Source organism: Salipiger bermudensis HTCC2601 (genome assembly GCF_000153725.1).
Classification (GTDB): domain Bacteria; phylum Pseudomonadota; class Alphaproteobacteria; order Rhodobacterales; family Rhodobacteraceae; genus Salipiger; species Salipiger bermudensis.
Genome location: NZ_DS022276.1, coordinates 3,581,222 through 3,636,735 on the forward strand (window position 1 = coordinate 3,581,222; position 55,514 = coordinate 3,636,735).

53 protein-coding genes and 1 pseudogene (1 of these 54 cut by a window edge) are annotated in these 55,514 nt (G+C 67.4%); 30 read left to right on the forward strand and 24 right to left on the reverse strand.

What is annotated here, in order from left to right:
- Window positions 1-186 precede the first annotated feature (186 nt).
- Window positions 187-1,215 carry an extracellular catalytic domain type 1 short-chain-length polyhydroxyalkanoate depolymerase gene (locus tag R2601_RS16935; protein WP_007800513.1) on the forward strand — a complete coding sequence of 343 codons (1,029 nt, stop codon included), beginning with the start codon at window positions 187-189 and terminating at the stop codon, window positions 1,213-1,215.
- Window positions 1,216-1,252: 37 nt separating this feature from the next.
- On the opposite strand, the gene R2601_RS16940 is transcribed toward R2601_RS16935, so the two are convergent.
- From R2601_RS16940 to R2601_RS16950, 3 genes and pseudogenes are all read right to left on the reverse strand, one after another.
- On the reverse strand, window positions 1,253-1,510 hold the full coding sequence (locus R2601_RS16940; protein WP_007800515.1) for a YjhX family toxin: 258 nt from the start codon (window positions 1,508-1,510) through the stop codon (window positions 1,253-1,255).
- Window positions 1,511-1,732: 222 nt separating this feature from the next.
- Window positions 1,733-2,781: pseudogene (locus R2601_RS16945) on the reverse strand (patatin-like phospholipase family protein).
- 127 nt (window positions 2,782-2,908) lie between these two features.
- Window positions 2,909-3,682: a 3-hydroxybutyrate dehydrogenase gene (locus tag R2601_RS16950; RefSeq protein ID WP_007800519.1), complete on the reverse strand. Its 774-nt coding sequence runs from the start codon at window positions 3,680-3,682 to the stop codon at window positions 2,909-2,911.
- A 362-nt stretch (window positions 3,683-4,044) separates the two neighbouring features.
- Between R2601_RS16950 and R2601_RS16955 the strand changes: the two genes are divergently transcribed.
- The 5 genes from R2601_RS16955 (at window position 4,045) to R2601_RS16975 (ending at window position 10,278) form a co-directional block, all read left to right on the forward strand.
- A complete protein-coding gene (locus tag R2601_RS16955; RefSeq protein WP_007800521.1) occupies window positions 4,045-5,865 on the forward strand; it encodes an extracellular solute-binding protein in 1,821 nt (606 codons plus the stop codon).
- Between the two features lie 81 nt (window positions 5,866-5,946).
- Complete coding sequence (locus tag R2601_RS16960) at window positions 5,947-6,063, forward strand: hypothetical protein (protein WP_007800523.1); 117 nt, start codon at window positions 5,947-5,949, stop codon at window positions 6,061-6,063.
- A 79-nt stretch (window positions 6,064-6,142) separates the two neighbouring features.
- Window positions 6,143-6,847, forward strand: a complete 705-nt coding sequence (locus R2601_RS16965) for a response regulator (protein WP_007800525.1) — start codon at window positions 6,143-6,145, stop codon at window positions 6,845-6,847.
- 33 nt (window positions 6,848-6,880) lie between these two features.
- Window positions 6,881-8,062, forward strand: coding sequence for an FIST N-terminal domain-containing protein (locus R2601_RS16970; RefSeq protein WP_040544849.1), 1,182 nt, complete (start codon window positions 6,881-6,883; stop codon window positions 8,060-8,062).
- Entirely contained in the window at window positions 8,062-10,278 is a 2,217-nt protein-coding gene (locus R2601_RS16975) for a hybrid sensor histidine kinase/response regulator (protein ID WP_007800529.1), read from the forward strand. Before R2601_RS16970 ends, R2601_RS16975 begins: the two co-directional genes overlap by 1 nt.
- Window positions 10,279-10,285: 7 nt before the next feature.
- On the opposite strand, the gene R2601_RS16980 is transcribed toward R2601_RS16975, so the two are convergent.
- Complete coding sequence (locus tag R2601_RS16980; RefSeq protein ID WP_007800531.1) at window positions 10,286-11,869, reverse strand: helicase HerA-like domain-containing protein; 1,584 nt, start codon at window positions 11,867-11,869, stop codon at window positions 10,286-10,288.
- A 401-nt stretch (window positions 11,870-12,270) separates the two neighbouring features.
- On the opposite strand from R2601_RS16980, the gene R2601_RS16985 reads away from it, so the two are divergent.
- Window positions 12,271-12,924: an invasion associated locus B family protein gene (locus tag R2601_RS16985; RefSeq protein WP_007800532.1), complete on the forward strand. Its 654-nt coding sequence runs from the start codon at window positions 12,271-12,273 to the stop codon at window positions 12,922-12,924.
- Between the two features lie 79 nt (window positions 12,925-13,003).
- Here R2601_RS16985 and lpxB read toward each other — a convergent pair whose 3' ends face one another.
- From lpxB to frr, 12 genes are all read right to left on the reverse strand, one after another.
- Window positions 13,004-14,161 (reverse strand): lipid-A-disaccharide synthase, encoded by a 1,158-nt coding sequence (lpxB, locus tag R2601_RS16990; RefSeq protein WP_007800533.1) that lies wholly within the window; start codon window positions 14,159-14,161, stop codon window positions 13,004-13,006.
- On the reverse strand, window positions 14,158-14,943 hold the full coding sequence (locus R2601_RS16995; protein WP_007800534.1) for an LpxI family protein: 786 nt from the start codon (window positions 14,941-14,943) through the stop codon (window positions 14,158-14,160). The genes lpxB and R2601_RS16995 overlap by 4 nt, the downstream gene beginning before the upstream one ends.
- A gap of 4 nt (window positions 14,944-14,947) precedes the next feature.
- Window positions 14,948-15,736: an acyl-ACP--UDP-N-acetylglucosamine O-acyltransferase gene (gene lpxA, locus R2601_RS17000; RefSeq protein WP_007800535.1), complete on the reverse strand. Its 789-nt coding sequence runs from the start codon at window positions 15,734-15,736 to the stop codon at window positions 14,948-14,950.
- Window positions 15,733-16,194: a 3-hydroxyacyl-ACP dehydratase FabZ gene (fabZ, locus tag R2601_RS17005; RefSeq protein ID WP_007800536.1), complete on the reverse strand. Its 462-nt coding sequence runs from the start codon at window positions 16,192-16,194 to the stop codon at window positions 15,733-15,735. Before fabZ ends, lpxA begins: the two co-directional genes overlap by 4 nt.
- 71 nt (window positions 16,195-16,265) lie before the next feature.
- The gene (locus R2601_RS17010) at window positions 16,266-16,838 is read right to left on the reverse strand and encodes an OmpH/Skp family outer membrane protein (protein WP_007800537.1); all 573 of its coding nucleotides are present in this window, start codon (window positions 16,836-16,838) and stop codon (window positions 16,266-16,268) included.
- Between the two features lies 1 nt (window position 16,839).
- A complete protein-coding gene (gene bamA, locus R2601_RS17015; RefSeq protein WP_040544851.1) occupies window positions 16,840-19,203 on the reverse strand; it encodes an outer membrane protein assembly factor BamA in 2,364 nt (787 codons plus the stop codon).
- Window positions 19,204-19,283: 80 nt separating this feature from the next.
- Window positions 19,284-19,409: a hypothetical protein gene (locus R2601_RS27580; RefSeq protein ID WP_007800539.1), complete on the reverse strand. Its 126-nt coding sequence runs from the start codon at window positions 19,407-19,409 to the stop codon at window positions 19,284-19,286.
- A gap of 120 nt (window positions 19,410-19,529) precedes the next feature.
- Window positions 19,530-20,873: an RIP metalloprotease RseP gene (rseP, locus tag R2601_RS17020; protein WP_007800540.1), complete on the reverse strand. Its 1,344-nt coding sequence runs from the start codon at window positions 20,871-20,873 to the stop codon at window positions 19,530-19,532.
- A gap of 5 nt (window positions 20,874-20,878) precedes the next feature.
- Complete coding sequence (gene dxr, locus R2601_RS17025; protein ID WP_007800541.1) at window positions 20,879-22,051, reverse strand: 1-deoxy-D-xylulose-5-phosphate reductoisomerase; 1,173 nt, start codon at window positions 22,049-22,051, stop codon at window positions 20,879-20,881.
- On the reverse strand, window positions 22,048-22,836 hold the full coding sequence (locus R2601_RS17030) for a phosphatidate cytidylyltransferase (protein ID WP_007800542.1): 789 nt from the start codon (window positions 22,834-22,836) through the stop codon (window positions 22,048-22,050). Before R2601_RS17030 ends, dxr begins: the two co-directional genes overlap by 4 nt.
- Complete coding sequence (gene uppS / locus R2601_RS17035; protein WP_007800543.1) at window positions 22,833-23,558, reverse strand: polyprenyl diphosphate synthase; 726 nt, start codon at window positions 23,556-23,558, stop codon at window positions 22,833-22,835. The genes R2601_RS17030 and uppS overlap by 4 nt, the downstream gene beginning before the upstream one ends.
- A 40-nt stretch (window positions 23,559-23,598) precedes the next feature.
- Window positions 23,599-24,162, reverse strand: coding sequence for a ribosome recycling factor (frr, locus tag R2601_RS17040; protein ID WP_007800545.1), 564 nt, complete (start codon window positions 24,160-24,162; stop codon window positions 23,599-23,601).
- 172 nt (window positions 24,163-24,334) lie between these two features.
- Between frr and R2601_RS17045 the strand changes: the two genes are divergently transcribed.
- Both R2601_RS17045 and R2601_RS17050 read left to right on the forward strand, forming a co-directional pair.
- A complete protein-coding gene (locus R2601_RS17045; RefSeq protein ID WP_040544855.1) occupies window positions 24,335-24,997 on the forward strand; it encodes a potassium channel family protein in 663 nt (220 codons plus the stop codon).
- Between the two features lie 5 nt (window positions 24,998-25,002).
- Window positions 25,003-26,358, forward strand: a complete 1,356-nt coding sequence (locus tag R2601_RS17050; RefSeq protein ID WP_007800549.1) for a TrkH family potassium uptake protein — start codon at window positions 25,003-25,005, stop codon at window positions 26,356-26,358.
- 223 nt (window positions 26,359-26,581) lie between these two features.
- Here R2601_RS17050 and pyrH read toward each other — a convergent pair whose 3' ends face one another.
- Window positions 26,582-27,307, reverse strand: coding sequence for a UMP kinase (gene pyrH / locus R2601_RS17055; RefSeq protein WP_007800550.1), 726 nt, complete (start codon window positions 27,305-27,307; stop codon window positions 26,582-26,584).
- An 89-nt stretch (window positions 27,308-27,396) separates the two neighbouring features.
- Here pyrH and miaA point away from each other — a divergent pair, with 89 nt between their 5' ends.
- The 3 genes from miaA (at window position 27,397) to R2601_RS17070 (ending at window position 30,901) form a co-directional block, all read left to right on the forward strand.
- Window positions 27,397-28,311, forward strand: a complete 915-nt coding sequence (gene miaA / locus R2601_RS17060) for a tRNA (adenosine(37)-N6)-dimethylallyltransferase MiaA (protein WP_007800551.1) — start codon at window positions 27,397-27,399, stop codon at window positions 28,309-28,311.
- Window positions 28,308-29,123, forward strand: a complete 816-nt coding sequence (locus R2601_RS17065) for a helix-turn-helix transcriptional regulator (RefSeq protein ID WP_040544857.1) — start codon at window positions 28,308-28,310, stop codon at window positions 29,121-29,123. The genes miaA and R2601_RS17065 overlap by 4 nt, the downstream gene beginning before the upstream one ends.
- A gap of 92 nt (window positions 29,124-29,215) precedes the next feature.
- On the forward strand, window positions 29,216-30,901 hold the full coding sequence (locus R2601_RS17070) for an ABC transporter substrate-binding protein (RefSeq protein ID WP_007800553.1): 1,686 nt from the start codon (window positions 29,216-29,218) through the stop codon (window positions 30,899-30,901).
- Between the two features lie 13 nt (window positions 30,902-30,914).
- Here R2601_RS17070 and R2601_RS17075 read toward each other — a convergent pair whose 3' ends face one another.
- Window positions 30,915-32,063, reverse strand: a complete 1,149-nt coding sequence (locus R2601_RS17075; protein ID WP_007800554.1) for a cytochrome-c peroxidase — start codon at window positions 32,061-32,063, stop codon at window positions 30,915-30,917.
- 103 nt (window positions 32,064-32,166) lie between these two features.
- Window positions 32,167-32,784, reverse strand: a complete 618-nt coding sequence (locus tag R2601_RS17080) for a lytic transglycosylase domain-containing protein (RefSeq protein WP_040544859.1) — start codon at window positions 32,782-32,784, stop codon at window positions 32,167-32,169.
- 307 nt (window positions 32,785-33,091) lie between these two features.
- On the opposite strand from R2601_RS17080, the gene ssb reads away from it, so the two are divergent.
- On the forward strand, window positions 33,092-33,607 hold the full coding sequence (gene ssb / locus R2601_RS17085; protein WP_007800556.1) for a single-stranded DNA-binding protein: 516 nt from the start codon (window positions 33,092-33,094) through the stop codon (window positions 33,605-33,607).
- 356 nt (window positions 33,608-33,963) lie between these two features.
- Here the strand turns inward: ssb and R2601_RS17090 are convergent, their stop codons facing one another.
- A complete protein-coding gene (locus R2601_RS17090; protein ID WP_040544861.1) occupies window positions 33,964-35,076 on the reverse strand; it encodes a Ppx/GppA phosphatase family protein in 1,113 nt (370 codons plus the stop codon).
- A gap of 32 nt (window positions 35,077-35,108) precedes the next feature.
- Complete coding sequence (locus R2601_RS17095; RefSeq protein ID WP_311135716.1) at window positions 35,109-35,858, reverse strand: sulfotransferase family 2 domain-containing protein; 750 nt, start codon at window positions 35,856-35,858, stop codon at window positions 35,109-35,111.
- A gap of 203 nt (window positions 35,859-36,061) precedes the next feature.
- Here R2601_RS17095 and R2601_RS17100 point away from each other — a divergent pair, with 203 nt between their 5' ends.
- From R2601_RS17100 to bmt, 5 genes are all read left to right on the forward strand, one after another.
- Window positions 36,062-36,376 (forward strand): virulence factor, encoded by a 315-nt coding sequence (locus R2601_RS17100; protein WP_007800561.1) that lies wholly within the window; start codon window positions 36,062-36,064, stop codon window positions 36,374-36,376.
- A gap of 32 nt (window positions 36,377-36,408) precedes the next feature.
- Complete coding sequence (locus tag R2601_RS17105) at window positions 36,409-37,332, forward strand: methylenetetrahydrofolate reductase (protein ID WP_007800563.1); 924 nt, start codon at window positions 36,409-36,411, stop codon at window positions 37,330-37,332.
- Between the two features lie 20 nt (window positions 37,333-37,352).
- Window positions 37,353-38,015, forward strand: coding sequence for an HAD family hydrolase (locus tag R2601_RS17110; RefSeq protein ID WP_007800565.1), 663 nt, complete (start codon window positions 37,353-37,355; stop codon window positions 38,013-38,015).
- On the forward strand, window positions 38,012-39,073 hold the full coding sequence (locus R2601_RS17115; protein WP_007800566.1) for a methyltetrahydrofolate cobalamin methyltransferase: 1,062 nt from the start codon (window positions 38,012-38,014) through the stop codon (window positions 39,071-39,073). The genes R2601_RS17110 and R2601_RS17115 overlap by 4 nt, the downstream gene beginning before the upstream one ends.
- Before the next feature lie 138 nt (window positions 39,074-39,211).
- A complete protein-coding gene (bmt, locus tag R2601_RS17120; RefSeq protein WP_007800568.1) occupies window positions 39,212-40,225 on the forward strand; it encodes a betaine--homocysteine S-methyltransferase in 1,014 nt (337 codons plus the stop codon).
- Between the two features lie 144 nt (window positions 40,226-40,369).
- Here bmt and R2601_RS17125 read toward each other — a convergent pair whose 3' ends face one another.
- Window positions 40,370-41,455, reverse strand: coding sequence for a PA0069 family radical SAM protein (locus tag R2601_RS17125; protein ID WP_007800570.1), 1,086 nt, complete (start codon window positions 41,453-41,455; stop codon window positions 40,370-40,372).
- Window positions 41,456-41,624: 169 nt separating this feature from the next.
- Between R2601_RS17125 and R2601_RS17130 the strand changes: the two genes are divergently transcribed.
- From R2601_RS17130 to R2601_RS17135, 3 genes are all read left to right on the forward strand, one after another.
- Window positions 41,625-42,329, forward strand: a complete 705-nt coding sequence (locus tag R2601_RS17130) for a cobalamin B12-binding domain-containing protein (protein WP_007800571.1) — start codon at window positions 41,625-41,627, stop codon at window positions 42,327-42,329.
- 169 nt (window positions 42,330-42,498) lie between these two features.
- On the forward strand, window positions 42,499-42,672 hold the full coding sequence (locus R2601_RS27060; RefSeq protein ID WP_007800573.1) for a hypothetical protein: 174 nt from the start codon (window positions 42,499-42,501) through the stop codon (window positions 42,670-42,672).
- Window positions 42,656-43,330, forward strand: a complete 675-nt coding sequence (locus tag R2601_RS17135) for a DUF1638 domain-containing protein (RefSeq protein ID WP_007800574.1) — start codon at window positions 42,656-42,658, stop codon at window positions 43,328-43,330. The genes R2601_RS27060 and R2601_RS17135 overlap by 17 nt, the downstream gene beginning before the upstream one ends.
- A 179-nt stretch (window positions 43,331-43,509) precedes the next feature.
- Here the strand turns inward: R2601_RS17135 and R2601_RS25575 are convergent, their stop codons facing one another.
- Window positions 43,510-45,270 carry a divergent polysaccharide deacteylase family protein gene (locus R2601_RS25575; protein ID WP_007800576.1) on the reverse strand — a complete coding sequence of 587 codons (1,761 nt, stop codon included), beginning with the start codon at window positions 45,268-45,270 and terminating at the stop codon, window positions 43,510-43,512.
- A 137-nt stretch (window positions 45,271-45,407) separates the two neighbouring features.
- Between R2601_RS25575 and R2601_RS17145 the strand changes: the two genes are divergently transcribed.
- The 7 genes from R2601_RS17145 to lexA all read left to right on the forward strand — a co-directional run bounded on the left by R2601_RS17145 (window position 45,408) and on the right by lexA (window position 50,874).
- Entirely contained in the window at window positions 45,408-45,989 is a 582-nt protein-coding gene (locus R2601_RS17145) for an anthranilate synthase component II (RefSeq protein WP_007800578.1), read from the forward strand.
- Window positions 45,986-47,008 (forward strand): anthranilate phosphoribosyltransferase, encoded by a 1,023-nt coding sequence (gene trpD / locus R2601_RS17150; RefSeq protein WP_007800580.1) that lies wholly within the window; start codon window positions 45,986-45,988, stop codon window positions 47,006-47,008. The genes R2601_RS17145 and trpD overlap by 4 nt, the downstream gene beginning before the upstream one ends.
- On the forward strand, window positions 47,005-47,661 hold the full coding sequence (locus R2601_RS17155; RefSeq protein ID WP_007800582.1) for a uracil-DNA glycosylase: 657 nt from the start codon (window positions 47,005-47,007) through the stop codon (window positions 47,659-47,661). The genes trpD and R2601_RS17155 overlap by 4 nt, the downstream gene beginning before the upstream one ends.
- Complete coding sequence (gene trpC, locus R2601_RS17160) at window positions 47,658-48,461, forward strand: indole-3-glycerol phosphate synthase TrpC (protein WP_007800585.1); 804 nt, start codon at window positions 47,658-47,660, stop codon at window positions 48,459-48,461. The genes R2601_RS17155 and trpC overlap by 4 nt, the downstream gene beginning before the upstream one ends.
- A complete protein-coding gene (gene moaC / locus R2601_RS17165; RefSeq protein ID WP_007800587.1) occupies window positions 48,458-48,934 on the forward strand; it encodes a cyclic pyranopterin monophosphate synthase MoaC in 477 nt (158 codons plus the stop codon). The genes trpC and moaC overlap by 4 nt, the downstream gene beginning before the upstream one ends.
- The gene (locus R2601_RS17170) at window positions 48,931-50,100 is read left to right on the forward strand and encodes a molybdopterin molybdotransferase MoeA (protein WP_040544863.1); all 1,170 of its coding nucleotides are present in this window, start codon (window positions 48,931-48,933) and stop codon (window positions 50,098-50,100) included. The genes moaC and R2601_RS17170 overlap by 4 nt, the downstream gene beginning before the upstream one ends.
- 78 nt (window positions 50,101-50,178) lie before the next feature.
- Window positions 50,179-50,874, forward strand: a complete 696-nt coding sequence (gene lexA, locus R2601_RS17175) for a transcriptional repressor LexA (RefSeq protein WP_007800591.1) — start codon at window positions 50,179-50,181, stop codon at window positions 50,872-50,874.
- 7 nt (window positions 50,875-50,881) lie between these two features.
- Here the strand turns inward: lexA and R2601_RS17180 are convergent, their stop codons facing one another.
- On the reverse strand, window positions 50,882-52,918 hold the full coding sequence (locus R2601_RS17180; RefSeq protein WP_007800592.1) for a ComEC/Rec2 family competence protein: 2,037 nt from the start codon (window positions 52,916-52,918) through the stop codon (window positions 50,882-50,884).
- Window positions 52,919-52,996: 78 nt separating this feature from the next.
- Between R2601_RS17180 and gltX the strand changes: the two genes are divergently transcribed.
- Together gltX and gltA are read left to right on the forward strand one after the other, a co-directional pair.
- Window positions 52,997-54,403, forward strand: a complete 1,407-nt coding sequence (gene gltX, locus R2601_RS17185; RefSeq protein WP_007800594.1) for a glutamate--tRNA ligase — start codon at window positions 52,997-52,999, stop codon at window positions 54,401-54,403.
- Window positions 54,404-54,508: 105 nt separating this feature from the next.
- A protein-coding gene (gene gltA / locus R2601_RS17190) for a citrate synthase (protein WP_007800596.1) crosses the window boundary here: on the forward strand, window positions 54,509-55,514 show its 5' portion. 293 nt of this gene lie beyond the right edge of the window; the window shows 1,006 of its 1,299 coding nt (coding positions 1-1,006); it begins with the start codon at window positions 54,509-54,511; the stop codon falls past the right edge of the window.

Sequence of the window (55,514 nt, forward strand, 5' to 3'; positions counted from 1 at the left end):
GGGCGCGAAACCCCGCGTCGAACCGGTGCGCAAGGCGTCCTGAGCGCCAAATCCCGCGCCATCCGGCGCGAGTGCAGGCAAAGCGCGTGCGCCCGATCTTTGGGGATGCGCCGCGCTCTGGTTTGTGGTCGCAACCTATGGAAGAGTGTCCGCATTGCGTTGACCCATTTTCCAAAGGATGCTCCCATGGGATTTCCCCTCCCGCGTCTCACCCTGCCCGTCCTCTCCGCGCTTGCGCTGCTGCAAGGCCCGGCCCTCGCGCTCGAGCCGCTCGCCGATTTCGGTGACAACCCCGGCGCGCTTGACGCATTTCTCTACCGCCCGGACGGCCTGAGCGCTCCGGCGCCGCTGATCGTGGCGCTGCATGGCTGCCTGATGAGCGCCGCGGGCTTCGACGACGAGACCGGTCTCACCGCGCTGGCAGACGATCTGGGCGCGGTGCTCCTGCTGCCGCAGCAGCGCGAGGCCAACATGGAGCGCGGCTGCTTCCGCTGGCACGACGACGACGACAACCAGCCCGGCGAGGGCGAGAGCGCCTCGATCCTGCAGATGATCGACCAGGCACTGGCCAGCGAAGGCGCCGATCCGGCCCGCGTCTATGTCATGGGCCTGTCGGCGGGTGGCGCCATGAGCGCGGTGCTGCTCGCCAATTATCCGCACCGGTTGGCGGGCGGCGCGATCATCGCCGGGCTGCCCTACGGCTGCAACCGCCCCGCCGGGGTCTTCGATTTCAACTGGTACACGTTGCACTACAACATCTTCGCGCAGGATGGCGCCGATGCCAGCTATGCCTGTGGCATCACGCGCTTCTTCAGCGCCACCGACCGCGATGCCGAGGACTGGGCCAGCTACGTCCACGAGGTCATCGACGCAGAGCCCGAGGACTGGCCGTTGATCTCGATCTGGCAGGGCCTCGGCGACGAGACCGTCGATCCCGCGAATCTTCAGGAACTCACCGAGCAATGGACCGCCGTGATCGGCATCGACGCCCTGCCCGATGCCACCGAGCGTTTCGGACGTGCCACCCGCAACCTCTATCGCGATGACCAGGGCGAGACCCGGATCGAAAGCTGGAGCCTCGAGGGGTTTCCCCACGCGGTGCCGGTCGACACCGATGGCACGCCGGAAAGCTGCGGCTTCGAAGCCGAGTACATCACCGACGGCGGCGTCTGCGCCGTGCGTCGTATCGCGCAATTCTGGGGGCTCGCGGACTAGGCCCGGCGACACGCAGCGCGTCGCCGGGCCCGCCCGGTCAGCGGTTGTCAAGCTGGGCGCGCACGCGCGCCAGCCCGTCGCGGGTGATGCGGTAGGGCTGGCCTCCGCGCGAGCGGATCAGACGTCGTCGTCGCAGCCGCTCGAACACCGGAAGCGTGCAGTCGGTCAGGACAAAGCCGTCGCGGGTGATGCAGCTCACGGTGTGCACCTTGCCGTTCTCGGCGCGGTCGAACCGGATCGCGCCACCCTGTGCCAGCACGTGAAGCACGCGCTGTTCGTGTTTGGAAATGTTCATGGGGATGCCCGTGGATTGAACGCAAAGCATCGCCCCGTCCGGCCACCGCGCGAACGAAGCGTTTGGGTTCAGCGATCCGCGAAACGGATCGCGCGGTTGCCCGCAATCTCCAGCATCAAGTCTCCATCGATCCGGGGGGCTTCCCCGGTGCTTTGCTACATTAAGGCAGCCCGCGGCCCGGTTTCAACGCCTCCGGGCGCGCGTCGCGAAGAATTTCGCGTGTCACGCCCGCATCGGCGACGAGAACATCTCGCGCAGATCGGCGGTCTGCCGCACCCCGAGCGCGTCGCCATGCTCGCCGAGAAAGCTTCCTGCCGCGCGCCGGCCGGCGGCCTTGAGCTGCGCCACCACGCCGGGCAGCGGCACCATCTTGGTCGCCACGGACAGCGCGTTCATCAGGCTGTCGTCGGCGATCATGTGGACCCGCAGCTTCTTCATCGCGCCCTCGCGGACCGAGCCCGCCTCGATCAGGCGCTGCACGAACTCGATGGCGCGCAGCTCGCGCAGAAGCGCCGCGTTGAAGCTGATCTCGTTGATCCGGTTCTGGATCTCCGGCGGCGTCACCGGCACGGCCTCGCGCACGATCGGGTTGATGTTCACGATCACAAGATCGTCCGGCAGGCCCGGCTTGAACAGCGGGAACAGCGCCGGGTTGCCGGAATAGCCGCCATCCCAGAACGCCTCGGTGACGCCGGTTTCGGGATCGGTCAGATCCACCGCCTGGAACAGCGTCGGCAGGCAGGCGGAGGCGAGGATTGCCTCGGGGCAGAGGGTGTCGCCCTCGAACACCCGCACCTTGCCGTCGCGCACCGCGGTGGCCGAGACGAAGAACTCAGGCCCTGCATCGGCGCAGATATCGGCAAACTCCATGCGCCGCAGGATGTCCTCGAGCGGGTTGCGATAGAGCGGCCCCCAGGCATAGGGCGACAGCATCCGCCCCACGCTCTCTCCGGCGGCAAAGGGCAGCGAATACTGTACCGCGCTGCTGACGGTGCCCGGATGCGGCAGCCAGGCATGCATCCATTCCGGGATCGAGATGTCGCGCAGCCCCGCGACCTCGTGCCAGAGCCAGTCCAGCGTCTCGCGTGCGCCCTCGCGCCCGCCGCGCACCAGTCCCGCCTTCAGCGCCGCGCCATTGAGCGCCCCCGCCGAGGCCCCCGAGATCCCGGCGATCTCGAGGTCGTCTTCCTCGAGCAGCGGTCGAGCACCCCCCAGGTGAAGGCACCATGCGCACCACCGCCTTGCAGCGCGAGGTTGATCCGCCGTGTCATCGCCATCCCCTTTTCAATACGCCCGTGTTTCTTCTGGCCAGAAATATCCCGGGGTGAATTGGCCAAAGGCCAAGAGGGGCAGCGCCCCTCCCGGCCCGTCGCCTACGGTCGCCCGGGGCTCGCCGCCTCAGAGCGCCGTCCAGCCGCCATCGACCGAGATCGTCGTGCCAGTGATCTGTGCTGCCGCGTCCGAGCACAGGAACACAGCCGTGCCGCCGATCTGCTCGGTGGTGGCAAACTCCTTCGAGGGCTGGCGCTCGAGGATCACCTTCTCGATCACCTCGTCCTCGGTCATGTCGTATTTCTTCGCCGTGTCCGGGATCTGCGCCTCGACCAGCGGCGTCTTGACGTAGCCCGGGCAGATCGCGTTTGCGGTGATCGGTTCCTTCGCGGTCTCCAGCGCCACCACCTTGGTCATGCCCACCACGCCATGCTTGGCCGCCACGTAGGCCGACTTGTAGGGCGAGGCGGTCAGCCCATGCGCCGAGGCGATGTTGACCACCCGGCCCCAGCCTGCCTGCCGCATCATCGGCAGCGCCGCGGCAGTACAGTGATAGGCCGAACTCATGTTGATGGCGATGATCGCGTCCCATTTCTCGACCGGGAACTCGTCGATCGGCGAGACGTGCTGGATGCCGGCATTGTTCACCAGGATGTCGCAGGCACCGGCTGTCTCGATGAGCGCGCGGCACTCGTCGCCCTTGGACATGTCCGCCTGGATGTAGCGGGCCTCGACGCCGAACTCCTTGCCGAGATCTTCGGCGAGCTTGTGGTCCTCGGCGTTGTCGGTGAAGGAATTCAGCACCACCGAGGCGCCGGCCCGCGCCAGTTCGCGCGCGACGCCAAGCCCGATGCCCGAGTTCGAGCCGGTGATGATTGCGGTCTTGCCCTTGAGAGACATGTGAAACTCCTCGCTTTTCTCAGTGGCAGCATAGCAATGCTGCACCTGCAAGATAAGCGAATTCGGGATCTGCCGGTTCCGCAATCTCGGCTTCACGGTTTCGCGACAAGAACTGCCTTGCGCTCGACGCGAACAGGCCGCAAAAGCGCCGCACCAGTTCGGCTACAGACCAAAAAAAACGCCGGCACAAGGCCGGCGTTCAGTCATTGAGGCAGGTTTCATACAGGCAAGAAACCTATCGAGCAGTGCCCTTGTTATACGCGCTTTACCGCTGGAGTCCAAGCTAAAAGTTTGAAAAGACGTGAAAGCCCCGGTACCCTCCGGGGCCAAGAAAACAAGGGCAGTGAAGGATTGTTTCAGCAATGATGGCCGATTATTTCGCGCGCCGCACGGTCGGCGCATTGGCGCTCGGGGCGATTCTGGCCTGCGGTGGAATCGCCTCCGCCGAGCCCGCCCATGGCATCGCTATGTATGGCGCGCCTGCCCTGCCCCCAGATTTTCATCACCTGCCCTACGCCAACCCCGACGCACCCAAAGGCGGCCGACTGGTCACCGGCGAGACCGGCAGTTTCGACAGCCTCAATCCGCACATCCTGAAGGGCTCGGTGCCGTGGCAACTCCGCTTCCTCGCCTATGAGAGCCTGATGGGCCGCAGCTGGGACGAGCCGTTCTCGCTCTACGGTCTGCTTGCCGAGACCATCGAGACCGGTCCGAATCGTGACTGGGTGGAATTCACGCTACGCGACGAGGCTCGCTTCTCGGATGGCAGCCCGGTCACCGTCGAGGACGTGATGTGGAGCTACGAGACACTCGGCACTGAGGGCCACCCGCGCTACCGTGGCGCCTGGAGCCAGGTCGAGAGCATGGAGCAGACCGGCCCGAACAAGATCCGCTTCACCTTCGCCACCGACGACCGCGAGCTGGCGCTGATCATCGGCATGCGCCCGATCCTGAAAAAGGCGCAGTGGGAGGGCCGCGATTTCGCCTCCAGCGGGCTCGACGTGGTGCCGATCACCTCGGCGCCTTACGTCATCGACGATTTCGAGGCCGGCCGCTTCGTCTCGCTCAAGCGCAACCCCGATTACTGGGGCAAGGACCTGCCCTTCATGACCGGCCAGGCCAATCTCGACGAGATCCGCATGGAGTTCTTCGGCGACGGCACGGTGCAGTTCGAGGCCTTCAAGGCCGGCGCGCTCAACGCCCTGCGCGAGAACAACGCCGAGAAATGGGAAACCCAGTACGATTTCCCGGCCGTGCAGCGCGGCGATGTGGTGAAATCCGAGATCCCCCATGGCCGCCCCACCGGCATGACCGGGTTCGTGATGAACACCCGCCACGGCGTCTTTGCCGACTGGCGCGTGCGTGCGGCGATGATCCACGCCTTCAACTTCGAATACATCAACGAGACCATGACCGGCTCGCGCCAGCCGCGCATCACCTCGTATTTCTCCAACTCCGACCTCGCGATGAGCGCCGGGCCGGCCGAGGGCCGGGTGCGCGAGCTGCTGGAGCCCTTCGCCGACGACCTGCTGCCCGGTGCGCTCGAGGGCTATGCCCTGCCCGAAGGTGACGGCAGCGCCCGCAACCGGCGCAACATCCGCGCCGCGATGGGTCTGATGGAAGAGGCCGGCTGGACGGTGCAGGACGGCGTGATGAAGAACGCCGACGGTCAGCCCTTCAGCTTCGAGGTGGTGCTCAACCAAGGTGCCGGCGAAGAGCAGTCGATCATCGACATCTACGTGCAGGCGCTGCAGCGCATGGGCATCGCGCCGCGCGTCACGGTGATCGACTCGGCGCAGTACAACGAGCGCGTCAACCGCTTCGATTTCGACATGACCTTCTTCCGCCGCGGCATCTCGCTCAGCCCGGGCAACGAACAGCGTCTCTACTGGGGCTCGGACGCGGCGACGCAGGAGGGCTCTCGCAACCTGATGGGCATGCAGTCTCCGGCGGCGGACGCGATGATCGACACGCTGCTCAACGCCACCAGCCGCGAGGATTTCGTCGCTGCGTCGCGCGCGCTCGACCGGGTCCTGACCACCGGGCGCTACGTGATCCCGATCTACCAGTGGAACATCTCGCGCATTGCCCATGCCAAGGAACTGACCTTTTCCGAGACCACCCCCGTCTATGGCGACTGGATCGACTGGATGCCGAACGCCTGGTGGTGGCAGGACCAGTGAAACCCGTGTAGACTTGCGCCCGACCGGGCGATCGAACCCGGACATTAGCAAGACCAACAAGAACAAACCACGAGCAGAACAATGAAACGGGCACTTCTCATCACCGCACTGGCGGTCACCCTTGGCGGCTGCGCCACCATTGATGGCGTCGGACAGGATATCTCGAACGGGGCGCGTACCGTCGAAAGCTGGTTCTGATCGCGCTATCCGACCTTTTGGCACGTTCCCGTGCGCCTCGCCCCGGTCTAACCTGAGCCACGGGCAGAGGAGATAGAGGATGAGCGACCGCGTGGAGCTTTTGAGCGAGAGCCGACCGATCCGGGCACTGGTTGTCGATGACCACCCGCTGTTTTGCGACGCGCTGACCCTGACCCTGCAGTCGATCTCGGATTTCGAAGAGATCCGCAGCGCCGGCACGCTGGAGAAGGCGCTGGAGATCACTGCGCAGGGAGAGGCGCCGGATCTGGTGATTCTCGACCTCAACCTGCCCGACGTGCACGGGCTCGACGGTCTGGTGCGGATGCGCAATGCCGCACCGCGCGCCGCCATCCTCATCGCCTCGTCGATGGCCGACAATCGCATGATCAGCCACGCGCTCAAGGCCGGGGCCAACGGCTTCGTGCCCAAGCACTCGCAGCGCTCGGTGTTCCGCCGCGCCTTCGAGGCGGTGGGCCGTGGCGAGCCTTTCGTGCCGGATGGCTACATCGACCCCCGCGAGCCCGAGAGCGGCGCGGGCCCCGACGACGCGCTGGCACGGCTCGCGACTCTGACGAACCAGCAGGCGCGCATCTTGTCTCTGATCTGCGAGGGCAAGCTCAACAAGCAGATCGCCTACGACCTCACCATCGCCGAGACCACGGTGAAGGCGCATGTTACCGCGATCATGCGCAAGCTCGGGGTGCACAGCCGCACCCAGGCGGTGCTGATCGCGCAGGAGGCCAACTTCAACCGGGTCTTGCCAAGCGAAGGGGCCGCGCCGTAACCTGCCGTGCACATCGCAAGGGGAGGTGATGTCGTGGACGGAGCACAGACGCGCTCCGCAGGGAGGGGAACGGACCCGGCCGGGGCCCTGCGCGTGGCGCAGGTCGAAAGCACCGCAGAGGATCCGATTGCGGCGATTGCAGCTGAGCTTGGCGGTGGCCCGTTCGAGTTGGTCTGTCTTTTCGCCTCTCCCGAAGCGGATTTCATTGCGCTGAACGACGCCGCCATCGGCGCGTTCGGCGGGGCCGACGTGTTTGCCTGCACCACCGCCGGCGAAATCGGCCGGGCCGGCTACGAGGAAGGCCAGATCATTGCCATCGCCTTCCCCTCCGCGCTGTTCGCGGTCGATGCGCTGGCCATCGACGGGCTCGACGCGCTCGACGACAGGCAGGTCATCGACCAGCTGATGCAGCGGCGCATGGCGCTCAATGTCGACGCGCCGGACAAGCCCTACGAGTTTGCGTTCCTGATGGTCGACGGGCTGTCGCTCCAGGAAGAGAACGTCGCCACGATCCTCGCCTCGGCGATGGGCCAGATGCCGCTCTTCGGTGGCTCCACCGGCGACGGCACCGATTTCGGCGCGACCTGGCTGTCCTACAACGGCAAGATCCGCAGCAACGCGGCGCTTTTGGCGCTGGTGCGCAGCCGCTGTCCGGTGAAGGTGTTCAGCATCGATCACCTCGTTCCCACGACGACACGCATGGTGGTGACCCGCGCCGCGCCAGATCACCGCACCGTGCAGGAGATCAACGCCGAACCCGCGGCGCAGGAATATGCCCGGCTGCTCGGCATGCGGCCCGAGCAGCTCGACACCTTCACCTTCGCCACCCACCCGGTCGTCGTCCGGCTGGGCGACAGCCACCACGTGCGCTCGATCCAGAAGGTCGGAGACAAGGGCGAGCTGGTGTTCTTCTCGGCGATCAACGAGGGCATGGTTCTGACCCTCGCAGAACGACAGGACATGGCCAGCCATCTCGATCAGGCTCTGGGCGCGCTCTCGGAGACGGAAGCCCCGGAGCAGATCCTCGGGTGCGACTGCCTGCTGCGTCGCCTCGAGGCCGGCCAGTTCCAGGAGACCCGCGCGGTCTCGGACGTGCTCACGCGGCACAACGTGGTGGGGTTCAACACTTATGGTGAGCAGATCGGCGCGCTGCACGTGAACCAGACCTTCACCGCGGTGGCGTTCTACCCCGCCGAGGACGAGGATCGGCCCTGATGTCGCTGATCAATCCCGATGACAGCCTGGAACGGCAGAACCAGAAGTTGCTGCGGATCGTCGAGACGCTGATGAACCATGTCGAGCATGGCAATGGCCAGTCCGGCGAGGCCTATGCCCAGTTCGAACGCGCCGCCCTGCTGGAAAAGCGGGTCCGCGAGCGCACGCTCGAGCTTGAGCGCACGCTCAACCTGCTGCACGATTCGAACGCCCAGCTTGCCCAGGCCCACGAGGAGACCGAGACCGCGCGGCGCAACCTCGCCGACGCCATCGAGACGATCTCGGAGGGCTTCGCCCTGTTCGACGGCGACGACGTGCTGGTGATGTGCAACTCGCGCTTCTGCCGCGATTTCCGCGACACCGTGCGCGATCTGCGCCCGGGGCTGTCCTTCGAGGGCTACGTGCGCCATGTCAGCCGCTCGCGGCACCTGTCACTGCCCGAGGGGCTGTCGCCCGACGCCTGGGCGGCGGACCGGATGCGCAAGCATACCGACCGGCGGGTCATGTTCAACGTGCGCCACGGACAGGACCGCTGGCTGCAGGTCTCGGAACACCGCACCGCCAATGGCGGCACGGTGATCCTGCAGACCGACGTGACCGACATCATCCGGCTCGAGCGGCAGGAACGGCTCAAACTCAAGGACAAGCAGACGCGGATGATCCGCGCCACGCTCGATCATCTCGACCAGGGGGTCTGCATCTTCGACGAGGGCGCGCATCTGGTGGCGTGGAACGAGAAGATCGGGACCTTGATGAACCTGCCCGCACGGCGGCTGCATCTGGGCGCCTCCTTCGACGGGCTGATGGAACAGGTCGAGCAGAATTTCCGCTTCTCACAGGAGAGCGACCGCGACCTGTTCCGAAGCTGGACCGAGCGCGGCGGCCGTCGTGGTCCGATCAGCTTCGAGCTCAGCCGCGACGGCGGCATCGTGCTGCGCTTCTTCGGGCGCGGTATGCCCGATGGCGGTTTCCTGTTCTCCTGCACCGACGTCACCGCCGAGCGCGAGGCCGCGCGCCGCCTGACCGAGGTCAACGAGATGCTCGAGCAGCGCGTGATGGAGCGCACGCTCGAGCTCGAAGACGCGCTCTCGGCCGCCGAGCGCGCCAACGCCTCGAAGTCGCGCTTCGTGGCGGCGGCGAGCCACGATCTCCTGCAGCCGCTCTCTGCGGCCAAGCTGTTCATCTCGTCGCTCTCGGAGAAAAGCGCAGATGCCGGCGACAAGGCGGTGCTCGACAAGGCGGAGTCGGCGCTGACCTCGGCGGAACAGCTGATCGACGCGCTGCTCGACATCTCCAAGCTGGAATCCGACGGGCTGAAGTTCGACATCCGCCCGGTGGCGCTGCGCGAGATCTTCTCGCGTCTGCGCGACGAGATGGAGGTTCTGGCCGCCCGCAAGGGACTGAAATTGCGGATGATAGACAGCGACCTGACCGTCGAGACCGACCCGGCCTACCTGCGCCGGGTGGTGCAGAACCTCGTGGCCAACGCCATCCGCTACACCGAAACCGGACGCGTGGTGATCGGTGTGCGCCGCCGCGGCGGCACCGCCCGGATCGAGGTCTGGGACACCGGGCCGGGCATCGCAGAGGAGGACCAGTCGGCGATCTTCGAAGAGTTCCGCCGCCTCGACACACGAGCCTCGAGCAATGACGGCCTGGGGCTCGGCCTCGCCATCGTCGAGCGCGCCTGCGCAAGGCTGGGGCACCCGCTGGGCCTCTGGTCCGAGCCCGGGCGCGGCTCGTGCTTCATGGTGAGCCTGCCGGTCGTGGGCAGCAGCGCGCCGGCGCGGCCCGCGGCGCTTGGGCCGGCACGCCCGCAGGGCCTGGCTCAGGCGGGGCTGATCGTGCTGCTGGTGGAGAACGATCCGCAGCTGCGCCGCGCGATGACGGTGCTGATGGAGAGCTGGGGGGTGAACGTGATCGAGGCCGAGGATGCGGTCAGCGCGCTCGACCTGCTGGCGGATCTCGAGATCGTGCCGGATGCGCTGCTGCTCGACTACCAACTCGGCGCCGGCATGTCCGGCACACAGCTCTTCGGCGAGATCACCACCCGCATGGGCCGCCTGCCCTGCGCCATCGTCTCGGCGGACCGGTCGGAGGCGCTGCGCGAGGCCTGCGCGGCCCTTCAGATCGAGCTCTTGTCGAAGCCGGTCGACCGGCACCGGCTGGGCCGGTTCTTCGACGCGGTGGTGCGCGGCACGCTGGCGGCGGAGTGAGCGGCGTTCAGCGTGCCTTGAAAAGTCCGCCGAGAATGCCGCGCACAAGCCGCTTGCCGGTGGTGCCCGAAAGCTCCTTGAGCACCGCCTGCCCCAGCGCCTCACCGATGGAGTTCGGCGCGCTGTAGCGGCTGGAGCGCGCTTTGCTCGCGGTCTTGCGCATCGGCTTGGCACGCGGGGTGGGATCGTAGCGCCGCGCGCGGTTGTACTCGCGGATCATGTCGCCGGCGTCCCCGGTCTCTGGCCGGTCCGCTGCGGCGCGCTCTGCCTCCTCCGCTGCCTGCGCCGCCTCATCGGCCCGTGCCTTGAGGATCTCGTAGGCCGAATGCCGGTCGAGCGGCGTGTCGTATGTCTTGCCCATTGGCGAGGCCGCCAGCACCGCCGCGCGCTCCTCAGCCGTGATCGGCCCAAGCTGCGACGAGGGCGGTCGGATCAGGGTCCGCTGCACGATGCCCGGCACGCCCTTCTCCTGCAGCATCGAGGTCACCGCCTCTCCGGTGCCGACCTCACGGATCGCCACCTCGGTGTCGAAGGCGGGGTTCGGGCGATAGGTCTCGGCCGCCTGCCGCAGGGCCTTCTTGTCGCGTGCGGTGAAGGCGCGCAGCGCGTGCTGCACCCGGTTGCCGAGTTGCCCGAGAATGTCCTCGGGGATGTCGTCGGGGTTCTGGGTGATGAAATACACCCCCACCCCCTTGGAGCGGATCAGCCGCGCCACCTGCTCGACCTTGTCGACCAGCGCCTTTGGTGCGTCGTCGAACAAAAGATGCGCCTCGTCGAAGAAGAACACCAGCTTCGGCTTGTCGGGATTGCCGACCTCGGGCAGCTCCTCGAAAAGCTCCGACAGCAACCACAGCAGGAACGTGGCGTAGAGCCTGGGGGCGCCCATCAGCGCGTCGGCGGCAAGGATGTTGACGTGGCCACGCCCGTCCGGGGCGCAACGCATCAAGTCCGCCAGCGCCAGCGCCGGCTCGCCGAAGAGCCTGTCGCCGCCCTGGTTCTCGAGCACCAGGAGCCGGCGCTGGATCGCACCGATCGAGGCGGTCGAGACGTTGCCATAGCGAAGCGACAGCTCTTTCGCGTTCTCGCCGACCCAGACCAAAAGCGCCTGCAGGTCCTTGAGATCCAGAAGCGGGAGCCCCTGCTCGTCCGATAGCCGGAAGGCGATGTTGAGCACGCCCTCCTGCGCATCGGTCAGCTCGAGCAGTCGCGCCAGCAAGAGCGGCCCCATCTCGGCCACGGTGGTGCGCACCGGGTGGCCCTGCGCGCCGAACAGGTCCCAGAACACCGCCGGGAAGGCGGCATAGGTGAAGTCGTCGAAACCGATCGTGGCATTGCGCTTGGCAAAGGCCTCATGCAGCTCGCCCTCCGCGCTGCCGGCTTTGCACAGCCCCGAGAGATCCCCCTTCACATCGGCAAGGAAGACCGGAACGCCGGCGGCCGAGAAGCCTTCGGCGAGGATCTGCAGCGTCACCGTCTTGCCGGTGCCGGTGGCGCCCGCGATCAGCCCGTGCCGATTTGCGTATTTCAGCGCCAGATGCTGCTTGTCGCCGTAGCCCTCTCCGCCACCGCCTAAAAAAACGCCACTCTCCATGCCGGACCTCCACGCGCGTGCGCCTCGACCATACAATCTTAACCTTTTGAGGCCAGTATCTTTTTTGCCCGGGGCATCATGTCCTCTCCTGCTTCGGGCAGACTTCCTCCCTGTCAGACTGGCCGCGCTCTCGGGCGCGGCCTTTTTATGCAGTTGTGATCGCGCTGACGTGAGAAACCCTGTTGACCGCCTCATGAGAGTTTCGTAGCGTTCGGCCAATGACAAAGCCGGCCGGTCCGGCAGGGAGCAAGGGGGAAGGGACCATCTGGTCCCTTTTCTCTTTTGTTCCACCGGCTTGCGGCTTCCCGCCATTGTGTCCGGGGCGCGGCAATTCCGGCCTGACACCGCGTCGGCGCCGTGATACTCGGACGAGGACTCATGACCATTCCGAGGGAGTTTCCATGACCAGACTGCTTTCCGCCCTGTGGGCCCTGCCGCTCGTGGCCGGCCTCTCTGCCGCACCGGCATTTGCCCAGGACAGCGCGCAGTCCTCCGAGCAGCCAGCAGAACAGCCCGCTGAACAGTCGCAGAGCCCCATCGGCGGTGCGCTGAGCATGGGGGAATCCGACGCTGACGCCACCCCCGGCAACCCGCAGGCCGAGACCTACACCAAGTCGACCCACGGCGACTGGGACGTGCAGTGCCTGCGCGTGCCCGAGGGCACCAACGCCGAGGACCCCTGCCAGATGTACCAGCTTCTCAAGGACGAGAACGGTGGTGACGTGGCCGAAGTCAGCGTGTTCCGCCTGCAAAACGGTGGCCAGGTCGTCGCCGGCGGCACCTTTGTCGTGCCGCTCGAGACGCTGCTGACCCAAAAGCTCTCCATCTCCGTCGATGGCGGTCAGGCCAAGCGCTACGATTTCTCGTTCTGCACGCAGGTTGGCTGCTATGCGCGCGTGGGCTTCACCGCCGACGACATCGCCCGCTTCAAGGCCGGCAGCGCCGCAACGGTCGCCATCGTGCCCGCGCTGGCACCCGACCAGCGCGTCGAGCTCGAGATGTCGCTGTCGGGCTTCACCGCGGGCTTCGACGAGACCTCCGAGCTGCGCCAGTAAGCGCGACCTGACACGGACCAGAAACAAAAGGGCCGCGGGAACATCCCGCGGCCATTTTCATGAGCCCCGGCCGGGCGGCTCAGCCCCGCCCCAGCCCCTCCAGCACCGCCTGCGCAGCGCGGTCGCCCGGGTGCGGGCCACCGCGGCCCAGCCGCTCCATGGTCAGCGCCATCGCTTCGACCTGCGCCTGCGGCGCCTCGAGCACGGACAGCAGCGCATCGGCGATCGGGGCGGGACGGCATGCCTTTCCGATGAACTCAGGGACGGCGCGGGTCTCGGACACGAGGTTGACCAACGTCACCGTGTCGACTAGCAGCATCCGCCCGATGATCTCGCGCGAGAGCCAGCCCATGTCATAGGCCACCACCATCGGCGTGCCGGCCGCGGCCAGCTCGAGCGAGACCGTGCCAGACGCCGCGAGCGCTACGTCGGAGGCGGCGAAGGCAGCGCGCTTCTCGGCGGCCATATCCTCACCCAGCTTGCGCGGGTCGAGGACCAGCGGCGGCTCCGCCCAGCCTGCGCAGAGCTCTTCGACCATCGGTGCCACCGGGGCTGCGGCGGGCAGGACGAAGCGCAGATCCGGGCGTTCCTGCTGCAACCGAGCGACCACGTCCCCGAAGACCGGCGCGAGGCGCGACACCTCGGAGCGGCGCGAGCCAGGCAGGATCAGCGCGACGGGCGCGTCTCCAAGATCGTGGCGCTGGCGGAAGGCCGCAACGTCATCGTCGCCGGCCTGCGGCTCGGTCACCACCGGGTGGCCGACAAAATCGCAGCGCATCCCGGCGGCTTCCATGTAGGGCGGCTCGAAGGGCAGCAGCGCCAGCACCTGATCGACATGGCGCGCCATCTTGGTGGCGCGCTTCGGACGCCACGCCCAGACCGTGGGCGCCACGTAATGCACCACGCGGATGTCGGAGCGCGCCTTGACGAGCTCGGCCACCCGCAGCGAGAATTCCGGCAGGTCGACGGTGATCAGCACGTCCGGCTTGGCGGCGATGATCGCCTCGGCGGTCTCGCGGATGCGGGCCTTGAGCTTGCCGTACTGGCGCAGGATCTCGGTGATCCCCATGACCGAGATCTCGTCCATGGGAAACAGGCTCTCGAGTCCCTGCCCGATCATCCGCTCGCCGCCGATACCGGTGAACTGGACCTCGGGCACCCTGGCCTTGAGACCCTCCATCAGCGACGCGCCGAGCTTGTCGCCCGAGGGCTCGCCTGCCGTGATATAAACCTTCATGCGTCGCGCTCCCGCACCCAGAGAAACAGCCCGGCGGCGTCGAGCGCCTCGATCATCGCGGGCCGGTCGACCGTCATCACGCCGCCTGCTGAAAGCACGATGCCCGAGAGCCCCGCCCGGACGGCACCCTCAGCCGTGCGGGGGCCGACCACCGGCAGATCGGCGCGATGGTCCTGCCCCGGCTTCTCGGCCTTGTAGAGCACGCCGCCAGCGGCGGCCTCGAGCGAGTCGATCATCGCATCGGTGCCGGCCTCGTCCTCGCGGGCCAGCACCGCGCCGTCTCGGATCACGCAGGCCTGCCCGAAATCGCGTGCGCCCTGCTCGCGACTGACCTGATCGCCCAGCCGTGCCGCGCCGATGTCGGCGGCCCCGGGCTGCACCTGCGTCAGAACGCCTGAAGGTGGCAGCAGGTCAGGGGCGGCCTCGTGCGCCCCCACGACCTCGAACCCCGCGCCCTCGAGCAGACCGATGACAATTCGCAGCGCCCCATCGTCGCCGCGCTTCAACGCACGACGAAAGGCCGGCAGCATCAGCACAGTGCGCCAATCGAGCTGGGTCAGCCGGATCTCGGGACGCGCAACGCGGCCGACCATGCAGATCCGGGTCACGCCGCGCTTTCGTAGCCAGTGCAGGAAGCTGCCCAGCGTCTCGATCCGGAAGCTGCGGTCGACCGCAAGCCCCTCGGGCATATGCGGCTCGAGCGCGCAGATCAGAGGGCGCTCCGGGCAGGCGTCGGCCACCGCGCGGGGCAAGGCGCCCTGCCCTGCGATCAGCGCCAGCATGCGCTCAGCCCGGGGTCAGGAAATGACGATCACTGTCGCCGAGGATGAAATCGACGATCTCGCGCACATGCTCGCTTTGGGTCTCGTCACCGAGCCGCTTGGCGCGGTCGGCAAACGCCCCCTCGCCCTGCGCAAGCATCTGGAACGCGGCGCGCAGTGCGGTGATGTCGGCCCGGCTCACGCCGCGGCGCTTGAGCCCCACGAGGTTGAGCCCGTCGAGCTTGCCGCGCGGCGCCTGCACGAGGCCGTAGGGGATCACGTCGTTGGTGACCATGGTCACCGCGCCGATGATCGCGCCCTGCCCGATGCGCACCCACTGGTGCACGCCCGAAAGCCCGCCGACGATGACATCATCGGCGATCACGCAATGCCCGGCCACGGCGGAGTTGTTGACCAGGATCACCCGGTCGCCAACCTGCACGTCATGCGCGACGTGGCAGCCGGCCATGAACAGACCGTCATCGCCGACGCTGGTCACCCCGCCACCGCCCTCGGTGCCGGAATTCATCGTGACATGCTCGCGGATGCGGTTGCGCTTGCCGATCACAAGACTGGTGCTCTCGCCGCGGAACTTGAGGTCCTGCGGGATCTCGCCGATCACCGCGAAGGGAAACACCACGGTCTCCTCTCCGATCTCGGTCTTGCCGGTGACCACGACGTGTGATTTCAGCTCGACGCGCGGGCCGAGAACGACCTCGGGGCCGACATGGCAGAACGGGCCGATGATGCAGCCCTCGCCGATCTGCGCCCCGTCCTCGACGATGGCGCCGGGATGGATCTGTGTCTCGGTCACGTCGGCAGGTCCATCATCGCGGTGAACTCGACCTCGCAGGCCATTTCGCCCTCGACCTCGGCCACGCCGCCGAATTTCCAGACCTTGCCGCCGGGCTTGCCGCGCAGCGTGGTGAGGTTCATGCGCAGTTGGTCGCCCGGCACCACCATGCGGCGGAACTTGCACTTGTCGATGGCCATGAAATAGACCTTCAGGTCCTTGTCCGCGAGATCGAGCGCGGTGCCCACCATCACGGCGGCGGTCTGCGCCATGGCCTCGGCGATGGTCACGCCCGGCATGATCGGCTGGCCCGGAAAGTGGCCCTGGAAATGCGGCTCGTTCATGGTCACATTCTTGATGCCGACCGCCGACTTGTAGCCGTCGATCTCGACCACCCGGTCAACCAGGAGGAACGGGTAACGGTGCGGCAGAATGCGCTGGATCAGCTGGATATCCGCGGTGAGCAACGTGTCGGTCATGGTGTTTTCCTGTCGATCTGTCGCCCCGTCCCTAGCAACAGCGGCGTGACGGGGCAAGCGTCGAGGCCAGATCAGGGCTGAGCCGGAGCCTCGGACGCCTCGGACCCATCGCCGATCTCGGCGTCGATGCGGGCGATGGCCGCGTCGGTGATGTCGATCACGTCGGCCGAGAGAAACAGCGAGCGCTTCTCGAGGATCACCACGGCACCGGCCTCGCGCATGATCTGTTCGATCACCGGCTCAGAGGCCGTGATGAACTCGCGGCGAAGCCGTTCGGAGAGTTCGCCGACCGCACGGGCCTTGGCGTCCTGTTCACGGCGCAGCCCCTGCACCTTCTGATCGAACGCATCCGCGAGCGCACGGAACTCCATCGGGTCGAGTGTTGCGCGCTTCTCGGTAAGCTCGCGCTCCTCCGACGTAAGCTCGGCCTCGATGCGGCGGTTCTCGGCGGCGATCTCGGTCCCCTCCTGCTCGAGCCTCTCGGCCACCCGCTCGCCATACGCGCTCTCGGCGAACAGCCGGTCGAACTCGATCGTGAGAAAGTCGCTTTCGACGATGCCGGGATCCGCGCCCTGTGCGGACGCGGCCCCTGCGGCCAATCCGAGGCCGAGCGCGAGGACGAGATGCCTCAGGGCCCGGATCATCTCAGAACTCTGTCGAGACGGTCAGGCTGAAGTTCTGTTCGCGGTCCTCGTCTTCCTTGACCAGGGGACGCGAGAAGTTCAGCCGGAGCGGCCCGAGCGCGGAGTCCCAGAACACCGAGAAGCCGATCACGTGACGCAGGCTGAAATCCTCGTAGAGGATGTCGTTCGTTGTCGTCGACGTGGTCGCGTCATCAAGCCCCCAGACCGATCCCATGTCGTAGAACAGGCCGCCGGTGATGCCGTATTCATCCGGCAGACCGATGGGGAATTCCGCTTCGAGCCGCATCACGGCGAAGTAGTTGCCGCCCAGCGAGTCGTCCACGTCCTCTGCGTCGTTGAATTCCCGCGGCCCGATGCCGCCGTACTCAAAGCCACGGAGCGTGGAGTCGTTCAGACGGAAGCGGTCGGTGACTCGGCTGCGGCCGCTGGTGTAGTTCAGCGCCCCGGCCTCGAAGGTGGCCCTCAGGGTGACTTCCTCGTTCCAGACGCGTTGCTGCGCAACGGCACGGAGGTTGGTCTCAATAAAGCTGGTATCGCCGCCGAGCCCGCCGAAATCCTGCCCGAACTCAAGCAGAACACCGGCGTTCGGATCAAGGCCGTCGCGCCGTGTGTCCCAGCTGAACGTGTAGCCGAGGCTGCTGTCCCAGCGCTCGCCGAGGTCTTCCTCGGCGCGGATGATCTGGCCGGCATCGCCGTCGTCGGTGTTGAGGATGTCGCTGTATTCCAGCGTGTAGCGCAGGCTGAGACGGCCGAAATCAGAAACCGGGAAGCCGATGCTCGGACGGAAGACGCCGCGGCCGGTGTCGAACTCGGCATATTCCTGCTCGGTCGCGGAGTAGCTGGCGCCGAGGCCAAAGGTCAGGTCACGGCCGAGGAAGCGCGGCTCGACGAAGTTGAACGAGTAGTTGTTGTTGGTCGAGGCGGTGCTGACCCCGGCGGACAGACGCTGCCCGCGGCCAAGGAAGTTGCGTTCGCTGAAGGACAGCGACAGGCCCAGACCGTTCGAGGTCGAGTAGGAGCCGCCGAAACCGATCGAGCCGGTCGGCTGTTCCTCGACGTTGACGTCGATGATCACCTGCTGCGGCGTGGTGCCTTCGCGGGCATTCACATCCGCCTCGGAGAAAAATCCCAGCGCGCGGATGCGCTCGGCGGATTGGCGGATGGCGCGCGGATTGAACGGATCGCCTTCGACCGTGTCGAACTGCCGCCGCACGACGCGGTCGAGCGTGGTCGTGTTGCCCTCGATGTCGATGCGCTCGACGAAGATTCGCTCGCCGCGGGTCATCTCGAAGGCCACGTCGAGGGTCTGGGTGCGATCGTTGCGGGTGATGCGCGGATTGACCCGCACAAAGGTCAGCCCTTCCTGCACGCCGAGCCGCTCGAGACGCGCAATCTCGTTCTCGATCGTGGACGGAGAGTAGGTCTGGCCCGACTTCATCTTGATGGCGTCGCGGAACAGCAGGGTATCGACCTCGGGCAGATCGGACTGCACGCTGATCTCGCCGATATCGAACTGCTGCCCTTCCTCGATGTTGAAGGTCACGAAATACGCGTCGCGCTCCGAGGCCAGCTCGGTATTCACACCGGTGATGCGGAAGTCGACATAGCCGCGCGAGGCGTAGAAATCCTGCAGCAGCTGGCGGTCGAACTCGATCCGGTCGGCGATGAAGGTGTCCGCAGTGATGATCGCGCGCAGCAGGCCAGCCTGCTTGGTCTCGAGCACGCGGCGCAGACGGCGGTCGCTGAACTCGGTGTTGCCGACAAAGGAGATGCGCTCGACCTCGGTGACGCCGCCTTCGAAGATCTCGTAGACCAGATCAACGCGGTTGTCCGAACGCCGGATCAGCTTGGGCGTCACCCGTGCTGCGATGCGACCCTGCTGGGTGTAGGCCTCGGCAATGGCATTGGCGTCCTGCTCGGCGGCACTCGGGCTGTAGACCCGGCGCGGCTGCGTGGCGACGATGGCCGCGAGATCCTCGTCCTTGATCCGGCGGTTGCCTTCAAAGGCGATGCGGTTGATCGTCGGATATTCGGTGACGCGGATCACCAGCGTGTTGCCCTGCGGCACGATCTCGACCGTCTCGAACAGGCCGGAGGCGACGATCCGCTGATACGCCGCGTTCAGCTCGCCGCCCGAAACCTGTGCCCCGCGCGCGATGCCCGCATAGCTGAGGATGGTGCCGGCCTCGATCCGCTGGTTGCCCTCGATCGAGACGTTGCTGAAAGAGAAGGTCTGGGCTTGGGACGGCACCGGGAGCGCCGTGAAAGCCACTGATATTGCGACAGAAAGCGCCGCTAGCGAGCTGCCAATTTTAAGATTGCGCGCGCCACGCAGGAGGCTGGCCCCTGAAAGCCCTTGGGTCATCCTTCAATCCACTCCGCCTTTATTTTTCAACGTGAGTATCGGGATTGAAGTACCTTGTCAAAAGCCGAAACGGCCCGTTTTCAGAGCGATCCCAGAAAGGCGCCCAAATACAACGCGCCCGCAATCGCGAGGACGCTGAGAACGCGATCCAGGTTGATCATGACGAGCAGGCCGAGGCCGCGATATCCGGTTTGAAGCGTGTGCATGGTGGTCCAGCCGGTTTCCAGAAATTGGTTTCCGAACCGTTCCTAGCCCCCCATTGCGGCTGTTTTGCGGCATAGCCCGCACGAAAACGCGGCGTCGGTTTCCGTGCGGGAGACTGTCCCTCAGGGACAGAAGAGATCGTTGGTCAGCGCAAAGGTCATCAGCGACAGAATCAGGACCAGGCCGATGGACATCAGCACGTTCAGCGCCTTGTCCGAAGGCGGCTTGCCGGTCACCGCTTCCCAGGCGTGGAACACGAGGTGGCCGCCGTCGAGCACCGGCACCGGGAACAGGTTCAGCAGGCCCACCGCAGTAGACAGCACCGCGATGAAGGTGATGAAGCTCTGGCCGCCCTGGCTCGCCATCGCGCCACTGGTCTGGGCGATGCCGATCGGCCCCGACAGGTTGCACGACGAGATGTTGCCGATCACCATGTTCCACAGCCCCGAGAGCGAGCCCGAGATGATGTTGCCGGTGCGCTCCACGCCACCGAGGAAGGCATCGACCGGGCCGATCATGCTGGTCGCCGGCTCGAAGGCCAGACCGCCGACGATGCCGATGCGATAGACGGTGTGATAGCCCCCCTCGGGCAGCGGCTCGTCGGTGCGCTTGGGAGTCATCTCGAGTTCGAGCGTCTCGCCCTCGCGCCACACCGTCAGAGCAAGCGGAGCACCCTCGGAGCCCTCGACCTTTTGCTTCAGCTGCTCGAAGGCGAAAGCGGGTTCGCCGTCGATGTTGAGGATAATGTCCCCCGGCTCGAGCCCGGCCTCGTTTGCAGCGGAGCGCGGCACGATTTGGGTCGCCAGCGGCGGATAGACGTACGGCCCGTCGACCTCGAGCTGCTGGCCGTCGCGCGAGACGGTATAGGGCAGCACCGGCTCGTGCGGGAGGCCCTGCATGAAAGTCTCGAAGCCCTCGGCATCGTCGAAGGACGGCATCGGCGCACCGTTGATGGCGAGGATCTCGTCGCCCTCGCGCAATTCCTGCGCCACCGGCAGCGCCCGCAGATCCCCCACGGTGAAGGGCTCGGTCACCCTGCCCTGCACCATGAAGAGCCCGGTAAAAATCAGGATCGTCAGTGCGAAGTTGAACACCGGACCGGCGGCCACGGTTGCGGCCCGGGCCCAGAGCGGTGCGCCGTTCATGGTCCGCCGGCGCTCGGCCTCGGACATGTGCGCGAGGCTGTCGAGATCGGCCCCGCCGCTGGCATTGGCGTCACCCTTGAACTTGACGTAGCCGCCGAAGGGCAGCGCGGCGATCTGCCACTTGGTGCCGCGCTTGTCGTAGCGGGAGTAGATCACAGGCCCGAAGCCGAGCGAGAACACATCCGCATCGATCCCGGACCAGCGCCCGACGATGTAATGGCCGTATTCATGGATGGCCACGATCACCGAAAGCGCCACGACGAAGGCGACGAGCGTATATATCACGCCTCCGAATTGCGGGATCAGCTGCGCTAGGTCCAAAAGCTCTACCTCTCACTTATTTTCATTATCTCGTCCGCGGTCCTACGGGCGAGATGGTCAGCCGCAAGCACGTTATCAAGATCGATACGGGCCGCAATAAGGCCACTTTGGGCAGACACACGCTGAAGTGTTTCCTCGACCACCTCGGCCATCTGCTGGAAACCGATGCGCTTTGCGATGAAGGCGTCGAGGGCGCGCTCCTTGGCGGCGTTGAACACCGCGCCCGAAAGCCCACCCGCCTGCATCACCTCGCGCGCCAGACGCAGCGCCGGCCACCGGATCTCGCAGGCCTCGCGGAACGTGAACTGCCCCATCTTGACCAGATCGAGCCGCTCGACCGGCAGCGCCAGCCGACGCGGATGGTGCAGCGCGAAGCCGATGGCATGGCGCATGTCGGGCGGACCCACATGCGCCATCAGCGCGCCGTCGTTGAAACCGACCAGCGCATGGATCATCGATTCAGGGTGCACCAGCACCTCGATGAGCCCCGGGTCGATGTCGAAGAATTCCTTGGTCTCGATCAGCTCGAGCGCCTTGTTGAACATCGAGGCGCTGTCGATGGTGATGCGCTGCCCCATGTCCCAGTTGGGATGGGTCGCGGCCTGCTCGGGCGTCGCCGTCGCCAGCTTCTCGAGCGGCCAGTCGCGAAAGGCGCCGCCGCTGGCGGTGATGATCACCCGCTCGACGGCGCTCAGATCCTCGCCGATCAGCGCCTGGAACACCGCCGAATGCTCGCTGTCCACCGGCAGCACCGCGCCGCCATGGGCGCGCGCCGTCTGCATCACCAGCGGGCCCGCGCAGACCATGCTTTCCTTGTTGGCAAGCGCCAGAGACGCACCCTGCTCGAGTGCGGCCAGCCCGGGCGGCAGCCCCGCCGCGCCGACGATGGCCGACATCACCCAATCGGCCGGGCGGTGTGCCGCCTCGACCAGCGCGGTCTCACCAGCCGCGGCTTCGACACCGCTGCCCGCCAGCCGCTCGCGCAGTTCAGGCAGCAGCGACGGATCGGCGGTAACGGCAATTTCGGCCTTCAGCGCGCGGGCGTCCTCGGCCAGCTGCGCGATATTGCGCCCGCCGCTCAGTGCCACCACGTGGTAGGCCTCGGGGTCGCGCTTGATCAGGTCGATGGTGTTCTGCCCGATGGAGCCGGTGGCTCCGAAAATCGAGATCCGTCTCATTCAAGCCCCGGCGGAAAGTCCACGATCTGGCCCGCGATCAGCAGGAACAGCGCCGCGCCCAGCATCCCGTCGAAGCGATCGAGAAGGCCGCCATGGCCCGGCAGCAGGTTCGAGCTGTCCTTAACCCCGGCCCGGCGCTTGATCGTGCTCTCGGCCATGTCGCCGATCTGGCTCGCCATCGAGATCGCGATGGAGATGCCCATGAGGCCAAGCCCGGCATGGGTGGTGCCGGCAAAGATCAGCCCGACGACCGCTGCGCCGACCCAGCCGGCGATGGCGCCGGACCAGGTCTTCTTGGGGCTGACACGCGGCCAGAGCTTCGGCCCGCCGATCGAGCGCCCGGCGAAGTAGCCGCCGATATCGGTGATCACCACGACGCAGACCAGCCAGAGCATCCAGATCAGCCCGAAATCGCTGCGCAGCTTCATAAATCCGTAACCCGCGAGCAATATCATCGCGGTGAAGACGGCAAAGGTCACGCCGCCGCGCTCCATCCGACCGAACCCCGCCATCGACGGCAGCAGCAGCAGCGGCAACGCGAAGGCAGGCGGCAGGTAGGGCGTGGCCAGGGCGCAGAGCCCCGCCAGAACGCCGAGGATGTTGGCAGACTTGTCGCGCGCAGTGTCGACCATGCGCACAAGCTCCCAGACCATGATGCCGCAGGCGAGCGAGATGAAGGCCCGCCAGGCGATCCCGCCGATCCACACCGCGGCCAGCGCCAAGGCAATCAGCACCGCCGCCGAGAGCACCCGGGGCTTGAGGTCGGTCCATCTTGAGCTGGTCATGCCTTCACGCCTCCGTAACGGCGTTCGCGTGAGCCGTAGGCACTCACCAGAGAGCCGAACTCATCGGCGCTGAAATCGGGCCAGAGCGTGTCGACGAACTCGTACTCCGCATAGGCCGATTGCCAGAGCAGGAAGTTCGAGATTCGCGCCTCGCCGCTGGTGCGGATCACCAGATCGGGATCGGGCAGCACGCAGGTATCGAGGTATTTCGGCAGCGTCTCCTCGTCGACGCTTGCCGGATCGAGCCGGCCCGCCGCGACGTCCTCGGCAAGGCGCTTGGTGGCGCGGGCCACCTCGTCACGGCCACCGTAGTTGATCGCGATGGTGAGGTTCACCCCGGTGCAACCGGCGGTCAGCTGCTCGAGCTCGTCCATGAGCGTCACCAGCTTGCTATCGAGTCGCACCCGATCACCGATGAAGCGCACCCGCACGTTCTCGCCCAGAAGCGAGCGCGCCTCCTTGGTGATGTAGCGCCGGAACAGGCTCATCAGGCCCGCGACCTCGGACTGGGTGCGTTTCCAGTTCTCGGTGGAGAAGGCGAAGATCGTCACGTAGCCCACGCCCAGATCCGGGCAGGCCTCGACGATCTCCCGGACACGCTTGGCCCCGGCATGGTGGCCAAAGAGCCGCGGACGACCCCGGCGCTGTGCCCAGCGACCGTTGCCGTCCATGATGATCGCCACATGACGCGGACCGGCGCCATCGCGGATCGGTTTGGGCATGTAAGGCCCCTCCCTTTGCCTCTGGCGCCGCCGGTCGGGCTCAGACCTGCATGATCTCTTCCTGCTTGGTCTCGAGCGACTGATCGACCTTCTTGATGTAGGCGTCGGTCAGCTCCTGAACCTCGGTCTCCCAGAACTTCTGGTCGTCTTCGGACATGCCGTCGGCCTTGGCCTTCTTGATCTGGTCCATGCCGTCGCGGCGCACGTTGCGCACCGCCACGCGGGCGTGCTCGGCATATTGGCCCGCAACCTTGCCCAGCTCGCGGCGGCGTTCCTCGTTGAGCTCGGGGATCGGCAGCATGATGATGGTGCCGTTCATCTGGGGGTTGATCCCAAGGCCCGACTCGCGGATCGCCTTCTCGACCTTGTTCACCAGGCCCTTGTCCCAGACATTGATGGTGACCATGCGCGGCTCGGGCACGTTCACCGTGCCGACCTGGTTGATCGGCGTCATCTGGCCATAGGCTTCGACCTGCACCGGCTCGAGCATCGAGGCCGAGGCGCGGCCGGTACGGAGCGATGCGAATTCGGTGCGCAGGTTCGCCATGGCGCCATCCATGCGGCGCTTCAGATCGTCGGTATCGAGTTCGAAATCTTCTGACATGTTGGTCTGCCCGCTCAGGTGTTTTTCGTTCCGACCGCTTTCTAAGGCAGGAAACCCCGGATGTATAGCGGTTTGCGGTGCGACCCCGGTGCTCGGTCCGGCTCTCTTGACTTGGCCACGACCCGGTGAAACCGTCCCGCGTCAGGACAGCGCCCATACGAAGGAGAGCCGCTTGCCTCGCTCCCACTCCACCTTTGTCGTGATCGGTCTCGGCGCCTTTGGCAGCACCGTCGCGCAGGAACTCGCCCGTTTCGGAAACCATGTCATGGGCGTCGATTCCGACGAGAAACTGGTCGCCCGGATGGCCGATACACTCACCGCCACGGCGATTCTCGACACCACCGACGAGACCGCCATGCGGGAGGCGGGAATCGACCAGTACGACGTGGCGCTCTGCGCCATCGGGTCCGACATCCAGTCGAGCATCCTGACCACGATGAACCTGCGGTTGCTCGGGCTCGACCGGATCTGGGTCAAGGCGGCCAACCGCACCCACCACCGGATCCTGTCGAAACTGGGCGCCGACCGGGTGATCCTGCCCGAGCAGGAGATGGGCCGCCACACGGCGCAGATGCTGAACAACCCGGCGATGAAGGACTATGTCAGCCTCGGCAATGGCTACAGCGTGGTCAACATCCTGCTGCCCGAGCGGCTCGACGGGGCGGCGATTTCGGATCTGACGCTCACTGAACGCCCCGACCTGCGGCTTCTGGGGGTGATGCGCGGCACCGAGTTCCGCGACTGCAGCAACCCGGCCGCGACCTTGCAGAAGGACGACCGGCTTCTGGTCCTGGGCAAGCGCGGAGACCTGCGGGCCTTCGGCGAAGAGCTCTGATCCCGGTGGCGTTCGGCCTCAGCGTCTCGCGGCAGCGCCTTGCGCGCCGGCTGCTGCATGTCTCGCCGCCGCTGAGCCTCGCGGCGCTCTATTTCGTCTTCACCGTGCTGGGGGCGCTGAGCTTCAAGCTGCCCGGCGCCACTCTGGTGCCGATGACATGGTCCGAGGCCTTCTTCACCGCCACGTCGGCGGTGACGGTGACCGGGCTGTCGGTCGTCGATCCGGTGGGCGCGTTCACCATGTTCGGCGAGGCGGTGCTGATGGTGCTGATCCAGCTCGGCGGCTTGGGTCTGATGACCTTCGCCGTGCTGGTGCTTGCTGCGCTGCGCGTGCCGGTTGGGCTCACAGGGCAGATCTACCTGCGCGAGGAACTGAACCAGAGCTCGCTCCACCGGCTGATGCGGCTGGTGAAGCGGATCTTCCAGGTGGTGCTGATCTGCGAGCTGCTGGGCGCGGCGCTCTTGGCAGTGAGCTTCGTGCCGATGCTGGGGCTCGGGCGCGGCCTCTGGGTGGCGCTGTTCCACTCGGTCTCGGCCTTCAACAATGCCGGTTTCTCGACCTTCTCCTCCGGCCTCGAGCCCTTCGCCGGCGACCCGGTGGTGAACGTCGTGATCCCGCTGCTCTTCATCGTCGGCGGCATCGGCTACGTGGTGATCGACGACATCGCCCGGCTGCGCCGCTGGTCGCGGTTCTCGCTCCACACCAAGATCATGCTGACCGGCAGCGCCGCGCTGATCCTCTGGGGCTGGGGCGCCTTCGCGGCGCTCGAATGGCACAACCCCGAGACGCTGGGGCAGTTCGACAGCCCGTGGCTGCGGATCATGGTAGCGTGGTTCCAGGGCGTAACGCCGCGCACCGCCGGCTTCAACACCGTCGACGTGGCCGGCATGCATGACAGCACCGCGCTGATGGTGATCTCGCTGATGCTGATCGGTGGCGGTCCGACCTCCACCGCGGGCGGAATCAAGGTGACCACCTTCGTGGTAATGTGCCTCGCCACCGTGGCCTTCTTCCAGCGCCGTACCCAGCTCAACGCCTTCGGACGCTCGATCGGCCTGCCGGAGGTGCTCAAGGTCATGGCGCTCACCGCGATCAGCGTGGTGCTGGTGTTCATCGGCGTGTTCATCCTGAGCGCCACCCAGGAGGGCCATTTCCTCGACGTCTGCTTCGAGGTCGCCTCGGCCTTCGGCACGGTCGGTCTGTCGCGCGGCTTCACCGGAGAGCTGACCGAACCGGGACGCGTGGTCATCATGGCGATCATGTTCATCGGCCGCGTGGGCCCTTTGACGCTGGGCTATTTCCTCGCCACCCGCTCAGTCCCCCGGGTCCGCTTTCCCGAGGGCCGGATCCATCTGGGGTGAACGATTGCGCCGCGCCCTGTCCCGGCGCGGCCCTTCCCGGCAGGCGCGGCGGGGGGCCAGCCCCCTCTTGGCGCCGTGCGCCAATTCACCCCCGAGGTATTTTTGAACCAAAGAAGCCAGAAGCGCTGCGCCCCTGGCTTCTCTTCGTCAAAAATACTCCCGCCGGAGGCGTCCGGCCGTGCCGCCGGTGCCGCGCTCGGAGCGAGGGCACGGCAGACAAGCGTCAGCCGCTGACCCGGGTATAGGTGCCCTGCCCGGCAAGGATGCCGCGGAAGCCGCCCGGCTCGTCGAGCGAGAAGACGATGATCGGCAGGCTGTTGTCGCGGGCCAGCGCAATGGCCGAGGCGTCCATCACCTTGAGGTTCTTCACCAGCACGTCGTCATAGCTGACATTGTCGTAGCGCACCGCGTCGTCGTGCTTGACCGGATCCTTATCGTAGACGCCGTCGACCTTGGTGCCCTTGAAGATCGCCTCGCAGGCCATCTCGTTGGCGCGCAGCGTGGCGGCGGTGTCGGTGGTGAAGTAGGGGTTGCCGGTGCCGGCCGCGAAGATGCACACCCGCTTCTTCTCGAGGTGGCGCACGGCGCGGCGGCGGATATAGGGCTCGGCGACCTCGTCCATGCGGATGGCCGAGATCACCCGGGTGAACACCCCCAACTCCTCGAGCGCCGACTGCATCGCAAGCGCGTTCATCACCGTGGCGAGCATCCCCATGTAGTCGGCGGTGGTGCGTTCCATGCCCTGAGCCGAGCCCGCAAGGCCGCGGAAGATGTTGCCGCCGCCGATCACCATGCAGATCTCGACGCCCATGTCGTGCACGCTCTTCACCTCGCGGGCGATGCGCTCGACGGTCGGCGGGTTCAGGCCGTAGCCCTGCTCTCCCATCAACGCCTCCCCGGAGATTTTCAGCAGGACGCGTTTGAAGGTGGTCTGCGGTGCCTCGGCCATGTTGAACTCCGTCGCTGAGAGGGGATAGGATCGGCGCCATATGTGGCGGAAAACCGGCGCCGCTGCAATGGCGCAGGATAGGGGAACACATGGTGAGCGAGGCCGGCCTGGCAGACAGACTTGCGCGTCTCGCGCCGGACCCGGAGCGCCCGGTCCTGATCGCCGGACCGACCGCCAGCGGCAAGTCCGCGCTGGCGCTGGAGATCGCTGCCCGGCAGGGTGGGGTCATCGTCAACGCCGATGCGATCCAGGTGTTTTCCGACTGGCGGGTGCTGACCGCAAGGCCGTCTCTTGAAGAAGAGGCGCAGGCCCCGCACCGGCTCTATGGTCACATCCCGGGCGCCCAAGCCTATTCGGTGGGCGAATGGCTGAGGGATCTGGCGCCGATTCTCGGGGGCGCCGAACGGCCGATCATCGTCGGCGGCACCGGTCTCTACTTCACCGCCCTGACCGAGGGGCTGGCCGAGATCCCGGCGACACCGCCGGAGATTCGCGCCGAGGCCATGGCGCGGCTGGCAGCTGGCGCGCTTGCGGCGATGGTAGCCGAGCTCGACCCAGAGACCCGCGCCCGCATCGACACCATGAACCCCATGCGGGTGCAGCGCGCCTGGGAGGTCCTGCGCGCCACAGGTCGCGGACTTGCCGACTGGCAGGACGAGACCCCTGCCCCGATGCTGCCGCTCGAACGCTGCCAGCCGATCCTCTTCGACGCGCCCAAGGACTGGCTCACCCCGCGCATCGAGTCGCGGTTCGACAAGATGATCCGCGAAGGCGCGCTCATTGAGGCCCGCGCCAACCTCGCCACCTGGTCACCCGACCTGCCCTCGGCCAAGGCGATCGGTGCCGCCGAGCTGATGGCGCATCTGCGCGGTGAGATCTCTCTCGGGGAGGCCGCGCACCGGGCCACCGTCCTCACGCGCCAGTTTGCCAAGCGCCAGCGCAGCTGGTTCCGCGCGCGGATGCGCGACTGGCCGCAGATCGCCCCCGCCGGGGCCGGCGCATGAGCGCCGCTGCCGCGGGGACCGCGCCCGTCCGGGTCGCGTCTTTGGGGCAGCAACCCGGCTGGCAGTACCGCCTGCTGCATGACCGCCCCGAGCACACGCTGATCTGGCTCACCCGCGGACAGGGCCGCGCCACCGTCGAGGGCCTGCGGCGCGGGCTCGGGCCGCACAATGCGCTGTTCATCCCGGCGGGCACGCTCTTCGCGCTCGAGCCGGGGCTGCAGAGCCTCGGGCTGGTGCTGCATAGCCCCGTCGGTGGCGATCTCTGGCCCGGGGCGCCGTGGCACCTGCGCATCCGCGAAGGCGCCGCACAGGCGGAGCTCACCGCCCTGCTTGATGCGATGATGCGCGAACAGAGCCAGCAGCGCGGGCACTTGGCTCAGGCCCTTGGCGCCCATGCCAGCCTCGTCTCCGTCTGGCTGCACCGTCAGGGCGAAGCCGCGCCGCAGGACGATGGCAAGCCCAACGCGGCGCGGCGGCTGATGCGGCTCTATGCCTGCGCGCTCAGCGCCGGCTTCCGCAGCGACCGGGGCGTATCGGACTATGCCGCCGCGCTCGGTGTGACGCCCACGCACCTGACGCGCACCGCGCGCGCTGCCTGCGACCGAACCGCCGCGACGATGCTGGCCGAGCGCAAGCTGCACGAGGCGCAGCGGCTGCTGGCCCAGCCGGACCCGCCGGTGAACCGCATCGCCGAGAGCCTTGGCTTCCACAGCGCGCCCTATTTCACCCGCTTCATCCGCAGCCATACCGGCCACTCTCCGACCGAGATCCGCCGTGGCCGGCACGGCGCCCGCCCCGGGCTGCGTCACTAGCCGTCTGATGCGGGAAAATCCTTGCCCCTGCGGGCGGATATGGGGTTTGATCTGCGGCGAAGGACTCTGCCGCGCGGCAGGAAAGGACCGACATGACCAAGACCGGTGAGCCCCGGGCGACGCATCCCGCGGCACAGCTTTACGCGCGAGAGCTGGCGCAGGGCCTGATCGGCCGGCGCGAGTTCCTGACCCGCGTCACGGGGCTCGGTCTCGGCGTCGGTGCCGCCTATGCGCTGGGCGGTCTGGGCACGCCCGCCCAGGCCCAGGAACCACCGCAAGGCGCCGGAGAGGCGTTGCCCGGCCTGCGCATCCAGATGGAGGTGCGGCCGCTCAAGGACCCCCGCACCGCCGACTGGTCCGAGATCACCAACATCACCCGCGGCTGGCTGGAATACCTCGTCGAGTACAATCGCGACGGCTCGGTCCGCGGCATGTTGCTCGAGGGCTGGGACGTCAACGACGACGCCACCGAATACGTGCTGCACGTCCGCCCCGGCGTGACATGGACCACCGGCGAGCCCTTCACCGCCTCGGACGTGGTACGCCTTTTCCATTACTGGTGCGACCGCGAGATCGAGGGCAATTCGATGGCGGGCCGTCTCACCACGTTGGTGGATCGCGAGACCGGCAAGCTTCACGAGGGCGCCGTGACCGAGCTCGACCCGCTCACCGTCCGCCTCGCGCTGCCGATGCCCGACGTGGCGCTGATCGTCGGGCTCGCCGACTACCCCGCCGCCGTGGTTCACGCCAGCCACGACCCCGAAGAGATGCTCTCGGCCCCCGTGGGCACAGGGCCCTACCTGCCCGCAAGCCTGGTCCCGGGCGAGCGGGCGGTGCTGGTCCGCAACCGCGATCACGACTGGTGGGGCGATCGCGCCGAAGGCTTCGGCGGTGCCACGCTCGAACGCATCGAGTTCCTCGATTACGGCACCGACCCGGCCGCCTGGCTCGCCGCCGCAGAGGCCGGCGAGGTCGACATGCTCTACGAGAATATCGGCGATTTCATCGCTCTCGGCGATGCGCTCGGCTGGGAGCGCTCGCAGGTGGTGACCGGCTCCACCGTGGTGCTGCGCGGCAACCAGACGGCGCTCGTCGAGGGCAAGGCGCCCTATGCAGACCAGCGCGTGCGACGGGCGCTGCAACTCGCCATCGACAACGCTTTCTGCCTTGAATACGGCCATTCCGACCTCGGCGTGGTGGCCGAGAACCACCATGTCGCGCCGGTCCATCCCGACTACGCCGATGTGGGCCACACGCCCTATGACCCCGAGGCCGCCGTGGCCCTGCTCGAAGAGGCCGGAATGCTGGATTTCGAGCACGATCTCGTCACGCTCGATGACGGCCTGACCATGCGCACCGGAGACGCGGCCGAGGCCCTGCTCAAGGATGCGGGGATCAAGGTCACCCGAACGGTCCTGCCCGGCTCGCGCTTCTGGAGCGAGTGGAAGAGCTATCCGCTGTCGATCACCGAGTGGAACCACCGCCCTTTGGGCATCCAGGTGCTGGCGCTGGCCTATCGCTCGGGTGAATCGTGGAACGAAACCGGCTATGCCAATCCCGAGTTCGACGCTCTGGTGGCGGAGGCGCTGGCCATCGCCGACAACGCGGCGCGGCGCGACGTCATGGCCCGGATCGAGCGGCTGTTGCAGGACGATGCGGTGATCGTGCAGCCCTACTGGCGCTCGCTCTACCGCCACTATCGTCCGGGCGTCATCGGGGCCGAGATGCATCCCTCTTTCGAGATCCACCTCTACAAGCTCGGCCTCTCGCAGGGCTGAGCGCGCCTCTTCCCTATTCCCCCAGAAGGTGCTCGTAGCGCTGATCCGTCAGCGTCTCGAGAAAGGCCACCAGCGCGTCGATGCGCTGGTCCTCGAGCGCCGGCCCATGGGTCAGCTCGTCCATCGCGATGTTCTCGGCCACTTCCGGCGGCCCGAACGGCGCGCCAGTCTCGGGGTTGATCTTCCGCGCCTCGGACCGCGTGTTGTAGGTGTTGTAGAACAGGATGACCGTGCGCAGATCCTCGAAGACGCCGTTGTGCATGTAGGGCGCCGTCACCGCGACATTGCGCAGCGTCGGTGTGCGATAGCGGCCCTCGCTGTCGGCGGCCGCCTCGACCCCCGGATTGCCATGCAGCCCGAGATCGGCGGTGGTGATGCCGTTCATCGCCCGCAGATCGCTGTTCTCGGGCACACCGATATTGTGGAAACGGTAATCCGAGAAAGTCTCCTCCGGGTCCACGGCGCTGCGGCGCAGCTGGTGGCACTGGTTGCAGTTGGTGAATTGCTGCGAGAAGAACAGCAGCCGCCCCAGCTCCTCCTGCCGGGTCAGTTCGGCCTCGCCGCGCAGGAAGCGGTCATATTTCGAGTCGAACGGCGCGAATTCCGGCCCGCGCTCAAAGGCGGCGATGGCGCGGGTCATGGCCTCGTATCCGGCCTTCGGCGCGTCGAGAACCCCGGCCCCGAAGAGCTTCGGGAAGGCCTGAGCATAGATCGGATCCCCGCGCAGACGCGCCACCACGGCGGCCTCGTCGGCCATGCCCATCTCGACCGGGTTCAGCGGCGGGCCGCCAGCCTGCGCCTCGAGCGTGCCGGCGCGGCCGTCATGGAACAGCCCGCCCCACCACTCACCCTCCTCGTTCTTTCCGAAGGGCGGCACGAAGGCGGCATAGGTCGCGGTCGGTGCGTTGCGATCGCCGAGCGAGCTGCCATCGTCACCGGGCGACGCCGCGCCGCGCGGATCGGCAAAGGCATAGGCCGGATCGTGACAGGTGGCGCAGCTCTGGGTGCGGTTCCGCGACAGGTTGGGATCGAAGAACAGCGCCTCGCCAAGCGCCTCGAGACTGTCCGGGACGTCCGGCGGCGTGGCGCGCAGGGCGCTGGCAGCAAGGCCCGCCGCGAGCGCGGCGGCAACGGTCAGGCTGAGGATCGGGGCGGTCTTCATCGGGCGCATCCACTGAGCACGAGACAATGGTCCCGTGCCTAGACCCAAGCGCCGGAGAGGTCAATTCCCGAGCATTTCCCTAGGACAAGATGTCCCGGTCCGCTCAGCTGCCCCAGATAATCTTCACGTAATTCCGGGTTTCGCGGTAGGGCGGCACCCCGCCATGTTTCTCGACCGCACCGGGGCCGGCATTGTAGGCCGCCAGCGCCAGCCGCCATGAGCCGAAGGTGACGAATTGCTGCTTGAGATAGCGCGCCCCGCCCTCGAGGTTCTGCGCCGGGTCGTGCGGGTTCACCCCGAGCCGCTTGGCGGTGAAGGGCATGAGTTGCGCGAGGCCGATGGCGCCCTTGTGCGACAGCGCCTTCGGATTGAAGTTCGACTCTTGCTTCACCAGCCGCAGGAACAGGTCTTCGGGCACGCCGTGACGGCGCGCGGCGGTGCGCGCCATGTCGGCATACTGACCGTTGTAGCGCCCGCGATAGACCGGCGTGCTGTCCTCGTCGCCGCCCATCGGGCCCCATTTTGTCGGGGTGATCACCGAGGCCGGCTTGAGCCGCACCGAGCTGCGGTATTGCTCCGCCGCACGGTTGTCGAGCACGGAGGTCTGCTTGCGAAACAGCATGTTCCGGTTCTTGGTCGAAATGGTCTCGGCCTGGACGGCCGTGGCGGAAATGGCGGCGCAAAGCAGCGCCGGCAACGCCTTACGTGGCAGTACTCGCATGAACCACCCTGTTCTGTCCCAATGTCCACGGGGGCGACGTTGCGCCCCTCAAATCCCGCGCCGACTATACGGATCACGCAGGATTTCGCTACCCCTGCGACCGCCGGCGCGCAGGTTCCCGCCAATCTTTCGTTAACCAATCCCGAACGGTTCATTAACCGTGGCCGGTGTATCAGGCACTGTTCCCGGCGGGCGGGCGCGCGCCGGGGTTTTCCACAACGATCCGGTGGCATGGTGCGGCATGGCTGTGTAAGGCTCCTTGAAACCCCTCCGGGGGAGAAGAATCGGAACAACGCGTGAGGATGACATGGCCGGCTCAGTGAACAAGGTGATCCTGGTGGGCAATCTCGGGGCCGATCCCGAGACCCGCACCTTCCAGAACGGCGGCAAGGTGTGCAACCTGCGGATCGCCACCTCGGAGAACTGGAAGGACCGCAACACCGGCGAGCGCCGCGAGCGCACCGAGTGGCACTCGGTCGCGATCTTCTCGGAACCGCTGGCGCGGATCGCCGAGCAGTATCTGCGCAAGGGCTCGAAGGTCTATCTCGAAGGCCAGCTCGAGACCCGCAAATGGCAGGACCAGTCCGGCCAGGATCGCTACTCGACCGAGGTCGTGCTGCGCCCCTATCGCGGCGAGCTGACCCTGCTCGACAGCCGCCAAGGTGGCGGCGGCGGCGGTGACTTCGGCGGTTCCGGCGGCGGCTACGGTGGTGGCGGCGGCGGTGGCGGCTATGGCGGTGGCCGCGACGATTACGGCAGCGGCTCGGGCGGCGGCGGTGGCCGTGCTCCCTCGCGCGATCTCGACGACGAGATCCCGTTCTAAGATCGCGCCACTGGCGGATTTGAGAAGGCCCGGTGCTCCTCGGAGCGCCGGGCTTTTTTCAGGCGCGGCAAGATCGAGCCGACGCGCCAAAATCTGCGATACGAGCCGGGCCGGCGCCTGCCCGTGGGGTGGCGCTTGCCGCCTCCGAGGTCGTCGATGTATCCCCGCCAAGTCCGGACGACCTCAATCCAGAGCGCAAAGATGACAAAGCGCCAGCCCGCCGGGACGGGCAGGCGCTCGCCCGGCGCCTTCGGCCTGTTCCGGGCAGATCAGCGCGGGGATCGGAACCCGAAAGTCGTCGAGGTCAGGAGCGCCGCTCCACAGGCAGACGCCTGCCGCCTAGAAGCTCAGCGGCCTCAGAGCGGCCCGTCCTCCAGCACCCCATCGGCAGACATCTGTGCGTAGAGCAGCCCTTCGCGCAGACCACGGTCGGCGACCGACAGGCGATCGGTGGGCCACAGCCGCAGCAGCGCCTGCAGGATCGCCGCACCCGACATGATCAGCGCCTGCCGGTCCTGCCCGATGCGCGGATCGCGGCGGCGGCCAGCCGGGCCCATCTCAAGATATCGTCCGATCACGGCCTCGATCTGATCCGAGGTCATGCGCAGGCCGTCGACCTTCGTCCGGTCGTACCGCCGCAGCCCCAGATGCGAGGCCGCCACCGTGGTCACCGTGCCGGAGGTGCCGACGATCTGGAAACCTTCGCGCGACTGGGCATCCTTGTAGGGCGCGAACTCCGAGAGGTTCTCCTCGAAATACCAGCTCATTAAAGCATAGCGCGCGGCGTCATCCTCGACGTCGTTGAACTGGTCGCGCAGCGTCGCCACCCCCAGCGGCACCGAGATCCAGTCGACCACCTTGGCCGCGGGAAACGGGCTCTCGGGCGGGTGGAAGCCGGCATGCAGCCGCATGATCGCCGCCGGCCGGTCGCGCCGCGGCACCGAGGAAAGGTCGATCCACACCAACTCGGTCGAGCCGCCGCCGATATCCACGACCAGAAGCTGCTCGGTGCGGGTCGAAACCAGCGGCGCGCAGGAGATCACCGCGAGACGCGCCTCTTCCTCGGGCTGGATGATCTCGAGCTGCAGACCCGTCTCGCGCCGAACCTGCCGGATGAACTCGCGCGCATTCTGCGCCCGGCGGCAGGCCTCGGTGGCGACCAGCCGCATACGTTCGACCTTGTGGCGCTTGATCTTCTGCTGGCAGACGCGGATCGCCCCGATGGTGCGATTCATCGAGGCACGCGAAAGCCGCCCCGTCCGCTCGAGCCCCTGCCCGAGCTGGACGGATTTGGAGAAGCTGTCGACCACATGGAACTGGCTGCCCTTGGGTTGGGCAATCAGCATGCGGCAACTGTTCGTGCCCAGATCCAGAGCGGCATAAAGCGCACTAGGATCAGGCGGTTGCGGCGCGGGGCTCTCTACCGGTCTCGGGAAAGCGCCCGCACCTTTGGGACGCCTTGGCGCCATGACTGTGCGCCTTTCCGAATTTTAAGTTGGCGTCACGATACGCGGCGCGCGGTTCCCGTGCAAGCGCGATGCAGGCGCGGACCAAAGGGATTTTCATAGAACTCGGCCAGATAGCCGTATTCCTCTTCGAGATGGTCGCGCAGCACCGAGCGCGTCTCGGGCGCGAGATCGTCAGGCCCCAGCCGCGTCTCGCTGCGGTTCTCGCGCGCGATGGTCACGCGGCAGCCGGTGCGCTCGGCCAGTTCCTCTCCGAACAGCGCGAGTTCGGAGGTGCGGTAGATCCGGTCGTAGCGCCCGAGATCCGGCCCGAGGAAAAGCCACGCGGGCAGCGCGTGGTGCTTGATCACCGAGGCTGCCTCGACATAGGCGCGCAGGTTCTGAAAGAAGAAGTCCGGATCGGGATCCATCGGCAGGTCAACCCTGCCGCGCAGGATCTTGCGGCAATTGTGCAGCTCGCGCATGCCGACCACCCGGTTGGTGTAGACCGAGAGCAGCCGTTTGAGCGGATCGCGCACCACGCAAAAGCGCCACCAGTCGTCATACGCCTTCCAGCGGTGCGGGCGGAAGCGCATGGTCGGGTAGAGCCGGTGCCAGGTCATCACGTCCGCGGCTTCGCCCTCGGGCACGGCCGTGTCGGGATCGACCTGCGCCAGCGCGGCCTTCACGGTGGAGCAGCCCGCCTTGGGCAGCGCCATGTAGGCAATCCTGTGCGCTTTCACCGCGATGACCATCGCTTTCCCTACCCTTCGTAGCCGCAGGCAGCTGCGCCCGCGCGCCGACATCACAGCAAGCCTGCCGTAAAAGCGCAGCAAAAATATGTCAAAAGGATAGTTTTTGGAGGTCCACCCGCCTTCTGGTTGCAACCCTGACCGAACGGGCGACCGACCCGACGTCGCACACGGGACGGTGAGTGTCGAAAACCGACCCCGGCGCAGCAGGCGGCGCCGCTAAACAAAAAGGAACAGGAGGAAGGGAATCGCCCGACATGCCCGAGATCACCATCGTCTACTGGCGCGACATCCCGGCGCAGGTGCTTGTGGGCCGCGGTCGCCGCGGCGCCAAGGCGCCGCTGCCGGAGCGCTTCGAGCAGGCGATCGACCGGGCCGCGATGAAGGTGGGCGCGTCCGACACCGATGCCTATCTCGCCGAGTGGCGGCGCGCCTCCGGTGGCGAGGCTGATGGCGAGCCGCAGGCGCTGGCCGAGGCCACCGCCGCCCGCCTCGAGCATGATTACGACGATGCCCGTCTTCGGGCCCTGATCGCCAATGACGGCTGGGCCCCCGGCCCGGCAACCCCCTGACGCCCCCCCTGATGACCCTAAGGAGCCGCTGGATGTCCCTACTGAATTTCCGCAAGCCCAAGGCCACTCCCCCGACCACGGGGCTCGGCGGATTTCTGAGGGGCTATTCCATCGAGGTGATGCCGCGCACCGCCGCCAAGGTCGAGGATTTCCGCGCCCTTCTGCCCGAGGGCACCCGCGTCTACATCGCCCATATCGACGGCACCCCCATCGAGGACATGGTCGCCACCGCCCGCCGCATCGCCGGCGAAGGCTTCGACGTCATGCCGCATTTCCCGTCCCGCATCATCGCCGACAGGGCCACGCTGGCCGATTGGATCGCCCGCTATCAGGGCGAGGCCGGCATCACGCAAGGCCTGATCCTCGCCGGCGGTGTCTCCGAGCCGAAGGGCGATTTCCACAGCTCGATGCAGCTGCTCGAGACCGGGCTCTTCGACAAGGCCGGCTTCACCCGCCTGCACGTGGCGGGCCACCCCGAGGGCAACCGCGACATCGACGCCGATGGTGGCGAGGCCGAGGTCATGGCCGCCGCGCGCTGGAAGCAGGACTTCTCCGAGCGCAGCGACGCGCGGATGGCGATGGTCACGCAGTTCGCCTTCGAGGCGGAGCCGATCCTCGACTGGGCCAGCCGGCTGCGCGCAAACGGTGTCGACCTGCCGATCCATATCGGCCTTGCCGGCCCGGCCAAGCTGCAGACCATGATCAAGTTCGCCATCGCCTGCGGCGTCGGCCCGTCGCTGCGGGTCCTGCAAAAGCGCGCGCTCGACGTCAGCAAGCTTCTGCTGCCCTACGAGCCCACCGAGCTCACCGCCGAGCTGGCCGCGCGCAAGGCCGCCGATCCCGGCTTTCCCATCGAACAGGCGCATCTCTTTCCGCTCGGCGGCATCAAGACCTGCGCCGAGTGGGCCGCGACCCACGGCGGCGAGGCCACGCGCCCCGCTCGACGCGCGATCTGAGACGCTGTATCGGGACGGGCATGACCAAAGCTCTCCTCTTCGATCTGGACGGCACACTGCTCGTCTCCGACCCGCTTCACTACGCGGTCTTCGCGGAAATCTTTGCCGAGCACGGCAAGGAGCTCACCCCGGAGATCTATGAAAACCGCATCCACGGGCACCACAATCTCGAGATGTTCCCCAAGCTCTTCCCGGGCTGCGACGCGCAGGCGCTCTCGGACGAGAAGGAACGCCGCTTCCGCGAGCGCCTCGGCGACGGCGCCGCCCCGATGCCCGGCGCGGTGGCGCTGCTCGACCAGGCCGACCGCGAAGGATGGCGCCTGGCTGTGGTGACCAATGCCCCGCGCGAGAACGGCGAGCACATGCTCAGGGCCATCGGCCTCAGCGACCGCTTCGAGCTGCTGATCATCGGCGACGAATGCGCCCGCGCCAAGCCCGACCCCGAGCCCTACCTCGCCGCAATGCGCCAGCTTGGTGCCGAGCCGCATCACTGCCTCGCTTTCGAGGACAGCCAGAGCGGCATGCGCGCCGCCGCGCGCTCCGGGGCCTATGCCATCGGCGTGCGCTCGGGGCTCAGCCATGACCGCCTCTGCGAGGCCGGGGCCCAGGCCACCATTGCCGATTACACCGACGCCACCCTGCCCACGCTTCTGGACCGTTTGAGAGGAGAACACATTCCATGACGAGAACCGTTGTCGAGTCGAAGACCCGCACCGCCACGCTCGGGTTCGATGAACCGTTCTGCGTGATCGGCGAGCGCATCAACCCCACGGGGCGCAAGAAGCTCGCCGCCGAACTCGAGGCCGGGGATTTCTCGACAGTGGAAAAGGACGCGCTGGCGCAGGCCGCCGCCGGTGCCGCCATTCTCGATATCAACGCGGGCGTGGTCTACAACTCCAACCCCAACCCCAACGAGACCGAACCGCCGCTGATGCGCCAGATCGTCGAGCTGGTGCAGGGGCTGGTGGACCTGCCGCTCTGCATCGACAGCTCGGTGCCGGGCGCGCTCGAGGCCGGGCTCGAGGCCGCCGAGGGTCGGCCGTTGCTGAACTCGGTCACCGGCGAGGAAGACCGGCTCGAGCTGGTGCTGCCCTTGGTGAAGAAATACAACGTGCCGGTGGTGGCGATCTCGAACGACGACACCGGCATCTCCGAGGATCCCGACGTGCGCTTTGCGGTCGCGAAGAAGATCGTCGAACGCGCCGCCGATTTCGGCATCCCGGCGCATGACATCGTGGTCGACCCGCTGGTGATGCCGATCGGTGCCATGGCCACCGCCGGCCAGCAGGTCTTTGCCCTCGTGCGCCGCTTGCGCGACGAGCTCGGCGTCAACACCACCTGCGGTGCGTCCAACATCTCCTTCGGCCTGCCCAACCGGCACGGCATCAACAACGCCTTCCTGCCAATGGCGATGGGCGCGGGCATGACCTCGGCGATCATGAACCCGGTCGCCCTGCCCGTCACCCAGACCAAGATCGCAGCCAAGAAGGCCGAGGTCGCCGCGGCCGGCATCATCCTGCCCGAGGACATGGATGACGAGACCTTCGTGACCCTCTTCGGCATGGGCTCGACCCGCTCGAAGCCCGGCTCCGAGATGGCCGCGATCCGCGCCGCCAACCTGCTGATGAACCAGGACCCGCATGGCGGCGCCTGGATCGCCTTCAACAAGGAAGCCGAGACCGGCGAACCCGCCGCCGCCCGTGGCGGGCGACGTGGCGGAGGACGCCGCAGGCGGGCCTGAACGGCCATTGCGCCGGTCAAGGCTTTCCGCAACACTCGCCGCGTTACACTCCCGAGGCCCGGGCCGCGATCCCTCGCAACGGCCCGGGTCCCGCTTCAAGATCAGACCCCGCTTCACGACCAGACCCCAAGGCATGACATGACCGACGCACTGACCGAGCTGCTCTCCACCCGCGACTGGCTCATGGCCGACGGCGCCACCGGCACCAACCTGTTCAACATGGGGCTGGCCTCGGGCGATGCGCCGGAGTTCTGGAACATCGACCACCCCGAGCGCATCCGCACGCTGTACCGCAACGCGGTCGAGGCGGGCTCTGACATCTTCCTCACCAACTCCTTCGGGGCCAACGCCTCGCGGCTCAAGCTGCACGATGCGGCCTCCCGCGCCTTCGAGCTGTCGCGCCTCGCCGCCGCGCTGGGCCGCGACGTGGCGGACGCCGCAGGCCGCAAGGTGGTGGTCGCGGGCTCCGTCGGCCCCACCGGCGAGATCATGGGCACGGTCGGCACGCTGAGCCACGAGACCGCGGTCGAGATGTTCGAGGAAACCGCCGCCGGGCTCAAGGAGGGCGGCGCCGACGTGCTCTGGGTCGAGACCATCTCGGCCCCAGAGGAGTTCGCCGCCGCCGCCGAGGCCTTCGCGAATGTGGGCATGCCGTGGTGTGGCACCATGAGCTTCGACACCGCCGGGCGCACCATGATGGGCGTGACCTCGGATGACTTCGTACGGCAGGTCGACGCGCTGCCCAACCCGCCGCTGGCCTTCGGCGCCAATTGCGGCGTCGGTGCCTCGGACCTGATGCGCACCGTGCTGGGCTTTGCCGCCACCGGCACCGAGCGCCCGATCATCGCCAAGGGCAATGCCGGCATCCCGCGCTACGAGGATGGCCACATCCACTACAACGGCACGCCCGAACTGATGGCCGAGTACGCGGTGCTGGCGCGCAACGCCGGCGCCCGCATCATCGGCGGCTGCTGCGGCACCATGCCCGAGCACCTGCGCGCCATGCGCGAGGCCCTCGAGACCCGCCCCACCGGCCCGCGCCCGACGCTCGAGCAGATCGCTGCAGCGCTGGGAGGCTTCAGCTCCGACAGCGACGGCACCGGCGACACCCCCGCGCCGAAACGCGAACGCCGCGGCCGCCGCCGCAGCTGACACCCGGGACCGAAGCCCCCGTCTTCTCTTCGTCAAAAATACTCCCGCCGGAGGCAGGCCGGCCCGTGCCGCCTTGCCGGCCTCCGGCAAAGGCACCGCGCCTTGGGCCAACACCTCCGGCCAAGGCGAACGACTGTCCCACACTCAGAACAGGCTTAGCTGGTCTCCGGCCCGCGCCGGCACGCGGAACAGGTCGCTCCGCAGCGGCCCGAGCGTGCGGTCCAGCCCCAGCCGTCGCGCCGCCTTGTCGAAGCGTTGCGCGATCAGCTGCGCATACTGCCCTTCGCCCCGCATCCGCCGGTGCCACTGCGCGGAATACTCCTCGCCGCCATGCATCTCGCGCAGCCGCGCCATCACCCGGCCGGCCCGGCCGGGGTAATGCTCCTCGAGCCAGGCTTTCCAGAGCGGCGCCACCTCGAGCGGCAGGCGCAGCATGATCCAGCTCGCCGCCGCAGCGCCTGCCTCGGCGCCGGCGGCGAGGATCGCCTCGAGCTCCGGGTCGGTCAGCGCCGGCACCACCGGCGAGACCATGATCCGGGTCTCGATCCCGGCCTCCGCAAGACGCCGGATCGTCGCCAGTCGCCGCTTTGGTGCCGGCACTCTCGGCTCCATCCGGCGCGACAGATCGGCGTCCAGCGTGGTGACCGACACGCCCACCCGCGCCAGCCCCATCGCCGCCATCTCCGACAGGATGTCGATGTCGCGCTCGATCAGCGCACCCTTGGTGACGATCGCCACCGGGTGGCGATGATCGCGCAGCACCTCGAGACAGGCGCGCATGATCCCCCGGTCACGCTCGAGCGGCTGGTAGGGATCGGTGTTGGTGCCGATGGCGAGCGTGGCCACGCGGTAGCGCTTCGACCGCAACTCGCGGGCCAGCACCTCCGGCGCATCCGGGCGCGCGACGAGCCGCGTCTCGAAATCCAGCCCCGGCGACAGGCCGAGATAGGCATGGGTCGGCCGCGCGAAACAATAGATGCAGCCATGCTCGCAGCCACGATACGGGTTGATGGTGCGGTCGAAGGGAATATCCGGCGAGGAGACGTAGTTGATCAGGCTGCGCGGCCGCTCGTCGCTCACCTCGGTGCACAGCTTGGGCAGATCCTCATCGATCTCCCAACCGTCATGGGCATCCTCGTAGCGCAGCCGCTCGAACCGGCCGGTCTCGCGGCTGGCCGCACCGCGTCCCGGACGGCGCTCCTTGTCGATCTGGCGCTTGCTCTCGCTCATTCGCAAATCATGGAACATTAAGCGAACATTCGCAAGGCCACGGCGTCTGAAGTCGCAGCCGCAACCGCGCGTGTCGCAAATGTCAAAGCGCGCTGCGGCCATGCACCGCAGGCTCGGAGCACCCAAATCGCCCGCGTGGCCCGCCACGCCCCAAGCACGGATCCTGCCCATGGCCGACGAAGACGACGACATCATCCTCGCCGATCTCAATGACGAAGAGCTGGTCGAACAGATGTTCGACGATCTGTACGACGGCATGAAGGACGAGATCGAAGACGCGGTTCACATTCTGCTCGACCGTGGCTGGGCGCCCTACCGCATCCTGACCGAGGCGCTTGTCGGCGGCATGAAGATCGTCGGCGAGGACTTCCGCGACGGCATCCTCTTCGTGCCCGAGGTGCTGCTGGCCGCCAATGCGATGAAGGGGGGCATGGCGATCCTCAAGCCGCTGCTGGCCGAGACCGGCGCTCCGACCATCGGCAAGATGGTGATCGGCACCGTCAAGGGCGACATCCACGACATCGGCAAGAACCTCGTCGCGATGATGATGGAAGGCGCAGGATTCGAGGTGGTCGACCTCGGCATCAACAACCCGGTCGAGAATTATCTTGAGGCGGCGGCGGCGGAAAAGCCTGACATCATCGGCATGTCGGCGCTGCTGACCACCACCATGCCCTACATGAAGGTGGTGATCGACACGATGGTCGCCGAGGGCATTCGCGACGACTATCTCGTGCTGGTGGGCGGCGCGCCGCTGAACGAAGAGTTCGGCAAGGCCATCGGCGCCGACGCCTATTGCCGCGACGCCGCCGTGGCGGTTGAAACCGCCAAAGACCTGATCGCCCGTCGCCACAACCAGCGCGCCGCGGGCTGATCCACCCCCGTCCTGCTGCCCCGGCGCGCGTCGCCGAGGCAGCGGCACAGCCGTCCCTCTACCGCCCGCCCCACGGACGATCCCATGGCAGGCGGGCGCCTTGCGGAGGTTTTCCCTTTGAATCGCGCCCCTGACAGCCTATCTTTGACAAGAGGTAAGGGAGACGATCATGCCTGTGACACATCTGGTCACGCTTCTTGTCGCGGTTCTGGCATCGGCGGGGCTCACGATCTGGGCGTTTCTGTCCTGGGGCGCGGGCACCATGATCCCGCTGCTTCTCGCCGTGGCGTTGGCCGTGCGATGGGCCATGACCCCGGTCGCGCCCGATGACGGGCACGCCTGACAGCGACACCCGCGCCAGCGCCGCGCCGAACGATGCCACGCTGACCGCGGCCGGGCTCGCGCCGACCGGACACGGCAAGGTCCTGATCATCGCCTGCGGCGCTCTGGCGCGCGAGATCCTCGCCCTTCGCGCGCGCCATGGTTGGGATCACATCGATCTCACCTGCTTGCCCGCGATCCTGCACAATCATCCCGAGAAGATCACCGATGCCGTCCGCGAGGCCGTGGCGCGCCACCGCACCAGCCACGACCGCATCTTCGTGGCCTATGCCGATTGCGGCACCGGCGGCACCTTGCAGACCGCTTGCGCCGAGCTCGGCGTCGAGATGATCGCGGGGCCGCACTGCTATGCCTTCTACGAAGGACTGACGCGATTCGAGGGGCTCGACGAGATCACCAGCTTCTACCTGACCGATTTCCTCGTGCGCCAGTTCGATGCCTTCGTCTGGACCCCGCTCGGCCTCGACCGGCACCCGGAGCTGCGCGACATGTATTTCGGTCACTACGAGACACTGGTTTATCAGGCACAGACCGACGATCCGACCCTCACGGATCTGGCCAGGTCGCACGCAGAGCGGCTCGGGCTGCAGTTCGAACGACGCCTGACGGGCTATGGCGATCTCGAAACCGCGATGGCGCGGTGGGCCGCGGCTGGGTGACGCGTGCCGCTCTGGCTCTGCACAGCATGAAGAGCCTTGAGTGAGGGGGCTATCCCCCGTCATGCACAGGATGACCAGCGCAAAGTGAGGGGGCTCTGCCCCCGTCCCGGCGGGGCCGGGCCTCCCCCGGAGTATTTCCGAACGTAAAGAAGACAGGGGCGTTGTCGCGCTCGGTCAGCTCAGTTGTCCGTCGGGCTCTCGCGGAGAACGAGGGAGATCGGCACAAGGGCGACGCTGCTGGCGCGGTCCTGCAGGCCCCAGAGCAGCAGGGCCGAGACCGTGTCCGCGCGCAGGCGGCCAAGCATCACCACCGCGCCCTCCTGGCGCGCCTTGAAGGCCGCCTGATCTAGGAAGCGGCGCATGACCCGCGGATCCTGCCCCTCGCCATCGAAATCCCGGAACACCGTGACCGTGGGCACCGCTTCGCGGCGGGCCAGCGCCTCGCCGGTGTTCAGCCCCTTGGGCTGCATCAGCAGCCCGTGACCGGAGGCACCGAGATATTGCGCCGCCTGCTCGGAGATCGCGCGGGTCGCCTGAAGGCCGTCGCCGGGCGCCTCCATCACCGCCACCGCCTCGGGCACGGCCCCGAGGCTGCCCTCGAGCGTGACCTCCACGTCGGTGGCCTGAGCCCCTTCGGGCACGCCCGCGATGGCAAGCACCTCGAACCCCGCGTCGCGATAGCCCTGCGCCGTGGCGGCCGCGTCGGGATGCGAGGCGGGAATCGCAAAGCTTACCGCGAAGGGAAACTCGCCGACCGTGTCGGGGCCGAGCGGGCCCGTCCCGTCGTCGATCAGCACGATCGCCATGCGCGGGGCGTCGTCCTCGGCCTCGGTGGGCACGGCGTAGCGCTCGAGCGGCGACAACTCGGACGGCGCGGCTTCGGGCGCGGGGGTCGGCTCTGCCGGGGCCGCCTCTCCGATCGAGGGCAGACGGCTTGCGCTTTCGCCAGCCCCGCGATCGGCAAGCGAGCCGGCCGGGGTGCCGATGGCGGGCCTGCCGGCCCCGGCAGTCTCGGACGTTGGGCTGCCCGGCAGCGTGCTCACGCGGGGCAGCGCATCCTCTCCCGGCACCAGCGGCGCCGGCAGCGGCGGTGTCGGCGTCTGGGTGGAGACCTCTGGGGCGGCCTCGTCCTGCGGCGCGTCGGGCAAGACGCTGTCGCGGCGGGCCGGACTGTCGGCGCTCGCCATCTCCATCGACGGGGTGTCGATGTCGGGCGTGGCAGGAGGCGCGGGCGCGTCCAGAGCCGTCTCGGCCTCGGGCGGGATGTCGGTGGCGACGCTGATCTCGGAGGCAGGCTCGGGCGCCGCGGCGGTCACCTCGCCGGGCTGGCCGGGGCGCGCGACCGTTTCGGCGCCTGCAGGCTCGTCAGGGGCCAGGCCGGCGGCGGGGGTGACGGTCTCGACACCATCCTCGGGGCTGGTCTGTGGGGCGTTGTCCTGCAGCGTGGGCTCGGGAGCCGGGTCGATCGCAGGTGCCGCAGGGCTGTCAGCGATATCACTGGAGTCGGCTTCGTCCGCGGCGCGGGCTGGCATCTCCTCGGCCATCGGCACGGTCTCGGATTCGACGACAGGCTCCGGCACCTCGGCGACCTCGGGGGCGGCCGGTTCGGCAAACTCGGGATCGGGCTCGCCCGGCGCCATCTCGGGATCGGTTTCTGCCTCGGGCACCACTTCGTCGACATCGCGCTCTGCAGGCTCTGCGGGCTCTGCGGACACGTCGTCAGATGCGACCTCGACACCTAGCTGTGGCTGCTCGGGCGCCTCGGGCTCTGGCGTCTCGACGGTCTCAGGTGCCGCGGTCTCCGATACCGGCGCCTCTGCCTCGGGCGGCAGCGCGGCGCGCCCCCGCTGCGGTGGGCCCGTCAGCACCGAGACCGTGCCCAATGCCACGCCCGACACCACCGTGCCGATGATCGCCCCCGCGAGAAACCCTCGTGCCATCGCTTCTGCCCTCTTCGCCCGCTGCGCCCCCGGCCCCGTGCCCGGGCCGTTGTCGTGGCGCATGCCCTTGACGCTGCACCATCTTGGGGCGCATGTATAGCCCCGACCAAGACCCGTCTCCAGACCGAGAATGCCTCATGCTTCTGCTCATCGACAACTATGACAGCTTTACCTACAACCTCGTGCATTACGTGGGCGAGCTTGGTGTCGAAACGCAGGTCTGGCGCAACGATGCGCTCGACGTGCAGCAGGCCATGGCGCTGAAACCTGCCGGCATCCTGCTGAGCCCCGGCCCATGCGACCCTGACCAGGCGGGCATCTGCCTCGCGCTGACCGAGGCGGCGGCCGAAACCGGCACGCCGCTTTTCGGCGTCTGCCTCGGGCACCAGACCATCGGCCAGGCCTTCGGCGGCACCGTCAGGCAGCACTCCGAGATCGTGCACGGCAAGATGGGCACCATGCATCACGACGGCACCGGCGTGTTCAGCACCCTGCCCTCGCCCTTCGAGGCGACGCGTTACCACAGCCTCGTGGTCGATCGCGACACGCTCCCCGAGGAGCTGATCGTCAACGCCTGGCTCGAGGACGGCACCATCATGGGGCTGCGTCACCGCGATCTGCCGATCCACGGCGTGCAGTTCCACCCCGAGAGCATCGCCTCCGAACACGGGCACCAGCTGCTCAAGAATTTCCTCGACACGATGAAGGTCCCCGCATGAGCGACCGCCTCAAGCCGTTGATCGGCACCGCCGCCACCCGTCCGCTGACGCAGGAGGAGGCGGAGGCCGCCTTCGAGGTCCTGTTCGAAGGCGAGGCCACGCCGGCCCAGATGGGCGGCTTCCTGATGGCGCTGCGCACCCGGGGCGAGACGGTCGACGAGTACACCGCCGCCGCCGGCGTGATGCGCGCCAAGCGCAACGCGGTGATCGCGCCCGAAGGCGCCATCGACATCGTCGGCACCGGCGGTGACGGCAAGGGCACGCTCAACATCTCGACCGCGACCGCCTTCGTGGTGGCCGGCGCCGGTGTCACCGTGGCCAAGCACGGCAACCGCAACCTCTCGTCGAAATCCGGCTCCGCCGATGCGCTCGCCGAAATGGGCATCCAGGTGATGCTGCCCGCCGCCGCCATCGCGCCGATCCTCGAGAGCGTCGGCATCTGTTTCATGATGGCGCCGATGCACCATCCGGCGATGAAGCATGTCGCGCCGGTCCGCACCGAGCTCGGCACCCGCACGATCTTCAACATCCTCGGGCCGCTCACCAACCCCGCCGGGGTCAAGCGCCAGCTGACCGGCGCCTTCTCGCGCGAACTGATCCGCCCGATGGCCGAGACGCTGGGCAAGCTCGGCTCCGAGCGCGCCTGGCTCGTGCACGGTTCCGATGGCACCGACGAGCTTGCGATCTCGGGCAAGAGCTGGGTCGCGGCGCTCGAGGAAGACGGCTCGGTGCGAGAGGTCGAGCTGCACCCCGAGGATGCGGGCCTTCCGGAGCACCCGTTCGAAGAGATCGTCGGGGGCACCCCGGCCGAAAACGCCGAAGCCTTCCGCGCGCTTCTGGGCGGCGCCCAGACCGCCTATCGTGACGCGGTGCTGCTGAATTCCGCCGCGGCGCTGGTGGTGGCCGGTAAGGCCGCAGACCTGCGAGAGGGCGTCGCACAGGCGCGTGAGAGCATCGACAGCGGCGCCGCCAAGGCCAAGATCACGGCGCTGGCAGAGGCCACGCAAAAGGCCGCATGAGACCGCCCGAGGCCTGGGCCGAACTGCCCTTCTTCCACGACGACCTGCCGCGCATAGAAGCCGCCCTGGCGGCCGAGACGCGGCAGATCCTGCCACCCGCGCCGCAGGTCTTTGCCGCGCTTGACGCCTGCGCACCCGAGGATGTGCGGGTGGTGATCCTGGGACAGGATCCCTACCCGACGCCGGGCCACGCCCACGGGCTTGCCTTCTCGGCAGAGCCCGAGGTGCGCCCGCTGCCGCGCTCGCTCGGCAATATCTACAAGGAGCTCGAGGCCGAGTTCGGGGCTTGCCCGCCGACTGCCGACCTGCGGTTCTGGGCGGCGCAGGGCGTTCTTCTGCTGAACACTGCGCTCACCGTGCCCGCGGGCAGCGCCGGCGCCCATGCCAAGCTCGGCTGGTCGAGGCTGACCGAGCAAGTCCTTGAAACGCTGTCCGAAACGCCACGTGCCTTCATCCTCTGGGGGAACCACGCGCAGGGCTTCGCCAAGCACATCACTGGCGGAGACCACCTGATCCTGCGCTCCGCCCATCCCTCGCCGCTCTCGGCGCGGCGCGGCTTTTTCGGCTCGCGCCCCTTTTCCCGTGTCAACGACTGGCTTATTGCTCGGGGCGACACGCCGATCAACTGGACGACGCCGGAGGCGCCCGCATGACCATCACCATTCTCGACAAGATCAAGCACTACAAGCTCGAGGAAGTGGCCGCCGACAAGGCCGTCAGGCCGCTCTCCGAGATCGAGGCCGAGGCCCGCGCCGCAGACCCTGTGCGCCCCTTCGGCGCAGCCCTGCGCAAGGCGTCCGAGACCGGCTACGGGCTGATTGCAGAGGTCAAGAAAGCTTCGCCCTCCAAGGGGCTGATCCGAGAGGATTTTCACCCCGCCACCCTGGCCGCTGCCTACGAGAACGGCGGGGCCACCTGCCTGTCGGTCCTGACCGATACCCCGTCCTTCCAGGGCGCGAAATCCTTCCTGACCGAGGCCCGCGCGGCGACCTCTCTGCCGGCGCTGCGCAAGGATTTCATGTACGATCCCTATCAGGTCGCCGAAGCCCGCGCGCTCGGCGCCGACTGCATCCTGATCATCATGGCCAGCGTCTCCGACACGCTCGCCGCCGAGCTGGAAGACGCTGCCTTCGACTGGGGCATGGATGCTCTGATCGAGGTGCACAACGCCGAAGAGCTTGACCGCGCGCTCAAGCTGAAGTCGCCGCTCATCGGAATTAATAACCGAAATCTCAAGACCTTCGAGTTGACACTTGACACGACGCGCGAGCTGTCGAAGCGGGTGCCCGAGGATCGCATTCTGGTCTGCGAAAGCGGTCTCTACACCCCCGCCGATCTTGCCGACATGGCGAGCTACGGCGCCCGCAGCTTCCTCATCGGTGAGAGCCTCATGCGGCAGGAGAACGTCGAGGACGCAACCCGCACGCTGCTTGCAGATCCGGTGCCGGCATGAGCGGCTTGACCCATTTCGATGCCAAGGGCGACGCCCACATGGTCGACGTCTCCGAGAAGGCGGTGACGGCGCGCGTCGCCACCGCCGAGGGCTGGGTGAAGATGGCCCCCGAGACTTTTGACATCATCACCGAGGGACGCGCCAAGAAAGGCGACGTGATCGGCGTGGCGCGTCTGGCGGGGATCATGGGGTCCAAGAAGACGCCCGAGCTGATCCCGCTCTGCCACCCGCTGCCGGTGACCAAGGTGTCGGTCGAGATCACGCCCGATGCCGCGCTCCCGGGCCTGCGCATCGAGGCCACCGTGAAGACCACCGGCCAGACCGGAGTCGAGATGGAGGCTCTGACCGCCGTCTCGACCGCGGCGCTCACGGTCTATGACATGGCCAAGGCGGTCGACAAGGCGATGCAGATTGGTGGTATCCGCGTCATCCTGAAGGATGGCGGAAAATCAGGGCGTTACGAGGCGACATGATATCAGTGTCCGAAGCGCTGGACCGGCTGTTCTCGCTCGCCGCGCCGCTCTCCGCGGAAACGGTCCCGCTTCACCGGGCCGTCGGGCGCGTGATGGTAGAGCCTGTGACGGCGCGCCGCGATCAGCCGCCCTTCAACGCCTCGGCCATGGATGGTTACGCCGTTACCGAAGCAGCGCCCGGCAAGAGACTGAACGTCATTGGGGAATCCGCTGCAGGATCATCTTTTGAAGGCCCTGTCGGCGACGCAGACGCCGTGCGGATCTTTACCGGCGCTCCGGTCCCCGAGGGCGTCACCACCGTGGTGATCCAGGAGGATGTGGACCGCGATGGCGACACGATCCTGATCACCGACCGGCTCGGCTCTGGCACGAATATCCGCCCCCTCGGCGGCGATTTCCGCGTCGGAGAGACGATCCCTGCGCCGCGCCTCCTCGGCCCGCAGGACATCGCCCTTCTGGCCGCCATGAACATCCCCACGGTACGGGTCGCCCGGCGCCCGCGCGTCGCGCTGATCTCCACCGGTGACGAGCTCGTCATGCCCGGCGAAACGCCCGGTCCCGACCAGATCATCGTCTCGAACACCTTCGGTCTCCACGCCATGCTCACCCAGGCCGGTGCCGAGCCCCGGATCCTGCCCATCGCCCACGATACCGAAGCGGCGCTCGCGACCGTGCTCGGGCTGGTCGACGACGCCGATCTGGTGATCACCATCGGCGGCGCCTCGGTGGGCGATCACGATCTCGTGGCGAAGGTGGCCGCACAGCTTGGGCTTGAGCGCGCGTTCCACAAGGTCGCCATGCGCCCGGGCAAGCCATTGATGTCTGGCCGGCTGGGCGATGCGATGATGATTGGTCTGCCGGGAAATCCCGTGTCGGCAATGGTTTGCGGTGAAATCTTCGTGAAACCCGTGATCCGCGCGATGCAGGGATTGCCCGCCGAGCCCGCCCCCCGCGAAACTGCGCAGCTTGCGGCGGAAATCGGCTCGAACGGCCCGCGAGAGCATTACATGCGCGGCCGCTCGGAGCCGGATGGCCGGGTCACCGTGTTCTGCCGTCAGGACAGTTCGCTGCTGAGCGTGCTTGGCGCGTCGGACGTGCTGGTGGTGCGCCCGCCGAAGGACGGCCCGCGCGCCGCCGGGGATCTGGTGGAAATCGTGCGTCTCTGACGATGTTTGCCACAGCATGTTGACACAAAACAAGAACATGCGTAGAACAAAGGGCAGACAAACGGCGGAGACCGCGGCATGCTGACCAAGAAACAGCTCGACCTTCTGGATTTCATCAACAAACGGCTGCAACGCGATGGCGTTCCACCCAGTTTCGACGAGATGAAGGATGCGCTCGACCTGCGATCGAAATCCGGCATCCACCGCCTGATCACCGCGCTGGAAGAGCGCGGCTTCATCCGCCGCCTCGCGCATCGCGCCCGCGCCATCGAGATCGTCAAGCTGCCCGAGAGCCTTGGTGGCAAGCCCGCGGGCTTCACCCCGCAGGTGATCGATGGCGACCGCCCGGACAGCCGGCCCGCCAAGGCGCAGCCGGTCAGCAATGCCGAGGCGCTGGAGCTGCCGCTGCTCGGCCGCATCGCCGCCGGTGAGCCGATCCAGTCGATCGCCGACAATCCGCCCAACATCGCGGTCCCCGGCGCCATGCTGTCGAGCAACGCCCATCACTACGCGCTCGAGGTCAAGGGCGACTCGATGATCGAGGCCGGCATTCACGACGGTGACGTCGTCATCATCCGCGAGACCTCCTCGGCCAGCAACGGCGACATCGTCGTGGCCCAGATCGAAGGGTACGAGGCGACGCTGAAGCGCTTCCGCCGCCAGGGGGACACCATCGTACTCGAGGCCGAGAACGCCGCCTACGAGCCGCGCGTGCTGCCGCTGGGCGCGGTCAAGGTGCAGGGCCGCCTCGTCGGTCTGATCCGGACCTACTGATCCGCTTCTAGCGATCTTTGCCGCGGTGCCAGAGCCTTCGGCCCGCCGCAGTCTCGATGCGCGGGCCGGTCGGGGTCTGCCAGATCGCCACGGCGCCGGTGCGGGCGAGCCGCTCCGGATCGAAGATCTCGCATCCTGGCCAGTCCGGAAGATCGGTGCTCGACACCACGAGCTCCCGCGCGCCACAGCCGCGAAACCCGGCGGCGGCGCGCTTGCCCTGGAAATGCGTTACCATCGCGCCGGCGACAGAAATGCGCGCGACCCTCGGCTGCTCATGCTCGGGCCACAGGGCCGCCGCCACGGCCTGCCCGCCGGCCTGACCGTCATTCTCCAGCCAGACCGCGGCCACGAACCCGGCGCCGCGCTCGCGCGAGAGCGCCCGGCCCTCTGGGGTCATCGCCCCGACCAGCGTCCCGCTGTCGGAAATCAGCAGCGCAGGACGCCCGCCGCTGGCCCAGAGCGTCACGGCGAGCGAAAGCGGCAGCAGGCCTGCCCATCGTCCACGCCCCTGCCACAGGCACAGGATCAGCCCGCCGGAGGCCAGCAGTGGCAGCACCCAAGCGCCGGGCGCCCGCACCTGCCCCAGCGCGCCGTCCCAGCCCGTGACCGTGCCGGCCACCGTCAGGATCCAGTCGAGCCCCAGGGCCATGACCCACAACGCCGTAGCCTCGAGCCCCAGCGGCATCAGCAATGCCGTGACGACGGCCATCGGCACCACGATCAGCCCCATGACCGGCACCGCCACGAGGTTCGCGACAAGCCCGTAATGCGAGACGATGTTGAAATGCGCCATCGACACCGGCGCCGTGGCGAGCGAGGCGGTGACCGATGAGACCACCAGCGTCAGCAGAGGCCGTGCCAGCCGCGGCAAGCCGCGTTCGATTGCGAGGTCGCGCATCGCGCCGAACACTGCGACCAGCGCCAGCGTAGCCGCAAAGCTCATCTGGAAGCCCGGGCCGAGCAGCGCTTCGGGGCGCAGCACGAGCACGATGAGCGCCGCCAGCGCCACGCTCCGCAACGAGAGTGCCCGGCGGTTGCAGAGCAGCGCAACCAGCATCACCGCCACCATGACGAAGGCGCGCTGGGTGGCGACATTGCCGCCCGAAAGCGCGAGGTATCCGGCCGCCGCGACCAGCGCCACCCCGGCGGCGATCTTCTTGCCGGGCCAGTTGTGGCGCGTATGTCGCGGCAGCAGAAGCACGAGGCGCGTGGCGGTGAAGACGACCCCCGCGAGCAGCCCCATGTGCAGCCCCGAAATCGCCAGCAGATGCGCGAGATTGCTGTGCCGAAGCGCCTGGAGGGTCTGCAGGCCGATGGCGGACCGGTCTCCGGTCATGATGGCCGCTGCGAAGGCGCCGGTCTCGCCGGGCAGCACCGCGCGCACGCGCTCCGCGATCTTGAGCCGCAGGCGCAGAACGGGCGTGTCGCGCTGTGCCGGGACGAGGCGCAGCACCGGGGTCCGGGTGTAGCCGACCGCGCCGAGCCGCAGGAACCAGGCATGACGGCGGAAGTCGAATCCGCCGGGTTCGGCCGCGCCGGCAGGGCCCGAGAGATGCCCGGTCAGGATCGCCACATCGCCGGGCCGCGGCGGCGGATTGCCCTGCGATCCGTGCAGCGAGACCCGGACGCGACGCGGGGTTTCGTGCGGGGCCATGCGGGCCAGCACGACCCGGTCGAGTGTCAGGCGCAGCGCATCCGATGCCGAGCGATCGATCCCGACGACCCGCCCCTCGATCGGGCCGTAGTAGCGGAAACCGAGCTGTGGCCCGGACACCAGATGCGCGCGCCCCCCCGCCAGTGCAATCCCCAGCACCGCGAGGGCGAGTGCGACGGCCAGTGGTGCGAGCCACATGGGAAGCCGCCGCGAGATTGTCAGCAGCGTGACTCCCGCACAGGCCGCCGACACGAGACTCCAGACCGGCGGCTCATCTGGCAGAGCGAAGTAGGTTGCGATGCCGCCTGCCAGCGCCACCGCGCACCACGGAAACAGGTGACCCCGCTGCCCGGTCAGCGCCGACGTCAGCCGATCCCCGATCCGCCCCATACTTGCCCCTGACCCGTCCGCTGGTTAAGGAACCGAGAAAACCCTACGCCCCCCTTGGTTACCGAGAGGTTAATACCCATGACCGTCGTCACCCGTTTCGCGCCGTCGCCCACCGGCTACCTGCACATTGGCGGCGCACGCACGGCGCTGTTCAACTGGCTCTATGCCCGCGGCCGGGGCGGCAAGTTCCTGCTGCGCATCGAGGACACCGACCGCGCCCGCTCGACCCCGGAGGCCACCGCCGCGATCCTCAAGGGGCTCGACTGGCTCGGGCTCGGCCATGACGGCGAGGTGGTGAGCCAGTTCGAGCGTGCCGACCGTCACGCCGAGGTCGCCCGCGAGCTGCTCGCCAAGGGCGCGGCCTACAAGTGCTTCTCGACCCAGGAGGAGATCACCGCCTTCCGCGAAGAGGCAAAGGAGGCGGGCCGCTCGACCCTGTTCCAGAGCCCGTGGCGCGACGCCGATCCGGCGAGCCATCCCGACGCCCCCTATGCCGTGCGGCTGAAGACCCCGACCGAAGGCGAGACGGTGATCGAGGACGAGGTGCAGGGCCGCGTCACGATCCGCAACGATCAGCTCGACGACATGATCCTGTTACGCTCGGATGGCACCCCGGTCTACATGCTGGCGGTCGTCGTCGACGACCACGACATGGGGGTGACCCATGTGATCCGGGGGGACGATCACCTGAACAACGCGGCGCGTCAGATGGGCATCTACACGGCGATGGGTTGGCCGCTGCCGGTCTACGCCCATATCCCGCTGATCCACGGCCCCGACGGCAAGAAGCTGTCGAAACGCCACGGTGCGCTCGGCGTCGACGAATACCAGAAGATCGGCTACCCCTCGGCGGGCATGCGCAACTACCTCGCAAGGCTCGGCTGGAGCCACGGCGACGACGAGTTCTTCACCGATGCTCAGGCCATCGAGTGGTTCGACCTGTCGGGAATCGGCAAGTCCGCGGCCCGGTTCGATTTCAAGAAGCTGGAGAATCTCTGCGGCCAGCACATCGCCATCGCCGACGATGCTGCACTGCTGCAAGAAATCGAGGCGTATCTCGACGCGGCGGGAAAGCTTGCCCTGACGGAAGCGCAGCGCGACGGATTGCTGCGCGGCATGTACTGCCTCAAGGACCGTGCCAAGACCTTCCCGGAACTGCTTGAAAAGGCACATTTCATCCTGGCAGATACGCCGCTCGAGCCGGACGAGAAAGCGGCCAAGGCACTGGATGCAGTATCCCGTGGTATACTGGCTGCGTTGACGCCGCAGCTGCAAAATGCTAGCTGGTCGCGGGAAGAACTCGAAGGGGAGATGGGCGCTTTCGCAGAGGCACAGGGGACCAAGTTCGGCAAGCTTGCCGCCCCCCTCCGTGCCGCGCTGGCAGGACGCGCCGTGACCCCGAGCGTTTTTGACATGATGCTGGTGCTCGGCAAGGAGGAAAGCCTCCGCCGCATCGGGCACGCAGCCACCTCTGAGACGGGGTGACGGCCTGAAGGGAGCGTTTCGACAAACGGCTCGCCAAGGCCATGTGAGACTATATCGCCCCGGGCGCGCCAGGCGCCGGGGCCCTTTCGAAAGGAACGACGAAGCATGGCTGAAACTCCGACGAAGAATGCGACGCTGACGATCGACGACCAGTCCTACGATCTGCCGATGTACTCGCCCACCGCGGGCCCGGACGTTCTGGATATCCGCAAGCTCTATGCGCAGGCCGGTGTCTTCACCTACGACCCGGGCTTCACCTCGACCGCGAGCTGCGACAGCACCATCACCTTCATCGACGGCGACAAGGGCGAGCTGCTGCACCGTGGCTACCCGATCGACCAGCTGGCCGAGAAGTCGCATTACCTCGAGGTCTGCTACCTGCTGCTCTACGGCGAGCTGCCCTCGGCGGCCGAGCTCGAAAAGTTCGAGAACACCATCACCCGGCACACCATGCTGCACGAGCAGATGCAGTATTTCTTCCGCGGCTTCCGTCGTGACGCGCACCCGATGGCGACCATGGTCGGCGTCGTCGGCGCCATGTCGGCCTTCTACCACGACAGCACCGACATCAAGGACCCCAAGCAGCGCGAGATCGCCTCGCACCGCCTGATCGCCAAGATGCCGACCATCGCGGCCTGGGCCTACAAGTACTCGATCGGCCAGCCCTTCGTGTACCCGCGCAACGACCTGAGCTATGCGGCGAACTTCCTGCACATGTGCTTCAGCGTGCCGGCCGAACCCTACCAGGTGAACCCGATCCTGAGCCGCGCGATGGACCGGATCTTCACCCTGCACGCCGATCACGAGCAGAACGCCTCGACCTCGACCGTGCGCCTGGCCTCGTCCTCGGGTGCCAACCCGTTCGCCTGCATCGCGGCCGGCATCGCCTGCCTCTGGGGTCCGGCCCATGGCGGCGCCAACCAGGCCTGCCTCGAGATGCTCAAGCAGATCGGCTCGCCCGACAAGATCCCCGAGTACATCGCCCGCGCCAAGGACAAGAACGACCCGTTCCGCCTGATGGGCTTCGGCCACCGCGTCTACAAGAACTTCGACCCGCGCGCGACGGTGATGAAGCAGTCCGCCGACGAGGTGCTCGACCTGCTCGGCGTCG

Excerpts from the sequence above, each read along its gene's own strand:
- R2601_RS16935 (WP_007800513.1), top strand. The coding sequence starts at position 187 with ATGGGATTTCCCCTCCCGCGTCTCACCCTGCCCGTCCTCTCCGCGCTT.
- R2601_RS16940 (WP_007800515.1), bottom strand. The coding sequence starts at position 1,510 with ATGAACATTTCCAAACACGAACAGCGCGTGCTTCACGTGCTGGCACAG.
- R2601_RS16950 (WP_007800519.1), bottom strand. The coding sequence starts at position 3,682 with ATGTCTCTCAAGGGCAAGACCGCAATCATCACCGGCTCGAACTCGGGC.
- R2601_RS16955 (WP_007800521.1), top strand. The coding sequence starts at position 4,045 with ATGATGGCCGATTATTTCGCGCGCCGCACGGTCGGCGCATTGGCGCTC.
- R2601_RS16960 (WP_007800523.1), top strand. The coding sequence starts at position 5,947 with ATGAAACGGGCACTTCTCATCACCGCACTGGCGGTCACCCTTGGCGGC.
- R2601_RS16965 (WP_007800525.1), top strand. The coding sequence starts at position 6,143 with ATGAGCGACCGCGTGGAGCTTTTGAGCGAGAGCCGACCGATCCGGGCA.
- R2601_RS16975 (WP_007800529.1), top strand. The coding sequence starts at position 8,062 with ATGTCGCTGATCAATCCCGATGACAGCCTGGAACGGCAGAACCAGAAG.
- R2601_RS16980 (WP_007800531.1), bottom strand. The coding sequence starts at position 11,869 with ATGGAGAGTGGCGTTTTTTTAGGCGGTGGCGGAGAGGGCTACGGCGAC.
- R2601_RS16985 (WP_007800532.1), top strand. The coding sequence starts at position 12,271 with ATGACCAGACTGCTTTCCGCCCTGTGGGCCCTGCCGCTCGTGGCCGGC.
- lpxB (WP_007800533.1), bottom strand. The coding sequence starts at position 14,161 with ATGAAGGTTTATATCACGGCAGGCGAGCCCTCGGGCGACAAGCTCGGC.
- R2601_RS16995 (WP_007800534.1), bottom strand. The coding sequence starts at position 14,943 with ATGCTGGCGCTGATCGCAGGGCAGGGCGCCTTGCCCCGCGCGGTGGCC.
- fabZ (WP_007800536.1), bottom strand. The coding sequence starts at position 16,194 with ATGACCGACACGTTGCTCACCGCGGATATCCAGCTGATCCAGCGCATT.
- R2601_RS17010 (WP_007800537.1), bottom strand. The coding sequence starts at position 16,838 with ATGATCCGGGCCCTGAGGCATCTCGTCCTCGCGCTCGGCCTCGGATTG.
- bamA (WP_040544851.1), bottom strand. The coding sequence starts at position 19,203 with ATGACCCAAGGGCTTTCAGGGGCCAGCCTCCTGCGTGGCGCGCGCAAT.
- R2601_RS27580 (WP_007800539.1), bottom strand. The coding sequence starts at position 19,409 with ATGCACACGCTTCAAACCGGATATCGCGGCCTCGGCCTGCTCGTCATG.
- dxr (WP_007800541.1), bottom strand. The coding sequence starts at position 22,051 with ATGAGACGGATCTCGATTTTCGGAGCCACCGGCTCCATCGGGCAGAAC.
- R2601_RS17030 (WP_007800542.1), bottom strand. The coding sequence starts at position 22,836 with ATGACCAGCTCAAGATGGACCGACCTCAAGCCCCGGGTGCTCTCGGCG.
- uppS (WP_007800543.1), bottom strand. The coding sequence starts at position 23,558 with ATGCCCAAACCGATCCGCGATGGCGCCGGTCCGCGTCATGTGGCGATC.
- frr (WP_007800545.1), bottom strand. The coding sequence starts at position 24,162 with ATGTCAGAAGATTTCGAACTCGATACCGACGATCTGAAGCGCCGCATG.
- pyrH (WP_007800550.1), bottom strand. The coding sequence starts at position 27,307 with ATGGCCGAGGCACCGCAGACCACCTTCAAACGCGTCCTGCTGAAAATC.
- miaA (WP_007800551.1), top strand. The coding sequence starts at position 27,397 with ATGGTGAGCGAGGCCGGCCTGGCAGACAGACTTGCGCGTCTCGCGCCG.
- R2601_RS17065 (WP_040544857.1), top strand. The coding sequence starts at position 28,308 with ATGAGCGCCGCTGCCGCGGGGACCGCGCCCGTCCGGGTCGCGTCTTTG.
- R2601_RS17070 (WP_007800553.1), top strand. The coding sequence starts at position 29,216 with ATGACCAAGACCGGTGAGCCCCGGGCGACGCATCCCGCGGCACAGCTT.
- R2601_RS17075 (WP_007800554.1), bottom strand. The coding sequence starts at position 32,063 with ATGAAGACCGCCCCGATCCTCAGCCTGACCGTTGCCGCCGCGCTCGCG.
- R2601_RS17080 (WP_040544859.1), bottom strand. The coding sequence starts at position 32,784 with ATGCGAGTACTGCCACGTAAGGCGTTGCCGGCGCTGCTTTGCGCCGCC.
- ssb (WP_007800556.1), top strand. The coding sequence starts at position 33,092 with ATGGCCGGCTCAGTGAACAAGGTGATCCTGGTGGGCAATCTCGGGGCC.
- R2601_RS17090 (WP_040544861.1), bottom strand. The coding sequence starts at position 35,076 with ATGGCGCCAAGGCGTCCCAAAGGTGCGGGCGCTTTCCCGAGACCGGTA.
- R2601_RS17095 (WP_311135716.1), bottom strand. The coding sequence starts at position 35,858 with ATGTCGGCGCGCGGGCGCAGCTGCCTGCGGCTACGAAGGGTAGGGAAA.
- R2601_RS17100 (WP_007800561.1), top strand. The coding sequence starts at position 36,062 with ATGCCCGAGATCACCATCGTCTACTGGCGCGACATCCCGGCGCAGGTG.
- R2601_RS17105 (WP_007800563.1), top strand. The coding sequence starts at position 36,409 with ATGTCCCTACTGAATTTCCGCAAGCCCAAGGCCACTCCCCCGACCACG.
- R2601_RS17110 (WP_007800565.1), top strand. The coding sequence starts at position 37,353 with ATGACCAAAGCTCTCCTCTTCGATCTGGACGGCACACTGCTCGTCTCC.
- R2601_RS17115 (WP_007800566.1), top strand. The coding sequence starts at position 38,012 with ATGACGAGAACCGTTGTCGAGTCGAAGACCCGCACCGCCACGCTCGGG.
- bmt (WP_007800568.1), top strand. The coding sequence starts at position 39,212 with ATGACCGACGCACTGACCGAGCTGCTCTCCACCCGCGACTGGCTCATG.
- R2601_RS17125 (WP_007800570.1), bottom strand. The coding sequence starts at position 41,455 with ATGAGCGAGAGCAAGCGCCAGATCGACAAGGAGCGCCGTCCGGGACGC.
- R2601_RS17130 (WP_007800571.1), top strand. The coding sequence starts at position 41,625 with ATGGCCGACGAAGACGACGACATCATCCTCGCCGATCTCAATGACGAA.
- R2601_RS27060 (WP_007800573.1), top strand. The coding sequence starts at position 42,499 with ATGCCTGTGACACATCTGGTCACGCTTCTTGTCGCGGTTCTGGCATCG.
- R2601_RS17135 (WP_007800574.1), top strand. The coding sequence starts at position 42,656 with ATGACGGGCACGCCTGACAGCGACACCCGCGCCAGCGCCGCGCCGAAC.
- R2601_RS25575 (WP_007800576.1), bottom strand. The coding sequence starts at position 45,270 with ATGGCACGAGGGTTTCTCGCGGGGGCGATCATCGGCACGGTGGTGTCG.
- R2601_RS17145 (WP_007800578.1), top strand. The coding sequence starts at position 45,408 with ATGCTTCTGCTCATCGACAACTATGACAGCTTTACCTACAACCTCGTG.
- trpD (WP_007800580.1), top strand. The coding sequence starts at position 45,986 with ATGAGCGACCGCCTCAAGCCGTTGATCGGCACCGCCGCCACCCGTCCG.
- R2601_RS17155 (WP_007800582.1), top strand. The coding sequence starts at position 47,005 with ATGAGACCGCCCGAGGCCTGGGCCGAACTGCCCTTCTTCCACGACGAC.
- trpC (WP_007800585.1), top strand. The coding sequence starts at position 47,658 with ATGACCATCACCATTCTCGACAAGATCAAGCACTACAAGCTCGAGGAA.
- moaC (WP_007800587.1), top strand. The coding sequence starts at position 48,458 with ATGAGCGGCTTGACCCATTTCGATGCCAAGGGCGACGCCCACATGGTC.
- R2601_RS17170 (WP_040544863.1), top strand. The coding sequence starts at position 48,931 with ATGATATCAGTGTCCGAAGCGCTGGACCGGCTGTTCTCGCTCGCCGCG.
- lexA (WP_007800591.1), top strand. The coding sequence starts at position 50,179 with ATGCTGACCAAGAAACAGCTCGACCTTCTGGATTTCATCAACAAACGG.
- R2601_RS17180 (WP_007800592.1), bottom strand. The coding sequence starts at position 52,918 with ATGGGGCGGATCGGGGATCGGCTGACGTCGGCGCTGACCGGGCAGCGG.
- gltX (WP_007800594.1), top strand. The coding sequence starts at position 52,997 with ATGACCGTCGTCACCCGTTTCGCGCCGTCGCCCACCGGCTACCTGCAC.